Below are 57,671 nucleotides of genomic sequence, written 5' to 3' on the forward strand. Positions count from 1 at the left end.
TGCCCGCGCCGAACGGGAGCAGCGCCCCGCGCGGCACCTCCTTGGCACGGTCGGGGAGCCAGCGCTCCGGGTCGAACCGCTGGGGGTCGGGGAACAGTTCGGGGTTGTGGTGCAGCGCCTGGGCGCTGTACAGGATCATCGTGCCCGCCGGGATGGTGCGGCCGCCGAGGTCCGTCTCGGCCGCCGTCACCCGCATCGCCATCCAGGACGGCGGATACAGCCGCAGCGACTCGGTGATGACCCCGCGGGTGTACTCCAGGGACGGCAGGTCCTCGAAGGTGGGTGAACGGCCCTCGAGGGCCTCGTCGATCTCGGCGTGCACCCGCTTCTCCACCTCCGGGTGGGCGCCCAGCAGATGGAAGACGAAGGCGAGCGTCGAGGCTGTGGTCTCGCTCCCGGCGACCAGGAAGGTGACCACCTGGTCGAGGACCTCGCCGTCGTCCAGCCCCTCGCCGGTCTCGGGGTGTTCGGCGCGCAGCAGCGTGGAGAGCAGATCGCCGTGGTCGGCGCCGGAGCGCCGGCGGTCGCGGATCATCTCGTCCACGATTTCCCGCAGCCGGGCATTGGCCCGGTCATAGCGGCGGTTGCCCGGGGTCGGGAGCTTCTCCATGATCCCCAAAGGCGCCATGGTGCGCTTGTAGATGCCGTGCGAGACGATGCGCAGACAGTGGCGCGCCTCGTCGATCGTCGCCTCGTCGATCCCGGTGGAGAACAGCGTCCGCGCGGCGACCCGCATCAGCAGGGCGTGCATGGTGTCGCTGAGGTCCAGGGTCCGCCCCGGCTCCCAGGAGCCGATCGCGGCGCGGGTGTCATCGGCGACCGCGGCGGTGTAGTCGGCGATCTTCGGGGTGTGGAACGCGGGCTGGATCATCCGCCGCTGAGTGCGGTGATCCTCGCCCCGGGAGACCGAGAGGCTGTTCCCGAGCAGTTGCCGTGCCTTGTCGAAGACCCCGCCCTTGTCGAACACACGGGGATTGAGCAGCACATGGCGGACCAGCTCGGGATGACAGGCCAGATAGGCGCGGCTGGGCCCCAGCCTCACCTCTACCAGATCGCCGTGGGCGGGCAGGGAGGCCAGGAACTGCAGCGGACGGCGCCAGAGCGCCAGAGTGTGCCCCAGCAGCGGCACCGAGCCGGGCGCCGTGCCGGTGGTCCAGGAGTGCTCCGGCTGTGCGGAGCTCTTCGTGGAAGTCACGGTTCCCCGTTCCCTTACTGAATGCGAGAGTTGACGTCGTTGACGGCCGTCTTGTAGCGCTTGTTGCTGATGGTCCAGACGAAGTTGCCGTAGATCAGGTCGAGGAAGACGTCCTGCGTCAGCTGGTCGAACACCTTGATGCACTCGATGTCCTCGATCATGTCATCGAGCCGGGCCTGGAAGAACTCCTTGAACGTCGTCTCATCGTTCACATCGCAGAGCCGGAAACAGTTGGTGATCTGGCCCAGCGAGACCTCGCGGTCATACGAGTAGAAGTCGTTGACGATGGTGAGTCCGCGGGTGGTCATCCGCGCGGCCAGGCTTGTTTTGGAGTGTTCGGTGAACTCCGGATGCCGGTAGATCGGGTACGACATCTTCATCCAGAAGTCGACGCCGATGTCCGTGACCCGAAAACGGAAATACTGCTCCGGGGACGTGGTGCACAGCGCCGCCTTGATGGGCGAGTCGCGGAACATGTGGTCGCTGGTGACGAAGGCGCGCGCGGCCTCGTACGCGACCTCCGCGTCCTCGGGGTCGTAGTACTTCTCGCAGATCGCGCGCAGCCGCGGCAGGAAGAGACCGAAGTCGTGCAGTGCGGGATCCATGTCGTCCCACACGAACGTCACACAGTTCAGGACGCAGACGGCCTTGAACGCCTCCATGTCCTTGATATGGCGGGGGCTCTGGGACCAGAGCACCACCCCCATATAGGAGATCCAGCGCTCATCGGAAACCGATTTACCGAGGGGGGCCACCGCCGCGTTGCAGTCGTCTATGACCTCGCGCAGTTCGGCGTCGGTCAATTCGACCTTGGTGGGCCGGGTGACGACGTAGCGGTCGAACATCTCCTGGAAGCGGCCGGTGCACTCCTCCAGGTACGGGCGGACGCTGCTCCGGCTGATGTCCTGGGCCCCGGCCGTGGAAAGTCCTGTCGTCATGAGTTCCTCACAGTGGCCATGCGGGCGATCAGCTTCAGCGCGTTGACCGCGTCCGCGGTGAATGGGGCGTCGTCGAGGGCCCGCAGGGCCTGTGTCCGGCGGTCGTCGATCATCTGCTCGACGGCCTCCCGGGCGGTGGTGGCGGCGAAGATCTCCTGGATGGTCACGGCGTCCGACTCGTCGAGCAGCGGATTGCCGATGAGGCTGCGCAACCGCGCCGCCTGGGCGCTGTCGGAGCCGCGCAGGGCGAGCGCGATCAGGGTGGTGTTCTTCCCGGCCCGCAGATCGTCCAGCTGGGACTTGCCGGTGGACTCCGGATCGCCGTACACGCCCAGCAGATCGTCGCGGAGCTGGAACGCCTCGCCGAGCGGCAGGGCGTAGGCGGTGAACGCCTCCATGGCCTCCGGGGCGGCGCCCGCGATGGCGGCTCCGACGTGCAGCGGACGCTCGATGGTGTACTTGGCGGTCTTGTACCGGTTGACGGTGAGGGTGGCCTCGACGTCGTCCGTCAGCTCCCCGGTGGCCTGCAGATCGAGGTACTGGCCCAGCATCACCTCGGTGCGCATCTCCGACAGCAGCGGCAGCACGGCGTCGAACTGGGCGGGGGTGAGACCGGCCGAGTGCAGCAGCTCGTCCGACCAGGTGAGCGCGAGGTCGCCGAGCAGCACCGCCCCGCTGACCCCGAACCGCTCGATCTGATCCGGCCTGCGGTCGGCGGCGCACAGCGCGGCCAGGGTGCGATGGATGGTCGGCCGGCCGCGGCGGGTGTCGCTGTCGTCCATGACGTCGTCGTGGATCAGCGCGAAGGCGTGGAACATCTCCAGGCAGGCGGCCACCCGGAACACCGCGTCGGTGTCCTCACCGCCGCCGACGGCCTGCCAGCCGGTGACACACAACAGGGGCCGTATGCGCTTGCCACCGGACAGGAAATCCTTGAGCAGTCCGGAGAGATACGGCAGATGGTGTTGCGGAGTGGTGCGGGCCTTGGCCGACAGAAAGTCTTCGAGTACGACGTCCACCGACTCGCGGACGGTATCCGCATCCAAGCGGCCGGGGCTGAGCGTGGGTGTGGTCATGCGACTGACTCCTCCACGTCGAAATGTCGAAATCCGTTGATTAAGGAGAAGGAAACAGGCACGCGGAAACCCTTGTTTCTCTGGAAAAGATGGATTGCCGTGTGTGCTGTGTACGGCACCATGAAGGCAGGAGCGGGATGTGACCGCTGCCCCATGGTCGATGGGTCGAACGCGCCGCGACGGGCGCGAAGATCAGACGCTCAGGGGACCATGAGATCGGCGCGGTCGGGTCATTTCCGCGCTAGGAATCCAAGCCAGCCCGCAATGGGGCACCGGCCGGTGCGACACCCGCGTCGGCATCATCGGTTCGATGGATGCCAGGTGTGCGCGGGCACACTCAATCACGCCCATTTATTCCCCCTGAGTGCCGCCAGTCCCCCCACTCGGACATCAGCAGTCTAGACGCAAGATCGACGGATTCGGAAGCCCGTTCTGGTATCGCGCCTATCACTTGACGGCCGGGGGCCGGGGAGGTCTCGCCGAGCCGGGTGCGGTCCGAAACGGGCAACTCGCCCCGTACGCGGCGAGTATCAGTGGAATAAGCGGCGCGCAATATTGCGACAGAGGGTTCGTTGAAGATCGAACGAGGCTCCGCCTTCCCCGGCGGAGCCCCGTTCAATAGCCTTGTGGTGCCCGATCTTGTGGTGTCGGACCTCGCGGTGTCAGACCTTGCGGTAGTCGTACGCCTCCGAGGCCGCCTGGAGCACCCCGTCCACATCCGCCCCGGTGGAGGCGGTGACGAGCGCCGCGACCGCCCCCTCCACAAGCGGGGCGTCCACCAATCGGGTGCCCTCCGGCAGTTCATCGCCCTCGGCCAGCAGCGCCTTGACGGCCAGGACCGCGCTGCCCAGGTCCACCAGGACCGCCACTCCGGCGCCCCGGTCGACCGCGTGGGCCGCCTCCGCTATGAGCTCCGGACTGGTGCCGAACCCGCCGTCCGCGGTGCCGCCCGCCGCGCGGACCGGCGCCGCGCCACCGCCGGACAGCCCCTTCGCCATCTCGGCCACCGAGTCCGCCACCGCCGCGCTGTGCGACACCAGCACTATGCCGACCAGCTTCTTCTCGCCCTCGTCGGTCATCGGGCCGCCTCCGCCAGTGCCGCGATGAGCAGCGCCGAGGAGGTGGCGCCCGGGTCCTGGTGGCCGACGCTGCGCTCACCCAGATAGCTGGCCCTGCCCTTGCGCGCCAGCATGGGCACGGTGGCCAGCGCGCCCTTCTCGGCGGCCTCGCCCGCGGCCGCGAACGACCCGGTGGCCCCGCCGAGCGCCTCGACGGCGGGGAGCAGCGCGTCCAGCATCGTCTTGTCGCCGGGCGCGGCGCCGCCGAGCTGCGCCACCGCGTCCACCCCGGCCCGCAGCGCGTCCGCCAGCTGCTGCGGGGTGATCTGCTCGGCGTCGCCGAGCGCCTTGCCGGCCCGCCGCAGCAGCGTCCCGTACAGCGGTCCGGACGCCCCGCCCACCTTGGAGATCAGCTGGCGCCCGGCCAGGATGAGCGTGGCCCCGGGCGAGCCCGGCGGCTCCTTCTCCAGCGCCTCGGCCACGGCGGCGAAGCCGCGCTGCATATTGGTGCCGTGGTCGGCGTCGCCGATCGCGGAGTCCAGGTCGGTGAGACGGGCCGCCTCACGGCTCACGGACGTGGCCGCGGCGGTGAGCCATCGGAGGAAAAAAGGGGTGTCGAGCGTGTCATCGACGGCGGGTTCACTGCTGGACACAGGCGCCTCCTCGGTCGTAGCCAACGGCGACAGCGTACGTATCGGGGGCCGGCCGGCCTCAGGCACCCCAGCGCAGCCCGACGGTCCGCACGGGCGCGTCCCACAGCCGCAGGAGGTCCTCGTCGACCTGGCACAGCGTGATCGAAGCGCCCGCCATGTCGAGTGACGTGACGTAGTTGCCGACGAGCGTACGCGCCACCGCCACCTGCCGCTCGCCGAGCACCCGGTGCACCTCGGCGGCGAAGCCGTACAGCTCCAGCTGCGGGGTCGCCCCCATGCCGTTGACCAGGAGCAGCACCGGGTTCTCCGGGCGCAGGTCCTCGACCACCACCTGCACGGCGTAGTCGGCGATCTCGCGGGAGGTCATCATCGCCCGCCGCTCACGCCCCGGCTCGCCGTGGATACCCACGCCCAACTCCAGCTCCCCGGCGGGCAGTTCGAAGGTGGGGCCGCCCTTGGACGGGGTGGAACAGGGGCTGAGCGCGACGCCGAAGCTCCGCGAGAGCTCGTTCACCCGTCGGGCGATCGACTCCACCCGCTCCAGTGGCGCGCCCTCGGCGGCCGCCGCACCCGCGATCTTCTCCACGAACAGAGTGGCCCCGGTGCCGCGCCGGCCCGCCGTGTAGAGGCTGTCGGTCACCGCCACATCGTCGTTGACCAGGACCTTCGCGACCTGGATGCCCTCGTCCTCGGCGAGCTCGGCGGCCATGTCGAAGTTGAGCACATCGCCCGTGTAGTTCTTGATGATGAACAGCACGCCCTTGCCGCTGTCCACCGCCGCCGCGGCGCGCACCATCTGATCCGGCACGGGGGAGGTGAACACCTCGCCGGGGCAGGCGGCGTCGAGCATGCCGCTCCCCACGAAACCGCCGTGCAGCGGTTCGTGTCCCGATCCGCCGCCGGAGACCAGCCCCACCTTGTCCTCGACCGGCGCGTCCCGCCGGACGATCACCCGGTTCTCGACGTCGACGATCAGTTCGGGGTGGCAGGCGGCCATTCCGCGCAGCGCGTCGGCGACCACCGTCTCGGGGACGTTGATGAGCATCTTCATGGGTGTGTCCGTCCTCCGCCGGATGGGGCTGTGCACCGCTGCAACAGCCTACGGATCCGTCGCGTCCATGGCACCCCTTGGACACTGAGCCGGATGGCCTAATAGGACGAAAAAGGTACATAGACATCATATGGTGCGCGCATGGAGAATACTGCCGCACCGGCGGCCGCCGTCCTGCCCCCGCACCCCCAGCCACGCCAGCCGCGGCGGTACCGTCGCCCGGCCCCCTGGCTCGGGCTGGTGGCCATCGGATACGCCGTGGTCCAGCTCGCCATGGTGATCCCGCACACCGGCCACGCGCTGGGCTGGGACGAGTCCGTGTACGTCTCCCAGGTCGATCCGCGCACCCCGCCCGCGTACTTCAGCGCACCCCGCTCGCGCGGCGTCAGTCTCCTGGTCGCGCCCCTCGTCGCCGCGACCGACTCCATTCCGGCGCTGCGGATCCTGCTCATGCTGGTCTCCGCGGGCGCGCTCTACGGCGCCTTCCGGGTCTGGACCCGGCTGCTGCCCCCGGCCCAGGTCGCCCTGGCCGCGCTGCTCTTCTCCGGACTGTGGATCACCCAGATCAGCGGGCCCGCGGTGATGCCCAACCTCTGGGTGGCGATCGGCGCCGTCGCCGCCGTCGGCTGGTTCCTCCGCGCGCCGCACGAGTCCAACGCCCGCTGGTGGCTGGCCGCCGTCCTCGCGGGCGTCACACTGGTGCGCACCCCCGACGGGGGCTGGCTCACCCTGCCGCTGCTGATCGGCGCGATCGGGGTGCGCACCTGGCGGCCCGCCCTGCCCGCGCTGATCGGCGGGCCGCTGCTCGGCGCCGCCCAGTGGATCGGCGAGGCGTACGACCGCTTCGGCGGCATCGGCGAGCGGCTGAACGTCTCCAGCGACGTCGAGGGCGGCATGGGCCTCCACTTCAGCGTGGGGGCCGCGCTGCGCAGCCTCAACGGACCTCAGCTGTGCCGCCCCTGCGAGGTGCCGCTGCGCCACCCGGAGCTGACCGTATGGTGGCTGGCGCTGCCCGTGCTGACCCTCCTGTGCGTCCATGGCGCGCTGCGCGACCGCCAAGAGCTGCGCCGGGTGCGGGTGGGGCTGGGCAGACCGGCCGCCCGGCTCCCCGCGGTGCCGCTGACCATGCTGCCCATCGTCTGCGCGGCCACCCTCGCCCTGCCGTATCTGCTGCTCATCGGCTATTCCGCACCGCGCTTCCTGATGCCCTCCTACGCGCTGCTGGCGCTGCCGATCGCCGGGCTGGTGTTCCGCGCCGTACGGGCCGCGCGCTCACCGCAGCACCTGGCGGTCGCCCTCGGGGTGGTCATCACACTCCATCTGGCCAGCCAGTTCGTCATCCTCAACCACACCGCCAAGCAGTCCGACCACACCACCGGGCGCTATCGCACCGCCGCGCAGGGGCTGCAGCGGCTGGGGCTGCGGCCGCCCTGTCTGGTGACCGGCGACCGCGCCCTGCCCGTCGCGTACCACGCGGGCTGCTCCTCCGCGCAGACCAGCGGCAACAACCGGTCCACCACCCTGCCCACGCTGCTGCGCCGCGCTGCCCGTGAACCCACCGCGCTGCTGCTGCGGCGCGGCCAGACCCGGCCGCCGTCCTACGCCCGGACCTGGGTCGGCTATCCGCTGCCGGGCACCGAGTGGAACGCGTATCTGCCACCGGATCAGGCACGGGAGTGGGAAGCCGGGAAATCCCGACAGGAGACGTCCGGAAACGGCCCGAGCATGGGCGCCATGACGATGACCTACCCGACCACCAGCTGGGCCGGATTCGCGGCGGCCGAGCCCGCCTTCGCCGACTACGCCCAGGACCGCTTCGGCCGCTACCGCCACCATGTGCTGGCCACCCTGCGCCAGGACGGCTCCCCGCGGGTGACACCGCTCGAAGTCAACTTCCTCTCCGGCGAGTTGTGGCTGGGCATGATGCCCGACTCGCGCAAGGCGCTGGACCTGCGCCGCGATCCGCGGTTCTCGGTGCAGGCCAACCCGGGCCCCGGCGAGGGGCTGACCGAGGGCGATGTGCGGGTGAGCGGCCGGGCGGTCGAGGTGACCGACCCCGAGACGGTCGCCCGCTTCGCCGAGGAGGTCCGGCCGCCCGAGCCCTTCCACCTCTACCGCGCCGAGCTGACCGAGGTGGTGCACACCGCCCTGGAGAACGGGGAGATGGTGCTGCGAACCTGGCGTCCGGGCCAGCCGGTACAGGTCGTACGGCGCGGCACCGACGACAGCCCGCCCCGGGTGGCGAGCTGAGGCCCGGGCCGTGGACCGGGTCGACGGGCCCGGTCCACGGCCCTTCCGTATTGTTGGAACACGTTCTACCGTGCCCCTCGATCCCAGGACGCTCCCAGACCGCCGTCACGGCGCACGCGAGACTCCAGGAGGGGCCGTGGACCTCGAATACACCCCTGATCAGCGGCGATTGCGCGATGAGCTGCGCGCGTACTTCGCCGAACTGGTCCCCGACGACGCCTACGCCCGCTACGCCGACTCCACCGGGCAGAAGCGGTTCTACCGCGAGACCATCCGCCGGCTCGGCACCGACGGCTGGCTGGGGGTCGGCTGGCCCCAGGAGTACGGCGGGCGCGGGCTCGGCCCGGCCGAGCAGTTCATCTTCTTCGACGAGGCGGCCCAGGCCGGCGTGCCGCTGCCGCTGATGGCGCTCAACACGGTCGGGCCCACCATCATGCGGTTCGGCACCGAGGAGCAGAAGGCGTACTTCCTGCCCAAGGTCCTCTCCGGCGAGATCGACTTCGCGATCGGCTACAGCGAGCCCGACGCCGGTACCGACCTCGCCTCCCTCAAGACCCGCGCGGTGCGCGACGGCGACACCGCCTCCGGCTACTACACCGTGAACGGCCAGAAGACCTGGACGACCAACGGCGACACCGCCGACTGGGTCTGGCTCGCGGTCCGCACCGACCCCGACGCCAAACCCCACAAGGGCATCAGCATCCTGCTGGTCCCGACCGACGACCCCGGCTACTCCGCCACCCTCATCAAGACCCTCGCCTCCCACGACACCACCGCCAGCTACTACGAGAACATCCGCGTCCCGGCCACCCGCCGCGTCGGCCCCGAGAACGAGGGCTGGCGCATGATCACCACCCAGCTCAACTACGAGCGGGTCACCCTCGCCGCCCACGGCACCATGGCCATCCGCGCCCTGCGCGGTGTCCGCCAGTGGGCCGCCGACACCAAGCTCCCCGACGGCCGCCGGGTGATCGACCTCGCCTGGGTGCGCGGCCGGCTGGCCCGTACGCACGCCCGGCTGGACGCCATGAAGCTGCTCAACTGGCAGATGGTGGACGCCCTCCAGCGCGACACCCTGACCCCGCAGGACGCCTCCGCCGTCAAGGTGTACGGCTCCGAGGCGCGCCGCGACGCCTACGCCTGGCTGATGGAGATCGTCGGCGCCGCCGGTCCGCTCAAGGAGGGCTCCGCGGGCGAGGTCCTCCACGGAGAGCTGGAGCGCGGCTACCGCAGCAGCGTCGTCTTCACCTTCGGCGGCGGCAACAACGAGATCCAGCGGGAGATCATCTCCTGGATCGGCCTGGGGATGCCGCGGGTGCGCCGCTGAGCAGGCGAGATGCGTTGGTGGAACGGTCACCGTGACCGTTCCACCAACGGCGATCACGGAGCGGTGGAGGCACCTGAGCGGGAGTGGCCGTCACCGTGGCGGTCTCAGTTGGCGGCTCATGAGGGCTGCTCGTCCAGGGCGAAGATGTTGATCACGTCCTGGAGGGTGGGATTGTCGGGGTCTTCGGCTGTCGCGAGCTGCTCGGCACTGCGAGGGAACATCACGTGCTCGTATGCGGAGAGCGCGGCCTCGATGTCGCCGGGGTGTGCGGCGAGCGCCTCACCGAGGTCGGCGCCGTCCAGCATGGCCAGGTTGGCGCCCTCGCCGTTCGGGGGTATCAGGTGGGCGGCGTCGCCGACCAGGGTCACCCCCGGCACCCGGTCCCACCGGTGCCCGACCGGCAGCGAGTAGAGGGGGCGCAACACCGGTGCGGTGTCGCTCTCGGTGATCAGGGCGGTGAGTTCCGGTGCCCAGCCGTCGAATGCCCGCACGATCCGTGCGGTGGCCGCGGCGGAATCGGTGAAGTCGATACCGCCGAACCACTCCAGCGGCTCGGACAGCATCGCGTAGACGTGAAGGGTTCCGCCCTTCTCCCGTTGCGCCCCGATCTGCCTCGTGCCCTGATCGCCCGCGAACATCGACCCGCCACCGACCGCCTTCGCGGCAGCGGGGTGCCGCGTGTCGGCGTCGAACAGGTAGGTCTCGACGAACGACGTACCGGCGTACACGGGGCCGGCGGTGGAAAGCACCGGCCGGACCCGTGACCACGCGCCATCCGCGCCGACCAGCAGGCTCGTGACGACGGTGCCGCCGTCGGCGAAGGTCACCTCATGGCGGCCCTCGCCGAGGCCACGGACACCGCTGACCTTGTGCCCCCACCGGACGGTGCCCGCCGGGAGCGAGTCGAGCAGCAGCCGCCGCAACTCGCCGCGCTGCACCTCAGGGCGTCCGCCCGTACCGTCGTCGGGTTCGTCGACCAGGACGTTTCCCTCCCGGTCGAGACCCCGCACCGCCTGACGGCCCTCCAGGACGATGCCGCGGAACTCATCCATCAGACCGGCCGCCCGCACGGCCAGGAGGCCGTTGTAGTCGTGGATGTCGAGCATCCCGCCCTGCGAACGCGCCGTCGGCGAGGACTCCGCCTCGTAGACGGTGGCCGGGATGCCGTGGACGTGCAGGACGCGGGCGAGCGTGAGCCCGCCGAGTCCGGCGCCGATGATCGTGACGTGAGTGGTCATGCTGATTCCTTGCCTGTCGCATGCCTGCCGGATGGGCACCCGGCAGGCTCTCCGGCAAGGCTCAGGCCCTTCGCCGACAAACCACCGGTCCTCCGCCGACAAACCACCGGCATCGGACCGACAGCCCCGAAATATCACCGACACCGCGGCTCCGGCGGCCCTCGTGGCACGCGCCGGCCACCTCGGTCAGGCGCCGATGTACTCCGCGAGGTGTTCGCCGGTGAGGGTGGAGCGCTCGGCGACGAGATCGGCGGGGGTGCCCTCGAAGACGATGCGGCCACCGTCGTGACCGGCACCGGGGCCGAGGTCGATGATCCAGTCGGCGTGTGCCATGACCGCCTGGTGGTGCTCGATGACGATGACCGACTTGCCGGAGTCGACGAGCCGGTCGAGCAGGCCGAGCAGTTGCTCGACGTCGGCGAGGTGCAGACCGGTGGTCGGCTCGTCGAGGACATAGACGCCGCCCTTGTCGGCCATGTGGACGGCCAGCTTGAGCCGCTGCCGCTCGCCACCGGAGAGCGTGGTGAGCGGCTGGCCGAGGGTGAGGTAGCCGAGTCCGACGTCCGACATCCGCTGGAGGATCTTGTGGGCCGCCGGTGTGCGCGCCTCGCCGCTGCCGAAGAACTCCTCGGCCTCGGCCACCGACATCGCGAGCACCTCGCTGATGTCACGGCCGCCGAGGTGGTACTCCAGCACCGATGCCTCGAACCGCTTGCCCTCGCACTCCTCGCAGGCGGTGGCGGTGCTCTGCATGGTCGCCAGGTCGGTGTAGATCACGCCGGCGCCGTTGCAGGTGGGGCAGGCACCCTCGGAGTTGGCGCTGAACATCGCCGGCTTGACGCCGTTGACCTTCGCGAACGCCTTGCGGATCGGGTCGAGCAGTCCGGTGTACGTCGCCGGGTTGCTCCGGCGCGAGCCGCGGATCGGGGTCTGGTCCACCGAGACCACACCCTCCGGGGCCGGAATGGAACCGTGGAGGAGTGAGCTCTTGCCGGAGCCGGCGACACCGGTGACGACGCAGAGCACGCCGAGCGGGATGTCGACGTCGACGTTCCGCAGGTTGTTCGCCGTCGCGCCACGGATCTCCAGGGTGCCGTTGGCCTTGCGGACCGTCTCCTTGAGCCCGGCCCGGTCGTCAAGATGGCGGCCGGTGACGGTCTCGCTCGCCCGCAGCCCTTCGACGGTGCCCTCGAAACAGACGGTGCCGCCCGCCGTGCCGGCGCCGGGGCCGAGGTCCACGACATGGTCGGCGATGGCGATCGTCTCCGGCTTGTGCTCCACCACCAGCACCGTGTTGCCCTTGTCCCGCAGCCGCAGCAGCAGGTCGTTCATCCGCTGGATGTCATGCGGGTGCAGGCCGATGGTGGGCTCGTCGAAGACGTAGGTGACATCGGTGAGCGAGGAGCCGAGGTGGCGGATCATCTTGATGCGCTGCGCCTCGCCGCCGGAGAGCGTGCCCGAGGCGCGGTCGAGCGAGAGGTAGCCGAGGCCGATCTCCACGAACGAGTCGAGGGTGTGTCGCACCTTGGCGAGCAGCGGAGCCACCGACGGCTCGTCCAGTCCGCGGACCCATTCGGCCAGGTCGCGGATCTCCATCGCGCACGCGTCGGCGATGTTGACCTTGCCGATCCGCGAGGAGCGGGCCAGCTCGCTGAGCCTGCTGCCGCCGCATTCGGAACACTCGGCGAAGGTGACCGCCCGGTCCACGAACGCCCGGATATGCGGCTGCATCGACTCGCGGTCCTTGGCGAGGAACGACTTCTGGATCTTCGGGATCAGCCCTTCGTAGGTGAGGTTGACGCCGTTGATCTTCACCTTGGTGGGCTCGCGGTAGAGGAAGTCGTGCCGCTCCTTCTTGGTGTACGCGCGGATCGGCTTGTCCTTGTCGAAGAAGCCCGACTCGGTGATGACCCGCACGACCCAGCCGCCACCGGTGTAGGTGGGGATGGTGAACGGGTCCTCGGCGAGCGACTTGGAGTCGTCGTAAAGCTGGGTGAGGTCGATGTCGGAGACCGAGCCCCGGCCCTCGCAGTGGGTGCACATGCCGCCGGTGCGGCTGAAGCTCACCTTCTCGGTCTTGCTCTTCTCGGCACCGCGGTCGACTGTGAACCCACCGCTCGCCGAGACCGAGGCGACGTTGAAGGAGTACGCGCCGGGCGGGCCGATGTGCGGCTCGCCGAGCCGGCTGAAGAGGATGCGCAGCATCGCGTTGGCGTCGGTGGCGGTGCCGACGGTGGAGCGGGGGTCGGATCCCATCCGCTGCTGGTCGACGATGATCGCGCTGGTCAGCCCGTCGAGTACGTCGACCTCGGGCCGGGCGAGCGTCGGCATGAAGCCCTGCACGAAGGTGCTGTAGGTCTCGTTGATCAGCCGCTGCGACTCCGCGGCGATCGTGGTGAACACCAGCGAGCTCTTGCCCGAGCCGGAGACGCCGGTGAACACCGTCAGCCGGCGCTTCGGGATCTCGATGCTGACGTCCTTGAGGTTGTTCTCGCGCGCGCCGTGCACCCGGATCAGATCGTGGCTGTCGGCGGCGTGGGGCACAGCCGACCGCTGGTCCGTGTCCGTGGCCATGCTCATCGTGTCTCCATCTGGTTCGGGCGGGGGCCGCCTTCGCGGTATCCAGCGGTGTCGCCTGGCTCGATCTGACCAGGTTCGAACAATACGTCCGGTTCGCAGGCCGTGGCTGCCGGGGCCGGACGGCTCAGCGCAGCTCGTTGATGCGGATCATGTTGCCCGCGGGATCGCGAAAGGCGCAGTCGCGGATCCCGTACGGCTGCTCGGCCGGCTCCTGGACGATCTCGGCGCCGCTGGTCCGCACCCGCGCGAAGACGCCGTCGAGGTCGGCGGTGGCCAGGGTGATGCGGGCGTAGCTGCCCTTGGCCATCATCTCGACGACGGTGCGGCGCTCGTCGTCGGTGATGCCGGGGCCGAGGGCCGGGGGCTCCAGGACGATGGAGGTTCCGGGCTGCCCGGCGGGGCCGACCGTGATCCAGCGCATCCCGTCGTAGCCGACGTCCTTACGGATCTCGAAGCCGAGGGTGTCGCGGTAGAAGGCCAGCGAGGCGTCCGGGTCGTCATGCGGGAGGAAGGTCCAGTGAATGGTGAGGTCCATGGCGATGAAGCTAGCCGCGCCCGCGTGACCGGGGCTTCTCCATTCCTGACCGGTCCGGCCGGCCGTTTCTCCCGGCCGGTCGCTCCGCCTCCCCGGCCCCGGGCGCTGTGGGAAACTGAGCCGGTGAAACGGCAGGATCTCGATGACCTCGTCCGGCTGCGGCAGGCCCGCGACCGGATGGACCGCGACTACGCCGAGCCGCTCGACGTCCCGGCGCTGGCGCATGGCGCCCTGATGTCGCCGGGCCATTTCTCCCGCAGCTTCCGCGCCGCCTTCGGCGAGACGCCGTACAGCTACCTGATGACCCGCCGCATCGAGCGGGCCAAGGCGCTGCTGCGGCGCGGCGACCTTACGGTGACCGAGGTCTGCATCGCGGTCGGTTGTACGTCGCTCGGGTCGTTCAGCTCGCGCTTCACAGAGCTGGTCGGCGAGAGCCCGAGCAGCTACCGGGCCCGGAGCCATGACCATGGCGCCGCCATCCCGGCCTGCATGGCCAAGATCCACACGCGACCGGTCAGGAACGGAGAAGCGAGCCCCGCCGCCCGGCCGTAGCGTGAGCCCCATGGACATCACACTTTCCAGTTGCTTCATCGCCGTCGACGACCACGACAAGGCGCTCGCCTTCTACCGCGATGCCCTCGGCCTCGAGGTCCGCAACGACGTCGGGTTCGAGGGAATGCGCTGGGTGACCGTCGGGGCGCCCTCGCAGCCGGACGTGAACATCGTCCTGGAACCGCCGCTGGCCGACCCCAACGCCTCGCCCGACGACAGACAGGTCATGGCGGAGCTGATGGCCAAGGGCCTGTTGCGCGGTGTCATCTTCGCGACGGACGACTGCGACGCCACCTTCGAACGCGTCAGCGCCGCGGGCGGCGAGGTGCTGCAGGAGCCCATGGACCAGCCTTACGGCGTCCGCGACTGCGCGTTCCGCGACCCCTCCGGCAACATGTTGCGCTTCACCCAGCCTCTGAAGAAGTGAGCCCTTCAGCGGGTCCCGCCCAGGGGTCCGGTGCCGCCTAGGCTGGCCGTCGGGAGGTGGTGGCCATGGCGGCGGCCATACGGCAGGGCGGATCGGACGCCGACCCGGGGCTCTACGGCCCCAGGTCGGTGACCTGGCAGATGCACGGCGACCCGGTGATGTGGATCGCGGGGGTGCGCGCCCTGTACCTCCAGGCCCTGCATCCGCTCGCGGTGCGCGGCGTCACCCAGAACTCCGACTTCCGCAAGGATGCCTGGGGGAGGCTGCTGCGCACCGCGCGGTTCGTCGCCACCATCACCTACGGCACCACCGAGGCCGCCGAGCGGGCGGGCGCCAAGGTCCGGGGCATTCACCGCAGGCTCTCCCTCACCCACCCCGTCACCGGCGTCCGGCACGGCGTCGACGAGCCCGAGCTGCTGCTGTGGGTGCACTGCGCCGAGATCGACTCGTACCTCCATGTGATGCGGCGCTCGGGCTATCCGCTCACCGACGCCCAGGCGGACGCCTATGTCGCCGAGAACGTGGTGTCCGCCCGGCTGGTCGGCCTCGACCCCGCCGACGTACCGGCCGATACGGCGGCGCTCGCCGCGTACTTCGCGAAGGTGCGCCCCCAACTCGCCAACACCCCCGAGGCCCGTGAGGTGGACGCCTTTCTGCGGCGGCCCCCGGTCCATGCCCTGCTCGTCCCGGCGCGTGAGGCGATCTGGGGGCGCTTCGCCGCGCTCGCCTACGGGTCCCTGCCCCCGTACGCCCACGAACTGTACGGGCGCCCCGCACCCCCGCCCCCCGTGGTCACCCGCCGATTGCGGGCGATGGGCAGGGCGCTGCGCTGCATCCCGCCCACGGCCCGCTGGCAGCTGCCGCCGAAGCACATCATGCGGGCGGTCGAGCGACTCGGACCGGGCAGCCGCCCCTCGCCCTACAAACTGCGCAGAAACGCGGCCATACTGGACAGCGGGGATGCGACGGGGGCTCGGCCGCACGCGGCCGGTCTCCACGGGGGCGGCGGGAGCTGACTTCCGCCAAGGCAGGGGGAGCATGGCGGACATCAGGCTGATCCAGGGCCGGTATCGGCTGCTGGACCGGATCGGGCGCGGGGGAATGGGCGAGGTGTGGCGGGCGCGGGATGAGTCGCTCGGCCGGCGCGTCGCCGTCAAATGCCTCAAACCGCTGGGGTCGCGCCACGACCCCTCGTTCACCGGTGTGGTGCGGGAGCGCTTCCGCCGGGAGGCGCGGGTGGCCGCCGCGCTGCAGCACCGCGGGGTCACCGTGGTGCATGACTTCGGCGAGTACGAGGGCGCGCTGTACCTGGTCATGGAGCTGCTGGAGGGCCGCAACCTCAGTCAGCTGCTGAAGGACAACGAGCGCCGCCCGCTGCCGGTCCCCGAGGTGCTGGACATCGCGGAGCAGGTCGCCGCGGCCCTCGCCTACACCCATGACCAGGGCGTGGTGCACCGCGATCTGAAGCCGGCCAACATCATGCGGCTCACCGACGGCACCGTGAAGCTCTGCGACTTCGGCATCGCCCGCCTCGGCCATGACGTCGGCTTCACCTCCCGGCTCACCGGCACCGGCGTCGCCATGGGCACCCCGCACTACATGTCGCCCGAGCAGATCGCGGGTGGCCCGGTCGACCACCGCAGCGATCTGTACTCCCTGGGCTGTGTGCTCTACGAACTGGCCACGGGCGCACCGCCGTTCGCCCTGGACGACGCATGGGCGGTCCTCGTCGGCCATCGCCACACCCCGCCCGCCCCGCCGCGCGGCCACCGGCCCGAACTCCCCGAGCGGTTCGAGCGCGCCGTCCTCGATCTGCTGGCCAAGACCCCGGAGGGCCGTCCACACGACGCCGCCGAGTTCGCCCGGCGGATCGCCCCGGCCCGCGCGTCCCGGTGGCCGACGGCGCCGCCGCTCCCCGCGCCGCGCGGCGCACTTCCGGCCGCCGGACCGTCGGCTCCGCGCCTTCCGGCCTGGGCCCTGGACATGACCACCGGGTCCAAGGCGCACACCGGCGGCGTGGGACTGCTGTCGGCGACCCCGCCCGACGCGACGGCCGCGCTCACCGGTGCCTGGACCGGACGCCGCGACGCCGCTCAGCCCGCACCGCCACCCCCGCCCGGGGTCCGGGCGCGGCTCGCCGACCGGCACCGCGCCGCGCTGGACCTGGGGCGGCTGGGCCGCTGGGAGGAGGCCGTGGCAACACACCGCGCGGTGGCCGCCGAGCGCGAGCGCGCGCTGGGCGCCGACCACCCCGACACCCTCGCCAGCCGCTACGAGACCGCCTTCGCCCTCGGGATCCTGGGCCGCCCCGGCGACGCGCTGCGCGAGTACGAGCGGGTCGCGGTGGGCCGCGGGCGCGTCCTGGGCCCCGACCACGCGGAGACCCTCGCCGCCCGCCAGGAGACCGCGTTCACCCTGGGCCGCCTCGGCCGCTTCACCGAGGCCCAGCACCTCTACACGGCCGTGCTCGCCGCCCGCGAGCGCACCATGGGCGCCGACCACCCCGACACCCTGCGCTGCCGCCACAACCTCGCCTTCAATCTGGGCTGTCTGGGGCGCCTGGAGGAGGCGTACCGCATGGCGGAGGGGGTGGCCGCCGACCGCGCCCGGGTGCTGGGCGCCGACCACCCCGACACGCTGGTCACCCGCTACGAGGTGGCGTACGCCCTCGGCCGCCTCGACCGCTGGCGGGAGGCCCTGGGCATCTTCCGCGAGGTGGCCGCCGACCGCGCCCGCACCCTCGGCCCCGACCATCCCGACACCCTCGCCGCCCGCTATGAGATCGGCGTCGGCCTGGGGCGGCTGGACCGGGGTGCGGAGGCCCTCGCGGTCTACCACGCGCTCGTCGAGGACCGCGCCCGCGCCCACGGCCCGGCCGATCCGGAGACCCTGCGCGCCCGGCACGGCCTCGGCGTCAGCCTCGGCCGGCTGGGCCGCTGGGAGGAGGCGCTCGCCGAGGCGCGGGAGGTCTGCGACCTCCGCGAGCGCGCCCTGGGCCCCGACCATCCGGACACCCTGGTCAGCCGCCGTGAGGTGGCCGTCGCCCTGGGCTGGCTCGGCCGCTGGTCCGACGCGCTGGACGGCTACCGCCGGGTGACCCGCGCCCGCGCCCGCGTCCTGGGTCCCGGCCATCCCGACACCCTCGTCAGCCGCGGCGACGAGGCCCACTGCCTGGAGCGGCTGGGCCGGCGCGCCGAGACGGCCGAGACTCCCGAGAGGGCCGAGACTCCCGAGACGGCCGAGACTCCCGGGAGGGCCTAGGCGGCGGCCACGGCCCAGGCGTTCGGGGCGGCGGGCGCGGCGGGGGTGAGCTGCGGCGCCCTGGCCCCGGCGATCAGCGCGTGCTAACCAGAGGGCATGTCTCACAGCGATGCGTATGACGTCGTCATCGTCGGCGGCGGTCACAACGGTCTGGTCGCCGCCGCGTATCTCGCCCGCGCCGGGCGGAGCGTGCTGGTGCTCGAACGCCTCGGCCACACCGGTGGCGCCGCCGTGTCCACACGGCCCTATCCCGGCGTGGACGCACGGCTCTCGCGCTACTCCTACCTGGTCAGCCTGTTGCCGCGGCGGATCGTCGACGACCTCGGACTGCGCTTCGCGGTGCGCAAGCGCGCGGTCTCCTCGTACACCCCCGAGGTCCGGGGCGGGCGCCACACCGGGCTGCTGGTGGACTCCGGCTCCTCCGCCCGGACGCGCGCCGCGTTCGCGCGGCTGACCGGCTCGGAGCGGGAGTACGAGTCCTGGCAGCGCTTCTACGGCATGACCCAGCGCGTCGCCGAGCGCGTCTTCCCCACGCTGACCGAGCCGCTGCCCACCCGGGAGGAGCTGCGGACGCGGATCGGGGACGACGCGGCGTGGCAGGCGCTGTTCGAGCGGCCGCTGGGGGAGGCGGTCGAGGCGGCCTTCGACGACGACCTCATCCGGGGCGTGGTCCTCACCGACGCGCTCATCGGCACCTTCGCCCGGGCCCACGACCCCTCGCTGCGGCAGAACCGCTGCTTCCTCTACCACGTGATCGGCGGCGGCACCGGCGACTGGGACGTCTCCGTAGGCGGCATGGGCGCGCTCACCGATGCCCTGGCCGACGCCGCCCGCGCGGCGGGCGCGCGGATCGCGACCGGGTGCGAGGTCACCGCCATCGCCACCGACGGCACCTCGGCCGAGGTGCGGTACGAGGGCGAGTCGGGGGAGGGCACCGCGGCCGCCCGGTATGTGCTCGTCGGGGCCGCGCCGCGCGAGCTGGCCCGGCTGCTGGGCGAGGAGCCGCCCGCCCCGCCCGCGGAAGGGGCCCAGCTCAAGGTGAACATGCTGCTGCGCAGGCTGCCCGCGCTGCGCGACCGCGAGGTGGACCCGCGCGAGGCGTTCTCCGGGACGTTCCACATCGCCGAGGGGTACGGGGCCCTGGAGGACGCGTACCGCCAGGCGGCCGCGGGGGAGCTGCCGCACCGGCCGCCGTCGGAGATCTACTGCCACTCGCTGACCGATCCGTCGATCCTCGGCCCGGAGCTGGCACGCGAGGGCTATCAGACCCTGACCCTGTTCGGACTGCACACCCCCGCCCGGCTGTTCACCGAGGACAACGACGCGGCGCGCACCGCGCTGCTGCGCGCCACCCTCGCGGAGCTGGACGCGCATCTCGCCGAGCCGATCACCGACTGTCTCGCCCACGACGCCGACGGCCGGCCGTGCATCGAGGCCAAGACCCCGCTGGACCTGGACGCCGAGCTGCGGCTGCCCGGCGGCAACATCTTCCACCGGGACCTGGCCTTCCCGTACGCCCAGGAGGGCACCGGCCGCTGGGGCGTGGAGACGCGCCACGCCAATGTGCTGCTGTGCGGCGCGGGGGCGGTGCGCGGCGGCGGGGTGAGCGGAATTCCGGGGCACAACGCGGCCATGGCGGTGCTGGGGAAGTGACGCCCGAAAGCCCTCAGGGAGTCCTTCGGACGGCCCGGGGAGCGCTTTTCTTCCATCGAATCTGACGTAGCGTCAGAAAAACTCTTCCTTCGTCCGCCGCCCTGCGGCATCCTGCCGACCATGCAGACGGAGCTGAGCACAAGGCTGGGTGTCGAGCACGCCGTCTTCGGCTTCACGCCGTTCCCCGCCGTGGCCGCGGCGATCAGCCGGGCCGGCGGCTTCGGTGTGCTCGGCGCGGTCCGCTACGGCGCGGGCGAGGAGCTGGCCCGCGACCTCGACTGGATGGAGGGGCACGCCGACGGCAAGCCCTATGGCGTGGACGTCGTGATGCCCGCGAAGAAGGTGGAGGGGGTCACCGAGGCCGATATCGAGGCGATGATCCCCGAAGGCCACCGCGCGTTCGTCCGGGACACCCTCGCCAAGCACGGCGTCCCCGGGCTCGCCGAGGGCGAGGCGTCCGGCTGGCGGATCACCGGCTGGCTCGAGGAGGTGGCCCGCAGCCAGCTCGACGTCGCCTTCGACTACCCCGTGAAACTCCTGGCCAACGCCCTGGGCTCACCCCCGGCCGATGTCGTCGCCCGCGCCCATGACCACGGCATCCTGGTGGCCGCCCTCGCGGGCAGCGCCCGCCACGCCCTCCACCACAAGGAGGCGGGGCTCGATGTCATCGTCGCCCAGGGATACGAGGCGGGCGGCCACACCGGCGAGATCGCCTCCATGGTGCTCACCCCCGAGGTGGTGCGGGCCGTGGACCCGCTGCCCGTGCTCGCCGCGGGCGGCATCGGCAGCGGTGAGCAGATCGCCGCCGGGCTGGCGCTGGGCGCCCAGGGCGTCTGGATCGGCTCCCTCTGGCTCACCACCGAGGAGGCCGAACTGCATTCGGCGGCCCTCATCCGCAAGCTGCTGGCGGCCGGATCCGGGGACACCGTGCGCTCCCGCGCCCTCACCGGCAAACCCGCCCGCCAGCTGCGCACCGAGTGGACCGACGCCTGGGAGGACCCGGACGGCCCGGACCCGCTGCCCATGCCGCTCCAGGGGCTGCTGGTCGCCGAGGCCGTCTCCCGCATCCAGAAGCACGAGGTGGAACCGCTGCTCGGCACGCCGGTCGGCCAGATCGTCGGCCGGATGGACGAGGTCCGCCCGGTCCAGGCCGTCTTCGACGATCTGACCCGGGGCTTCGAGCGCGCCATCGACCGCGTCATCCGCATCGCCAAGCGCGCCTGACCGCGCCCGCCCAACCCGGCTGACCGCGCCCGCCCCAACCCGCCTGACCGCGCCCGCCGCAACCCCCCTGACCTCGCCTGATCCCGCCCGATCTCGCCCGACCCCCCGCTCCACCTCGTCTGATCTCGTCCCACACCGCCTGACACCGCCGTCAGAAGGAGGACCGGACCGCCATGTCCCCTACACCCAACGGCTTCTGGGCCCAGGCCGCGCTCGAGCCCGACCGCACCGTGCTCATCGCCCCGGACGGTGAGGAGTGGACCGCCGGGCGGCTGCACAGCGCGTGCAACCGGCTCGTCGCCGGGCTGCGCGCCGCCGGGCTGCGACGCGGCGACGCCCTGGCGGTCGTCCTGCCCAACGGGGTGGAGTTCTTCGTCGCCGCCCTCGCCGCCACCCAGGCCGGGCTCTATCTGGTGCCGGTCAACCACCATCTGGTCGGCCCCGAGATCGCCTGGATCGTCTCCGACTCCGGCGCCAAGGTGCTGATCGCCCATGAGCGCTACGGCGGGCAGGCGGCCGCGGCCGCCGACGAGGCGGGGCTGCCGGCGACCCACCGCTACGCGGTCGGCGCCATCGACGGCTTCCGCCCGTACGCCGAGCTCGTCGAGGGGCGGCCGGAGGAGCCGCCCGCCGACCGCGAGCTGGGCTGGGTGATGAACTACACCTCCGGCACCACGGGCCGTCCGCGCGGCATCCGCCGTGCGCTGACCGGAAAGCTCCCCGAGGAGAGCCACCTCGGCGGCTTTCTGCGCTTCTTCGGCATCACACCGCGCTCCGAGGAGCCCGACCACGTCCATCTGGTGTGCTCACCGCTCTACCACACCGCCGTACTGCAGTTCGCAAGCTCGTCGCTGCACATCGGTCATCCCCTGGTGCTCATGGACAAGTGGACGCCCCAGGAGATGCTGCGCCTCATCGACACCTACCGCTGTACGCACACCCATATGGTGCCGACCCAGTTCCACCGGCTGCTCGCCCTCCCCGACGAGGTCAAGCGGTCCTACGACGTCTCCTCGATGCGCCATGCCATCCATGGGGCCGCACCCTGCCCCGACCATGTCAAACGCGCGATGATCGAGTGGTGGGGCGGCTGTGTCGAGGAGTACTACGCGGCCAGCGAGGGCGGCGGCGCCTTCGCCACCGCCGAGGACTGGCTGAAGAAGCCGGGGACTGTCGGCCGCCCCTGGCCCATCAGCGAGCTGGCCATCTTCGACGACGAGGGCACCCGGCTCCCGGCCGGTGAACTCGGCACCGTCTACATGAAGATGAGCACCGGGGGTTTCGCCTACCACAAGGACAAGAGCAAGACCGAGAAGAACCGCATCGGCGACTTCTTCACCGTCGGCGACCTCGGCCTCCTGGACGACGACGGCTACCTTTACCTCCGCGACCGCAAGATCGACCTGATCATCTCGGGCGGGGTCAACATCTACCCCGCCGAGATCGAGGCCGCGCTGCTCACCCACCCGGCCGTCGCCGACGCCGCCGCCTTCGGGATCCCCCACGAGGACTGGGGCGAGCAGGTCATCGCGGTCGTGGAACCCGCCGAGGGGCATGCGCCGGGCCTCGACCTGGCCGCCGAGATCCTCGCCCACTGCACCACCCGGCTGGCGGGCTATAAATGCCCCAAGTCGGTGGATTTCATTGTGGAGATGCCGCGCGACCCCAATGGCAAGCTCTACAAGCGGCGGCTGCGGGCGCCGTATTGGGAGGGTGCGGAATCGCAGTGAGCCTGGGGGCGGCCCGTTGAGTGCCAGTGGTGCCAAGTAGCGCCCAAGCGCCAAGTAGTGCCAGTGCCGCCTGATCCGGCCATCGCGCCACGGGGCCGGTCCCGCTTTCCCGGGGGACCGGCCCCGTGGCGTGCCGACGGTGCGGCGTCCTATCGTTCCAGAACCCGTCGGGTGCCCCGGGCCGCCGGGGCGACGCCTCGGGCCGCCCGTCCCGCCGAGAGAGGAACCCCCGCCCATGCGACCGCATCTGTCCCCGCGTCATGCGCTGATCGCCGCGCTGGCCACCGCCGTGCTGGCCACGGGGGCCACCGCCGCCTTCGCCGCTCCGGTGGGTCCGGCCAGTGTCCACGGCACCCTGCGGCCGCTGGTCGAGCTGTCCGCGCAGCGGGTCCTGGTGGCCGATGAGGTCGCCGCCGCGAAGTGGGGCACGGACAGCCCGATCGACGACCCGGCGCGGGAACGGGAGGTGCTGGACGCGGTGGCGCGGCAGGCCGAGGAGCTGGGCGCCGACCCCGTGGCGACGTCGAGGATCTTCCGCGACCAGATCGAGGCCAGCAAGGTCGTCCAGCGCGGCCTCTACCGGCGCTGGGACGCCGACCCCGCACAGGCGCCCACCGAACGTCCCGACCTTGGGCGGATCCGGCTGGAGATCAACCGGATCAACGGCGAACTCGTGCGCGCCATCGCGGATTCGGCGGCCGTGCGGGAGGCCCCCTCCTGCGTGGGACGGCTCACGGCTGGGGCCGCGGCGGTGATCCGTGGGCGGCACCTGGACGCGCTGCACAGTGTGGCGCTGGGCCGGTCGCTGCCGTCAGTGTGCGAGCGGGCGGCGCCGTGAGGCTGCGGTAGGGCTGCGGGTCGGGCACCCAGTCAGCCTTGCGGGGTGTCCGGCGGATCTTTCCCCTCCCCGCCCCTCCTCGAAACCGGGGGCCCGGCCCCCGGCCCCCGCCGGAGCTCCGCCCCTGGGCCCCGCTCCTCAAGCGCCGGAGGGGCTGGATTGGCTCCCCGCGCTTCCCCGAGAGCGGGGCCTGGCCCCCGGCCCCTGGGGCTCCGCCTCAGACCCCGGCCGGGGCTCTGCCCCTGGGCCCTGCTCCTCAGGCGCCGGAGGGGCTGGGTTGGCTCCCCGCCCCTTCCCGTTACCAGGGGCTTCGCCCTGGATCCCGGCGTTTGGGGCGAAGCCCCGGTTTCGGGAAGGCGCCCCTTGGGCCCTGGGGTCTGGGGCGGAGCCCCGCCAGGGGCCGGGGGCCGGGCCCCCCGGTTTCGGGAAGGGGCGGGGTGGGGGACAGCCCGCCGCAGGCGTCACTATCCGTCGGACATGCCCTGGTCGCAGGGCGGAGCGGTTCAGGCCGTGGTGCGGAACGGTTCAGCCGTGGTGCGGACCGGTCCAGGCCGCGTTGCGCAACGGTTCAGCCGCCGTGCGCAACGGTTCAGCCGCCGTTCGGGGTGTCCCGGTCCGCCTCCTGCGCGACCGCTCGCGCCCAGCGGTAGTCCGCCTTTCCGCTGGGGGAGCGCTGGATGCGGTCGGTGAAGACGACCGTACGTGGGATTTTGTAGCCCGCGAGCCGCTCCCGGCAGTGGTCGCGGATCGCGTCGGCGGTGAGCCCGGACGCCTGTGTCCGGGGCTGGACGACGGCCGCGACGCGATGGCCCCAGCGGGGGTCGGGGACGCCCGCCACCAGCGCGTCGTACACGTCCGGATGGGCCTTCAGGGCCTGTTCGACCTCTTCGGGATAGACCTTCTCGCCACCGGTGTTGATGCACTGCGAACCGCGCCCGAGGACGGTGATCACGCCCTGCTCGTCGACGGTGGCCATGTCGCCGAGCAGCACCCAGCGCTCCCCGTCCGCCTCGAAGAACGTCTCGGCGGTCTTCTTCGCGTCGTTGTAGTAGCCGAGCGGCACATGGCCGCGCTGCGCGATCCGGCCGGGCTCGCCGGGCGCCACCGGGGCGAGGGTCGCCGGGTCCACCACCGTCGTACGGGCGTTGACGTGCAGCCGGAAGCCCTTCTCGGGGCCGGAGTCGTCGGTGGCCGTGCCGTTGAACCCGGACTCCGAGGAGCCGAAGTTGTTCAGCAGCAGGGTGTGCGGGGCGAGTTCGGCGAACTGGGCTCGTACGGTCTCCGACAGGATCGCGCCCGAGCTGCTGACGCTGAGCAGGGAGGAGAGGTCGGTGCCCTTGAGGGGGCCGGTCAGGGCGTCCACCAGTGGCCGCAGCATCGCGTCGCCGACCAGCGAGACGGTGGTGACCTTCTCCTTCTCGACCGTCCTCAGCACATCCTGGGGGACGAACTTTCGGTGCAGCACCACTTTCTGACCGAAGTTGAACCCGATGAAGGCCGTAAGGGTGGAGGTGCCGTGCATCAGCGGCGGAGTGGGGAAGAAGACCAGCCCCTCGCCGCCCGTGGCCACCCGCTCGGCCAGCTCCTCCGGGCGCCCGACGGGCCGGCCGGTCGGAGCGCCGCCGCCCAGCCCGGAGAAGAAGAGGTCCTCCTGTCGCCACATCACGCCCTTGGGCATACCGGTGGTGCCGCCGGTGTAGATGATGAAGCGGTCGTCGGCGGACCGCGCCGGGAAGCCGCGCTCGGGTGACCCGGACGCCTCGGCGTCGGTGAACGCCACGGACGTACGGGGGCCGTCCTCGGCGCCGACCCGCACCAGATGGCGCAGGCTGTCGGTGTGCGGCAGCGCGGCGGCCACCCGCTCGCCGAACTCGGCGTCGTAGACCAGCGCGGCCAGGTCCGCGTCGCGGTAGAGGTAGACCAACTCGTCTTCCACGTAGCGGTAGTTGACGTTCACCGGCACCGCCCGGATCTTCACGCAGGCCAGAGCCGTCTGGAGATACTCGACGCCGTTGCACAGATGCAGTCCGACATGCTCGCCCGGGGCGATACCGCTGTCCCGCAGATGGTGGGCGAGCCGGTTGGCGGCCGCGTCGAGCTGGGCGTAGGTGAGCCGCCGCTCGGCTCCGGTGCCGGGGTGGTCCAGATACACCAGCGCCTCTCTGTCGGGCACCGTGTCGACGATCGACTCGAACAGGTCGGCAAGGTTGTACTCCATGGCTCCTCCTGACCCCTCGATCCGGTGGCTCGGCGCTCATTAGAGCCGCGCGGGGATGAGGTGGGAAGGCCCCCGGTACAAGAAATCTGACTGAGCATCAGATTTCTCTTGAAGTCGGCCTTCCCCTGCTGCAACCTGTTCTAGGTCTCGAGACGGGAGGACGTCGTGACAAGCGGGACCGAACACCTCATCGTCGAGCGCGTCGGCGCGACCCTGGTACTCACCTTGAACCGGCCCGAGGCCAGGAACGCGCTCTCGCTGCCGATGCTGGTCGGGCTGTACGACGGCTGGACTGAGGCCGACGAGGACGATGCCGTGCGCTCCGTGGTGCTCACCGGCGCCGGTGGGGCCTTCTGCGCGGGAATGGACCTCAAGGCGCTCGCGGGCGGCGGCCGGATGGACGGACAGCACGTCCGCGACCGCCTCGCGGCCGACCCCGATCTGCACTGGAAGGCAATGCTCCGCCACCATCGGCCGCGCAAGCCGGTGATCGCCGCCGTCGAGGGCCCCTGTGTCGCGGGCGGCACCGAGATCCTGCAGGGCACCGACATCCGGGTCGCCGGGCGCGGCGCCACCTTCGGGCTCTTCGAGGTCCGGCGCGGGCTGTTCCCCATCGGCGGCTCCACCGTACGGCTGGCCCGCCAGCTGCCCCGCACCCACGCCCTGGAGATGCTGCTGACCGGGCGCCCCTATCCGGCCGAGGAGGCGGCGCGGATCGGGCTGATCGGCCATGTCGTCCCGGACGGCACGGCGCTGGAGAAGGCCCTGGAGATCGCCGAGCTGATCAACGCCAACGGCCCGCTCGCCGTCGAGGCGGTCAAGGCGTCCGTCTACGAGACCGCCGAGATGACCGAGTCCGACGGCCTGAGGTCCGAACTCGAACGCGGCTGGCCCATCTTCGACACCGCCGACGCCAAGGAGGGTTCGAAAGCCTTCGCGGAGAAACGGCCGCCGGTCTACCGCCGGGCGTGATCCCCCAACACCTCAGGCCGCCGCCGCCCCACGCCGGCCGCGCGGAAGGAGACGCACCCCCATGACCCCGGCTCCCTCACCCGAGGTGCTCCAGGCGCCTTTGGTCGTCGAGTTTCCCTTCACCCGCTCCCTCGGACCGGTCCAGAGCGCCTTCCTCACCGGACTGCGCGAACGCACCGTGCTCGGCGTACGCACCACCGACGGCCGGGTGCTGATGCCGCCCGTCGAATACGACCCGGTCACCGCCGACGAGCTGTCCGACCTGGTCGAGGTCGCCCCCACCGGCACCGTCACCACCTGGGCCTGGAACCCCGCACCGCGCCGCGGCCAGCCCCTGGACACCCCCTTCGCCTGGGTGCTGGTGCGGCTGGACGGCGCGGACACCGCCCTCCTCCACGCCCTCGACGCACCCGGGCCCGACGCGGTGCGCACCGGCATGCGGGTGCGGATCCGCTGGGCCGGGGAGCGCGTGGGCGCCATCACCGACATCGCCTGCTTCGAGCCGTACGACGGCGCCGAGGGCGGCGAAGCCGTGCCGCACAGCGGGGAGTTCACCGACCCCGTCACCGGCATCGTGGTCCCCGCCCGCCTCGACTACACCTACGCACCCGGCCGCGCCCAGTCGCGCTATCTGAAGGCCCTCGCCGACCGCACCACCCGCGGGGAGCGCTGCCCGTCCTGCCGCAAGGTCTACGTCCCGCCCCGGGGTGCCTGCCCCACCTGCGGGGTCGCCACCGACGAGCAGGTGGAGGTCGGCCCGCGCGGCACGGTCACCACCTTCTGCATCGTGAACATCAAGGCCCGCAACCTCGATATCGAAGTGCCGTACGTCTACGCCCATATCGCCCTGGACGGCGCCGGTCTGGCCCTTCACGGGCGGGTTGGCGGCATCCCCTACGACCAGGTGCGCATGGGGCTGCGCGTGGAGCCCGTATGGAGCGAGGACAGCCGCTACCCCGACCACTACCGGCCCACCGGCGAACCCGACGCCGACTACGACACCTACAAGGAGCTGTTGTAGATGCGAGAGGTTGCCATCGTCGCCTTCGGCCAGAGCGACCACCGGCGCGACAGTGCGGAGGTCTCCGAGGTCGAGATGCTGATGCCCGTCCTCCATGAGGTGCTCGACGCCGTCGGACTCCGGGCGGGCGAGATCGACTTCACCTGCTCCGGCTCCTCCGACTATCTGGCGGGCCGGGCCTTCTCCTTCACCATGGCCCTCGACGGCGTCGGCGCCTGGCCGCCGATCTCCGAGTCCCATGTCGAGATGGACGGCGCCTGGGCGCTGTACGAGGCATGGACGAGGCTGCTGACGGGCGAGGCGGAGACCGCGCTCGTCTACTCCTACGGCAAGTCCTCGCCCGGCGATCTCCGGGAGGTCCTGACCCGCCAGCTCGACCCGTACTACGTGGCGCCCCTGTGGCCGGACTCGGTCTCCCTCGCCGCCCTCCAGGCCCGGGCGCTGCTCGACGCGGAGGACAGCGGCGCCGACGAGCGGGCGCTGGCCGCGGTCGCCGCGCGCAGCCGGACCGCGGCCGAGGACAACCCGCATGCGCAGGTGACCGGTTCACCGCCGCCCGAGGCCCTCCTGGACGACCCGTATCTGGTGCGGCCGCTGCGCCGCCACGACTGTCCGCCGGTCGGCGACGGCGCGGCCGCCGTCGTGCTCGCCGCCGGGGACACGGCGCGCCGGCTCTGCCGCCGCCCGGCCTGGATCCGCGGCATGGACCACCGGACGGAGGCGCACAGCCTCGGCGTACGGGACCTCACCCGCTCCCCGTCCACCCGGCTCGCCGCCGAGCGCGCGGGCGCCTTCGAGGCCCCCGCCGACCTGGCCGAGCTGCATGCGCCGTTCACCTCGCAGGAGCTGATCCTCCGCCGTGAGCTGGGGCTGGGGGAGGGCGTACGCGTCAATCCGTCCGGCGGGGCGCTGGCCGCCAACCCCATGATGGCCGCCGGGCTGATCCGCCTCGGCGAGGCCGCCGCCGCCATCCACCGCGGCGCCGCCGACCGGGCCCTCGCCCATGCCACCTCGGGCCCGTGTCTGCAGCAGAACTTGGTGGCGGTCCTGGAAGGGGATGTCCTGTGACCAAGGAGCCGGTGGCCGTCGTCGGAATCGGCCAGACCAAGCACACCGCCGCACGCCGGGACGTCTCCCTCGCCGGGCTGGTCCGGGAGGCCGCCGTACGGGCCCTGGAGGACGCCCAGCTGACCTGGGCGGACATCGACGCCGTCGTCATCGGCAAGGCGCCCGACTTCTTCGAGGGCGTCATGATGCCCGAGCTGTACCTCGCCGACGCGCTCGGCGCGGTCGGCAAGCCGATGCTGCGCGTGCACACCGCCGGCTCGGTCGGCGGCTCCACCGCGCTGGTGGCCTCGGGCCTGGTCGCCGCCCGTGTCCACCGGACCGTGCTCACCCTCGCCTTCGAGAAGCAGTCGGAGTCGAACGCCATGTGGGGGCTGTCCCTGCCCATCCCGTTCCAGCAGCCGCTGCTGGCCGGGGCGGGCGGCTTCTTCGCCCCGCACGTACGGGCGTACATGCGGCGCACCGGCGCGCCCTCCGGTATCGGCGCCCTCGTGGCCTACAAGGATCGCCGCAACGCCCTGCGCAACCCCTACGCGCACCTGCATGAGCGCGATCTGACGCTGGAGAAGGTGCGGTCGTCCCCGATGCTGTGGGACCCCATCCGCTACTCGGAGACCTGCCCCTCCTCGGACGGCGCCTGCGCCATGGTGCTCACCGACCGGGCCGGCGCGGACCGTGCCCCGTATCCGCCCGCCTGGATGCACGGCGGCGCCATGCGCAGCGAGCCGACGCTCTTCGCGGGGAAGGACTGCGTCTCGCCGAGGGCGGGCCGGGACTGCGCGGCCGACGTCTACCGCCAGGCCGGGATCACCGATCCGCGCCGGGAGATCGACGTGGTGGAGATGTATGTGCCCTTCAGCTGGTACGAACCCATGTGGCTGGAGAACCTGGGCTTCGCGGACGAGGGCGAGGGCTGGAAGCTCACCGAGTCGGGGGTGACCGAGATCGACGGCGAGCTCCCGGTCAACCCCTCGGGCGGGGTGCTGTCCACCAACCCCATCGGCGCGTCCGGCATGCTGCGGTTCGCCGAGGCCGCGCTCCAGGTGCGCGGACGGGCGGGCGAACACCAGGTCGACGGCGCCCGTAAGGCGCTCGGCCACGCCTATGGCGGGGGCTCGCAGTTCTTCTCGATGTGGGTGGTCGCGGACACGCCGCCCGCCGATTGAGTCTCCTCCTTAGTCCTTCTTTCGTGGCCTGTGCGGCACCGGTCACGATCGCTAGGGTGGGGCGCGGACGACGATCCGGGAGGATGAGCTGACGTGGCCGACACCACCACCACCGCACAGCCACTGGCAGGAAGCGCAGAGAAGCCCGATCTCGATCTCTCGGGCGCCCAGTGGCAGTCGAGTAGCCAGGGTGTGGGCGATGTGGAGATCGCCTTCGTCGAGGGCTTCATCGCGATGCGCCACGGCCGTCGTCCCGAGGGCCCGGCGCTGATCTTCACCCCGGCCGAGTGGCGTGCCTTCGTCCTGGGCGCGCGTGAGGGCGAGTTCGACCTCACCTGAACCGGGGCCGCCGATCAGGGGCGGGCGGGTCCGGCCGGACCCGCCCGCCCCTGGCATGTCGCCTCTCGGAAGAGCACGCCGTGGTCCCGGCCCCGCGGCGCCCGGCCCACGGCGGTGCGTGCGTTATCGGCCAGAATCAGGACGCGGAACGCCCTGGTGGATCCGCGCGTCGCCGGACACGGCACCGAGGTCTGTTTTCCCATGCGTTCACCGGAGGTTCACAGCCCATCACTTCCCGCGTGGAAATGTGAGGGTGACTCACGGTAACAGCGGCAGGTCGCAGTAGGTCTCCGTGGGCGGGAACAGAATCGTCCACCGCTCTATGCAGCCCCGGCCCCGGCGGGTAGTTTTCCCTCCCACTTCCCCGTTGCGCGGGGCGGCAAGTCGGCCGAAAACAGGGGGTGTCGTGCGCGAATTCAGTCTCCCTCACATGGTGGAACCGCTGCGCGCGGGCGGGCTCGCGGACTCGGTCTACGAACTGGCGGACCGCGAACCGGACAGGGTTCAGCTCGCCCGGCGGGATGCCACCGACCGCGGCCGGTGGACTCCGGTGACCGCCGGGGCCTTCAGGGACGAGGTCCTGGCGCTGGCGAAGGGCCTGCTGGCCGAGGGCGTGCGGTTCGGGGACCGGGTGGCCCTGATGGCGCGGACGCGGTACGAGTGGACGCTGTTCAGCTATGCCCTGTGGTCGGTCGGCGCCCAGGTGGTGACCGTCTACCCCACGTCCCCCGCGGAGCAGGTGCGCTGGATCCTGGCCCGGACGAGGGCCGTGGCCGTGGTGGTCGAGGGCGAGGACCACGCCATGACGGTCGGCGCCGTCTGCGACGCCCTTCCCGGACTGCGCTCCATCTGGCAGATGGACCAGGGGTGCGTGGCGGAGCTGTGGCGGCGGGGCGCCGATGTCCACGAGGAACTGGTCACCGAGCGGCGCTGGCTCGTGGAACCGCGCTGCACGGCGGTCATCTGCTACACCTCGGGCACCACCGGACAGCCCCTGGGGTGCATGATCACCCATGCCAATCTCGCCGCCGAATGCGACACCCTGTTCGCGGGCTGGAGCGGGCTGTTCGCCGAGCCCGGGGTGCAGCCCGCCATCCTCGCCTTCCTCCCACTGGCGCATATCTACGGACTGATGGTCCAAGTGCTCTGCGTGCGGGGCGGCATCCTCATGGGGCATGAACCCGAACTCACTCCGTCCGCCCTGCTGCCGTCCTTCCAGAGCTTCCGCCCGACCTGCGTCTTCGCGGTGCCCTACATCTTCGAGAAGATCCTGGGAGCCGCGCGGACCGCCGCCCAGGACGCGGGCCGGGGCGTGGTCTTCCAGAAGGCCATGGCCACGGCGGTGCGCTACGCCGCGGCCGTCGAGCAGCAGTCACAGGGCGGCGGGAAGGGACCGGGCCCGGGGCGCAGGGCCACGCACGCCGTCTTCGACCGGATGGTCTACGGGCGCCTGAGAGCCGTCCTCGGCGGCCGGGTGCGCTACGCGGTCACCGGTGGCTCACCGTTCAGCCGGGAGCTGGGGCTGACGTTCGCCGGCGCTGGGATCACCGTCTACAACGGCTACGGCCTCACCGAGACGACGGCGGCGATCACCGCGCAGCCGCCCGGCCGTCCCCGGCACGGCACGGTGGGCCGCCCGATGCCGGGCACGACGGTGCGCATCGCGCCGGACGGCGAGGTATGGGTGCGCGGCGGCACCGTCTTCGAGGGCTATCTGGACGATCCGAAGGCCACCGGGGCCGCGCTGCGCGACGGCTGGCTGCACACCGGAGACGTCGGATTCCTCGACGGCGAGGGCTATCTCACCATCACCGGCCGTAAGAAGGACATCATCATCACCAGCGGCGGTAAGAGCGTCTCCCCCCTGCCGCTGGAGGAGCGGCTGCGGGCGCATCCGCTGATCTCGCAGTGCGTCCTGGTTGGCGACAACCGCCCCTTCGTGGGGGCGCTGATCACCCTGGACGCCGAGATGCTGGCGCGCTGGCACCAGGTCGTCGGCGCGCGGCTTCCCGTCGGCCGGGAGCACGCGTCGGCGAACAAGGCGCTGCACGCGGAGATCCAGCAGGCGGTCTCCACGGCGAACCTCTCGGTGTCCAGGGCGGAGTCGATCAGGGCCTTCCGTATCCTCCCGAAGGAATTCACCGTGGAGGACGGGTTGTTGACGCCCTCGCTCAAATTGCGACGCGACGCGGTCTACAAGGTGTGCGCCGCGCAGATCGAGCAGTTCTACGCGAGCTGAGCGCCCCATACGAGGTGAGCGCCGCACGCGAACTGAGCGCCGCGCCACGCGAACTGAGCGCCCCACACGAGCTGAGAGCGCTCCGAACGCGTCGGCTTCCGCACCCCGGCTAACGGGAGCCCGAGCCGCTGCCCAGCGGTGGCAGCGGCGCGCCCCGCCCCGCGCGGATCAGCTCCTCCGCGCCCGTCAGCTGTGCCCAGGGCCGCTGCCGTCCCCCACTGACCGCCTCGGTGCCCCGCTCGTCGTAGCGTGCCGTACGCACCGACCAGCCCAGATTGCCGGTCATCACATGCCGCATGCCGTCCACATAGCGCCCCACGGCGTGGTGGGTGCCCGGGGCCGCCCCCGCCTCGGTGAGCAGCGCCGGCAGCCTGGCCGCGGTCTCCTCGAACCAGCGGTAGCGTGCGTTGGCCAGGTCGGCGATATGGCGTACCGCGTCCTCCAGTTCACCACCCGCGCGCTCCCACTGGACGATGACGCTGTTGTGGACGTCGCCGACGGCCAGTTCCTTGTCCAGGGAAGCGATGTCATTGGTGAAGACCACCACATCGTCCGTAGCCTCCCGCATCCGCGCCATCGGGAAGCCGCCGTGCAGCGCGGGCGGCAGGGTGTAGCCGCCGAACGGCTCGTTCAGGTCGAGACAGGGCTGTACGCCTATCGAGTGACGCCGCAGCGCCAGCACGGCCTCCACCGAGCGCGGTGCGTCCCCGCCGGCCCCGGGCAGGGCGCCGGTCCGCTCCAGGGCCTCGCGGTGGTAGGAGCGCAGGTACTCCAGCCAGTGGTGGCGGAAACGGTCCCGCCACACCTGCGGCCGACCGGAGTTGATCCGGCGCCACAGGTCGCGGAAGCTCTCCAGGAGCGGCCCCTCGCCGCCCTGTGCCCTGCCGTGCGCCGCGTCCTCCTCGGTGATCCGGATGACGTCCGCCACCAGCCGCGCCACGGCCTCCGGACGGGAGCCCAGCTCCCCGTCGAACTGATCGTCGAAGACGAAGTACCAGCCCACGAGGTCACTGCCCAGGTTCAGCTCGGCGCCGGTCGCCCGGGGGTAGAACAGCCCCGCCAGCACGTCGAAGCGGAGCGCGTCGTACTCCGCGACGGACTCATGGGCCTCGAAGACGCCGAACCGTGAAAGCCATTGGATGGTGTGGTGCCTGGCCGCGTCGGTGCCGGGACTGAGGTCCGCGGAGGCCGGAAAGTCGAACAGGGCCGCCCGTCGCAGCAGTGTCGTCTGCCGGGCCTGTGGTCGCGAAGCGTGCGCGTGCATGAGTCGTGTCCGCCCCCTTCGTTGGTCGGGCGGCCGAGGCCGCATATACCACAGGCTTACGCGGCGTCTGGCCAACCCGGTGAATCCGGTCATCCTCGCGTGCGGAACGTGGCATCGATAGAGGAGGCAGTGAATTGGCGTGTGCCACTGGCAATGCCCGGCGGAAATCCCCCCATTGAGGGGCTACGGAGCGTGCCATCCGCGCTACGCTCGGCGTCACCTGCCGGAGGGGAAGAACGTGGCGGAGGACATGAGCCAACAGGACCGGACGCGCCGGACACTGCTGGAGCGGGATCGGGAGCTGCGCGCGGTGGACGCCGCGCTGACCGAACTGTGCGGGACGGATCCCGCCGATCGGGCCGAGACCCGCGGCGGCGGAGTGATCGCCTTCGAGGGCCCCGGCGGCGTCGGTAAGACCGCGCTGCTCGGTGAGGCGCGCCGGAGGGCCGCCGCGCGCGGCTGCACAGTGCTCCGGGCCCGTGGCGGTGAGCATGAACAGGGCCGCGGCCTTCCATGTGGTGCGCCAGCTCTTCCAGCCGGTGCTCGCGGCGACCGGCGAGGACGAGCACCGCAGGATCCTCGGCGGCTGGTACGACATCGTCGCGCCCGCGGTCGGCCTGGTGGTCTCTGGCAACGGAGGCGCACCCGATCCGCAGGGCGTCCGCGACGGCCTCGACTGGCTGGTCACCCGCTTCGCCGTGGAACACGCCCCGGTCGTCATGATCCTCGACGATGTCCACTGGGCCGACCCCGAATCGCTGGACTGGCTGACCCGGTTCGCCTCGCGCACCGCGGACCTGCCCCTACTGCTCGCCGTCGGATACCGCCCGGAGGGCCTGACCGCCGACGTCGCCGTGATACGGACCCTTGTCGAGCGCCAGGGATCACGTCCCCATGTGCTGGCGCCGCTGACCCCGAGCGGAGTCGGCAGGATCGTCCGGGAGGTCCTCGGGGACCACGCCGACGAGGCGTTCTGCCGCGAGTGCTGGGCGATGACCGGCGGCAACCCCTGGGAGATCACCGAGCTCACCGCCAAGATCCGCGACCGCCGGCTGAAACCGCAGTCGGAGAACCTGCCCGCGCTGCGCGAACTGGTCTCCTCGGCCAAGGACAGCGGGCTCAACGACCGGCTGACCCGCCTCGGCACCGCCGCCGTCCGCCTCGCCTGGGCCGTCGCCGTCCTCGGTATCGAGGCCACCCCGGCGCTGACCGCCAATGTCGCCGGGCTCAGCGAGACCGAGGCCGTCGATGTGGTGGCGCGGCTCGTCGACGCGCGGATCCTGGCCCCGCCGCGCCCCGGAAACGGCACCCGGCCCCTCGAGTACCTCCACCCGCTCATCGCCACCGCCGTCTACCAGGCCATCCCCGGCGCCCTGCGGGTGGCCATGCACGGCCAGGCCGCCACCGTGGTGCTCGGCGCGGGCCTGGGCTCCGCGGCCGCCGGCCGGCATCTGGTGGAGATGCACCCCGAGGGCGACCCCTGGGTGGTGCACCATCTGCGGGCCGCCGCCCGGGAGTATCTGCGCGCCGGAGCCCCCGACGCCGGGCGCCGCTGTCTGGCCCGGGCGCTGCGCGAACCACCCGCCCTGGAGGAGCGCCCCGCCGTGCTGTACGAGCTGGGCTGCGCCGCCCAGCTCACCGAGCCCGACGTCACCGTCAACCATCTGCGGGCCGCGCTCGAAGAGCCCGCGCTCGGCCCCGACCTGCGCGAGGCGATCATCTACCGGCTCGCCCAGGCATACGGGCACAGCGGCCGTATGGAGGAGGCCGCCCAGGTCGTCGCCGCCGAGATCGGGCGGGCCACCAGCGCCCGCACCCGGCTGCGGATGCAGACCGAGCAGCTGATGTGGAACATGTTCCGCGCCGACGAGAAGGAGTCGCCCGCCCGCTCCCGGCGGCTCGCCCGGCTCGCGGACCACCTCACCGGCCGCGGCATGGCCGAGCGCTATCTGCTGGGGCTGCGCGCCTGGGACGCGATGACGCGCGGAGAGCCGGTCGCCACCGCACTGCACTACGCGGAGGAGGCCCTCGGCGACGGCCTCAGCTGGACCGATGACGACTGGGGCTTCGAGGTGCCGATCCTGGTCGCCCTGGTCTTCCTCCACTGCGACCAGCCCGGGCGCGCCGAGGAGCTGTTCAACAAGGGCATCGCCGAATGCGAGCGCAAGGGCTGGCGCGGCTCCCATCTGGCGTTCGGCTTCACTCTTCTCGGCTACGCCCGTCTGCGCCGCGGCGCGCTCGGCGAGGCGGAGGAGCTGGCCCGGGAGGGGATGCGGATCGCCGATCTGGTGGGCTCCTCGACACCCGCGCACTGGACCGCGGTCGGCACCCTCATCGGAACGCTGATCTGCCAGGGCCGGGTCCGCGAGGCGCAGGAGTTCGCGGCCGGGCACCGCGGCGAGACCCTTCCGCAGGCCACGCTCTGCCCCGACGTACCGGCGGTCCGCGGTGAGCTGCTGCTGGCCGCCAATCTCCACCGCGAGGCCCGGCACCAGCTCACCGAGGTCGGCCGCCGCATGGACGGGCGCGGGATGCGCAACCCCGCCTGGTGCCCCTGGCAGCTCCACCTCGCCCAGACCCTCGCGCTGACCGATCCCGCGCAGGCCGTCGAGGTCGCCGACGACGCGGTGCGCCGTGCCCGTCAGTTCGGCACCCACTCCGCGATCGGCAAGGCGCTGCACACCGCGGCCACCGTGACCCAGGGCCCTGACCGGATCAAGCTGCTGGCCGAGGCCGTCAGCCATCTGATGCGGTCACCGGCCGCCTACGACCTGGCCGTGGCGCTGGTCGACCACGGCGCCGCGCTGCGCCGCATCGGCCTGCCCCAGGAGGCCGGCGACCGGCTCTACCGCGGTCTGGAGGGAGCGGTGCGCTGTGGGGCGGACGCGCTCGCGGCCCGGGCCCGCGATGAGCTGTCCGCGGCCGGGCTGCGTCCGATGCAACTGCGGGTCGATCACACCAGCCCGCTGACCTCGCAGGAGCAGGCCGTCGCCGAGCGGGCCGCCGAGGGCTGGCCGGACGCCCGGATCGGCGAGGCGACGGGGCTGGAGGAGCGTGAGGTCGCCCGGCTGCTCTCCGATGTCTACCGTAAGGTCGGCACCGACCGGGCCGGGCTGGCGAAGCGGCTGATCACCCCCACCGTCGGCCTTCCCCAGCGCCCGGCGCCCGACCCCGGATGAGGGGTGCGGCCCGCCCGCTCCCCGGCACGGTAACCGGCACGCGGCCACGTACCATGTCCGCATGTCCTTCCTCCGCCGCCGCAGCGCCGCCACGCCCACCGGGCCGGACTTCGATGTCCTCGCCATGGACCCGGGAGACTGGCCCGGCGACCTCGGGGCGGGGCTGCTGCCCGCTCCGGACGGCACCTGCCAGGGCGTCTTCCTGCGCTACGACCTGTTCGGCGGCCGCGGCCCGGCGATGATCATCGGCAATCTGCCCGAGGGATCCCCGGCCCGGGAGGTGGCCGAGGGCCAGCCGCCGTTCGAGGTGACCCAACTGCTGGCGGCGCTCGGGAACGACGAGCCGGTCCATGTGGTGGACACCGAGGACAGCCCGGTCATGCATGAGGACAACCTCCTCATCGTCCGCCGGATCAAGCTCTCCGAGGGCCGGATCTCCTGCGCCCAGTTCGACCGCAGCGACGGTGTGCTCGTCACCATCGCCAGCTGGGACCGGCCGATCACCGACGATCTGTACCGGCTGCTCAAGCCGCTGCCCGCGGAGATGTTCCAGCAGGGCTGAGGAGTGCCGCCGAGGGGCCGTGAGACGCCCGTACGGCACACGGCCGACACGGTCGCTCACGGCCCCCGGATGGCCCGTCTACCACTCTCCCGGGGCGGACTGACGGCCCGCCAGGCTCACTTCCCCGAGCGCCGGACCGTCACATCGGCGGCCCGGACGAACGCCACCCGGTGCCCGAACTGGATCTGGTAGTACACGTCCTGGCCGCGCACCACCTTGTGACCGGCCGGATCGAAGGTGGTCGCCCACAGATACTCGCCCCGCGTCCTCAGCCCCAGCGGATAGGACTGCCCGGCGAGAAGCTTGTACGGCAGCGGCGAAACCGCCTGCACCGGCACACCCTCCGGATACGCCCCCTCCTCCGGATAGGCGCGGCCGTACACCGGAACCTCCTTCGCCCCGGCCTTGGGCGTCACGACAAGCCCCTTGGCGCTCACCGCCGTCGGCCGCCGCTTGGGGTCCTGGAACCAGGCCCGCTGGCCGAGGTACCAGATCGCCGTCCAGTCGCCCTCACGGCCCGCGACCGCGAACTGCTGCCCGGTGGTGGCGCGGGCGCCGGTGTCATTGACCCCGGTCGTCGAGTCGGAGCCGTCGGGCCGCAGCCCGATGTCCTTGACCAGCGGGGCATCCGCACGCGGCGCGGTGTGCAGCCGCACCGCGGCCGAGCCGTGCGGGGCACACGCCTGGCCCGCCGTCTCACAGCCGGTGTAGACGGGCCGGTTGGTGTCGTAGTCGGGGCGGATGGTGACCAGGCCGCCGGAGGAGCCCGCGGTGCGCCGGAAGGGCGCGCCGAGCAGGGTGAAGTAGTGCGCCCAGTCCCAGTAGGGGCCGGGGTCGGTGTGCATGCCCGCGATGGTGGCGGTGGTGGTGCCCGGCACATTGTCATGGCCCAGGATGTGCTGGCGGTCCAGCGGAATGTCGAACCGCTTGGCGAGATAGCGCACCAGCCGCGCCGAGGAGCGGTACATCGCCTCCGTGTACCAGGCGTCCGGAGCGGTCAGGAACCCCTCGTGCTCCAGGCCGATGGACTTGGCGTTGACGTACCAGTTGCCCGCGTGCCAGGCGACGTCCTTGAGCGGCACATGCTGGGCGATATGCCCGTCGGAGGAGCGCAGGGTGTACTGCCAGGACACATAGGTGGGGTCCTGGACCAGCTTGATGGTGGTGTCCCAGGAGCCCTCGGTGTCATGGATGATGATGTAGTCGATGGACTGCGAGGCGGGGCGGTCGCCCAGGTCGTGGTTGCCGTAGTCGCTGTCCCCGAACTCCTCGTAGGGCGCCGGGATCCACTCGCAGGACACATCCTTGGGGGCCTCGACATGCGGATCCCGGGCACGGGACGGCAGACCGAGCGTCCGTAGCTGCCGGGTGTCCGGCGCGAGAGCGGGCGCCGCGTCGAGGGAGACCCGCTCGCCGTCGGCGGTCGTCCGTGCGGCACCGCCGCGGATCACCTCGTACACCTCGTCGGCGAAGGCGGCCGCGGCCGTGGCGTCATCGGCGCCGGAGTAGGCCGCCACCGCCGCGTACCAGCCGGCGGGGTCCTTGCTCGGCGGCAGCCCCAGCCGCTTCTGTGTGGCGGCCAGCAGGGCCGCGCCACCGCGCACGTTGGCGCTCTCATCGCCGCGCAGCGCCTCCGCGGACAGCCCGGTGAGCTCCGCGGCCCGGCCGAGGGTGCGCAGCCGGGCGGGGAGCTGCCGGGGCTCGGGAACGGTGGCCTTGGGAACCCTCAGCGGCCGGGCGAGATCGCCGCGCGCGTCCTCGGTGCCCTGGCTGTGGTGCGGGGCGGTGAGCAGGGCGGTGTGGGCGTCGGTGAGATGCATGGGCCCATAGCCACCGGTGACGCTGGGCGCGCCGCGGTGGCCGTCCCAGCGTGACTGGAGATACGAGACGCCCAGGAGCACGCCGAGCGGAACGCCGTACTCGGCGGCCGCGGCCGCGAAGGCGCGCTGCAGGGCGCCGCCGTCGGCAGGAGGACCGTCGGCCCGCGGCTGGTCGGCATGGGCGGCGGGTGTCGCCGAGACCAGCGGGAGCAGAAGGGCGGCGGACGCCGCGGCTCCCGCGGTCCGCAGTGTGGTTCTCCGGGTGGGGCCGGACGGGGTTCTGTTCGCGTCGTGGGCGCTGTCCTGTGCGGATTCTGGCATTGCAGCCTCCTCAAGCGGGCCGGGCCGAGCCACTTAGAGATATGCGCTGCCAGGCGTGACGTCAATCGCCGTCACCCAGACGCGTGTTCGCATGTCAGCCCGACTGCGGCGCGTCACCGGTCCAGACCGGTGACGCGCCCCTGCCGCCATCCGCCTCCGCTCAGCGGGTGCCGACCGCCGCCCGCACCGCGCGCCGAGCCAGCGCGCAGTCGTCATGCAGCCGGCGCAGCAGCAGCCGCTGCTCCTCACCGGCCGGGACCGCGCCCGGCACCACGGGGGCGGGATCGTGCATGGTGCGCTGCACCGCGGTCTCGTACTGGCGGATCTCCCGCGTCAGCACCAGCATCAGATTCACCAGGAAGGAGTCCCGCGCGGCCGGACCCGAGGCCTGCGCCAGCTGGCTGATCTGGCGCCGGGTGACGGGCGCGTCGCCCAGCACCGTCCACAGCGTGGCCAGGTCATAGCCGGGCAGATACCAGCCCGCGTGGTCCCAGTCGAGGAGCGCCGGGCCCGCGGGGGACAGCAGGACATTGTTCAACAGGGCGTCGCCGTGGCAGAACTGCGCCGGGGTCTGCCGCCCCCAGGCGTGCGAGACGCCGCGCAGCAGCTTCTGCAGATCGCCCATGTCCCGGTCGGTGAGCAGCCCGAGCTCGTGATAGCGGGTCAGCCGGGCGGCGTAGTCGATGGGGGCGTCGAACAGACCGGCGGGCGGCCGCCACTGGTTGACCCTGCGGATCGCGCCCAGCACCGCCCCCAGATCGGCGCGCGGCGGGGGCTCGGTGGGGTGGCGCTGCGCGGCCGCGATCCGCCCGGGCATCCGCTCGATGATCAGCGCGCAGTTGTCCGGGTCGGCGGCGATCAGCCGGGGCACCCGCACCGGCGGACGCTGGCGGACGAACGTGCGGTACATCGCTATTTCCCGGCGGAACCGCTCGGCCCACGCGGGGGAGTGGTCCAGCAGGCACTTGGCCACCGCGGTGCTGCGCCCGGTCGCCCCGATCAGGAGCACGGACCGTCCGCTGCGCCGAAGCACCTGCACCGGGTTGAACTCCGGACAGATGCGATGGACCGAGGTGATCGCGGTGCGCAGCTGCGCACCCTGTGGACCGGACAAGTCGAGTCTCCCGCGAGGCGGCACAGTGCCGGGGGCGGCGGCCCGCCGGGCCCGGCCGCCGTGGGCGGGATCGAGGTACGGCCCAGAGCCGGGCAGCTGCCGCCGGTACGGCCGGGGCGGGGCGGACACGGAGGACGACGCTGCGTACATGGGCGATACAGATCCCTTCGTGTGCCGACGAGTTGCGTACGCACCCGGCCCCGAGGCGGGGCCGCACCCTGGGGAATGCGGTCGGTTCAGCTCGATCCGCCACGGGGCCGGGTAACGCACTCCTACATCACACCCCTGTGCGGGTGGCACACCATGTGGCGGACCCTGGCGAACCCTGGCGAATAGTCGCACGGCTCGTGACGGGACCGTTACTGTCAAGTCAGCCGAGGAACCTGGGGGCTTGACGTGACGAGGGAACCCAACACCCGTCTTGCGGACCTGTTCGGCCTCGCCGGATGGTCCAAGGGGGAGCTCGCGAGGCTCGTGAACCGGAAGGCGGCGGCCATGGGCCATCCGCAGCTGGCGACCGACACCTCGCGGGTGCGGCGTTGGATCGACACCGGCGAGACGCCGCGCGATCCCGTGCCCAAGGTGCTGGCGGCCCTGTTCACCGAGCGTCTCGGTCGAGTCGTGACCACTGAGGACCTCGGGTTCGGACGAGGGGGGCGCTCGGGAAAGGGGCAGCCCGCCGACGGGTTGCTCTGGCCGCCCGAGTCCACGGCCGCGGTCCTCACCGAATTCACGGGAATGGACCTTATGTTCAACCGACGCGGCTTGGTGGGTGCGGGCGCCGCGCTCGCCGCAGGATCCGCCATCACCGGTGCCATGAGCGAGTTTCTGCTCTCCGACCCCACCCTCGCCACCGACGCGCCCCGTACCGACAATCCCCTGTCCCTCGACCCCGTGGGCTTCGACCGCTATGAGGCCGCCCCCGTGGGCTCCCAGGAGATCGATGCCCTGGAGACCTCGGTCGAGGTCTTCCGCGCCTGGGACGCCGCCCGCGGCGGCGGGCTCCAGCGCAAGGCCGTGGTCGGCCAGCTCAACGAGGTGGGCGGCATGCTCGCCTATCGCCACCCCGAGCATCTGCAGCGCAGGCTGTGGGGGGTGGCGGCCAATCTGGCGGTGCTCGCCGGCTGGATGTCCCATGACGTCGGCCTGGAGCCCACCGCCCAGAAGTACTTCGTCATCGCCGCCCACGCGGCCCGCGAGGGCGGCGACCGCCCCCGGGCGAGCGAGGCGCTCTCCCGGGCCGCCCGGCAGATGGTCCACCTGGGCCGCCCGGACGACGCCCTGGATCTGATGAAGCTGGCCAAGACCGGTGCGGGCGAGGCGGCGCTGCCGTGCACCCGGGCCATGTTCTGCACCATCGAGGCATGGGCGCAGGCGTCCAAGGGCCACGGCCAGGCGGTGCGCCGCGCCCTGGGCGAGGCGGAGGAGCTGTTCATCTCGGCCCGGGACGACGGACCGGCGCCGAGCTGGATGCAGCTCTTCAACGAGGCGGATCTGTACGGGATGCAGGGGCTGGTCTACCGCACCCTCGCCGAGCACGAGCCGGGGGCGGCGGGCATCGCCGAGAGCCATGCCAAGAAGGCGCTGCGGATGCGGGAGGGCGGGCGCCAGCGGTCCCAGATCTTCGACTACATCTCCATCGCCTCGGCCTGTTTCATCGGCGACGATCCCGAGCAGGCCGACCGCTATGCCCGGCTGGCCCTGCTGACGATCGAGCAGAACTCCTCGCATCGCACCTGGGACCGGCTGCGCGAGATGTACCGGCTCACCGGGCGGTACAGCACGACACCGGCCATCCGGGAGCTGCGTGAGGAGATCCAGCAGGTGATGCCGAAGAGTGGCACGGGGAAGGGTGGCGCGGGGCTGAAAGGGTCCGGCTCCATCGCCAGGAGCGCGGCCGTCTAGCGGCCGGGCCACGCCTCATAACGGGCCACGCCTCATAAGGGGCCTGACGAGGGGGCAACGCCTTACGACGAGTCAACCCCTACGAATCAAGCCACCCGTACGGGAAGCCAACGCCTTACGAGGGTCGATCACCGCGCCACGCCGACGCGGGAAGCCGCGTCATGCGCGGGCACCGGTGACCCTGGCGATCAGCACACAGGCGTCGTTCTCGCGCGGCTCGTCGCCGAACGTCTCGGCCACGGTCCGTACGCACTCCTGGGCGCCATGGGCGGCGGTCAGCCGTGGCGCGAGCGCGAGCAGCCGCTCGGTGGCGCCCTCGGCGTCCCGGGCGAGCCGTCCGGTGTGCAGCACCAGCAGATCGCCCGGCTCCAGCCGCTCCTCGGACTGGGTATACGCGGCGCCCGTCGTGGCGCCGAGCAGCACGCCGTCGGGAGAGCGCAGCGGGCGCCCCGTCCCGTCGCGGAAGAGCAGCGGGGCGGGGTGTCCGGCCTGCGCCCACACCAGGGTGCGGGTGCGCGGGTCGTACTGCCCGCAGGCGGCGCCGACCAGCGCGGGCTGGGAGGAGACGGCGAGCAGCTGGTTGAGCCGCCCCATCAGCGGGCCCGGCTCGATCCCGGCCACCGCCATGCCGCGCACCGCGCCCAGCAGCATGGCCATACCGCAGGTCGCGGTCACGCCATGGCCGGTGAGGCCGCCGACGCTCAGCAGGGTCCGTCCGTCCGGCAGTTCGAGCGCGTCGTACCAGTCGCCGCCGATCTGGGCGCTGGACTCGGAGGGGAGGTAGTGGGCGGCGAGGTCGAGGGCGGCGCCGTCGGCCGCCGGGCCGGCGCCCGGAAAGCCGTCACGGGCCGGAAGCCGGAGGGAGCCGCGCCATGGCGGCAGCACGGCCTCCTGCACCTCCACCGCCAGCCGGCGCTCGGTCCGCGCGATCCGCCGCTGGTGGCTGAGGGTGTCCCGGCTTTCGCGCACCGCCCGTTCGCTGCGGCGCAGCTCGCTCACGTCCCGGAGCACGGCCCACATGGAGGCGGTGCTGCCGTCGGTGTCGAGCACCGGCTCGCCCGCCATATGGATGGTGCGCACCACCTCGTCCGCGCGCACCACGCGGAACTCGCCGTCGATCGGCTTTCCGTCCACCAGGCAGTCCGTGACCATCGCGGTCAGGATCGGCTGGTCCTCGGAGAAGACCCAGGAGGGCAGCTCGTCGAGGGTGAGCCCGCCGTCCCCGGGGTCGCGGCCGAAGATCCGGCACAGCTCGTCGGACCAGGTCACCTCGTCGGAGAGGAGGTTCCATTCGGCGCTGCCGACCCGGCTCAGCAGCGAACCGCGGCCGGTGGCATCGCTCCCGGCCGGGGCCTCGGCCGTCACCCCCGCGTCGGCTTCCGTCCCCCCGTCCGTCCCCGTCGCGTCGGCTTTGGCTCCCTCGTCCGTTCTGGGGGGATCGGCGAGCAGTCCCTCGCGCAGCTCGCCCAGATGCCGGTCCAGATCGTCCAGCTGGTGGACGGCGAGCTCGCACAGCGCGCGCTGCCAGCGCACCTGCGCGTCGTCCGTACCGCCCAGGTCCGCGACGGTGTCGCGGCGGACGGCGTCGAGCCCGCCGCGGAGCCGCTGGGTCTGCGAGATGAGGGCGTCGACCGTGTCACGCTGGGGAGGCGGAACGGCGGGATGGTCCGCGGAGCGGGGGGACGGCATGACGTTCTCCGATACGGGCGCGGCGCGGCCGGGTCTTGAGGGGAGGGACCGGTAACGACTCTTGCACAGGCTGCGACATCCCGTAAGCGGTTTGGCAATACCCGATCCGGTGGTGCTTGCGGCATATGCCGATGGCCTTCCGGGGGCATATCGGGCGGGAATCGGCGGAGGGCGCGATTCCGGGTAGGCTGCGGCGCTTGGGAGTCCCTCAGTCCCACGCCGTTCATCAGGCATACGGCGCCAGGACATCGGCAAGAATGCCGATCGACGGAAATCCCGTTGCCAGCGAACCTCCCGCACCGGATGCTGACCTCATGTTCGATCCAGACATAGCGCCCAGCGGCACCCTGCTCGGCCTCCTTCAGCGAGGCCGCGGCGACGGGACCCTGCATGCCCTCGCCGCGCCGCGGGCCGAGGCGCTCGCGGCACTGCACCACTGTGTGCTGCGCGACCCCCGCCGTGACTGGCAGGTCGAGAACCGCTCGCTCTATTACGCCAGGCTCTGCCTGGATCTCGACGCCGAGCTCGACGAAATCGAACAGCATCTGTTCCACCCCGACGACCTGGTCAACGACGACGAGGCGCGCACCGGGCTCGCCCTCTCCGTCCTCGGCCACCTCGCCGCCTACGGCAGGGCCGACGCCCTGCGGCTGCTGCGACGCTACACCGCGGCGGGCAGCAACTGGCAATGGGCCCTCGACGAGCTGGCCCTGCGCGACGACGACCCCGGGCTGCGCGGCCTGGCCCCCGCGGTCCTCGCCCGCTTCCCCGAGACCTCCGAGGGCGACGCCGAGCTGGCCACCGTCGTACGCGGCGCCTACGAACCCCGGCCCTGGCGGCTGTGGGCCGGCGATCCGCAGCACGGGCCGCGGGTGCGCGCGGCGGCGGAGCAGGGCGCCTTCGACCGGTGGCAGCGCCAAATGCGGCCCTCGGGACCGCGCCCCGGATGGAGCGTCCACGACATCCTGCTGTGGGCCCAGCGGGAGCACGATCTGAAGCCGGACGCCCGCCGCCCCGACGCGGCGGCCCGCTGTCTGGCCGCCGTCGCCGGTCCCGAGGACCGGCCCGAACTCCTCGCCGCCGCCGCGTCGGCCCCCGACGCCGCCCGCGCCGCCGCGCTGCGGCATCTCGCGGAGATCGGCGACCCCGAGGTGCTCGACCTGATCGAGGCGGCCGTGACCGAGTCGGACGCCTCGGAGCTGGTCTCCCAGGCGGGCCTCTCCGCCTTCGAACGCATGCGCAGCATCTCCGCCCTCGACCGGGCCCGCGTCTGGGCCCACCGCCCCGATGCCCTCGGTGACGCGGCGGCCGCGATGCTCTCCTGCCGCGGCGGTCAGTACGACACCCCACTCGTGCTCGCCGCCCTCCGCCGCACGGTCCGGGCCGAGGGCCCGGACGCCCAGATCCTGTGGACGCTCGTCGACGGCGCCGGACGCCTGACGATCTCCTGCGCCGCGCCCGTACTGCGCCATGTCTACCGCGAGACGGCCTCCTCCCACCTGCGTGGCCGCGCCGCCCGCGCGCTGGCCGCCACCGATCCGTCCTTCGCGGCGGGCTTCGCCGTCGAATGCCTCTGGGACTGCGAGGAGAGCACCCGCGAACTCGCCGCCCGGCACGCCGCCACCGCCGACACCCGCGTCGTCGAACAACTCCGCCGGCTGGCCGCCGACCCGGCGGAGGAGGCCGAGGTCCAGACAGCGGTCCGCAGCCGCATCGGGCCCGAAACCCCGGACTTCTGATCCCGCCGGCCGCCCCGGAGCACGATCTCGCGCCGGGGCGCGCAACCTCGGAGGCGGTAGACGCGTCTTCCCCGGCAGGGTGAAGGGGTCGTCACCCTCCGTACCTCCGCGCCACCCGAACAGGGTGTTCACCCGGGCGACAGTTTCACGCCGAGTGACCGGTCGGTCATTGAGGCGGGTTCATGCGGGTTTGATGTGATCTCGCCGGGGTGCTGAGCAGGGCCCTGGGAGCGCGAAGGCCAACGCTCATGGGACGTTCTACGGCGCGAAACGTGCACGATGCCGGAGCCACCCTTCGTACGCCGACAACACCGGTATGCGTGTCGCCATCGTGACTGAATCCTTCCCACCCGACATCAACGGCGTCGCTCACTGCACGCTGCAGACGGCCGACCATCTCCACCGCCGTGGTCATCACCCCTTGGTCATCGCACCGGCGGGTCCCCCCGGAGGCCCACCGCCCGCCGCGGCCGGCGGGCCACCCGAGAGCCAAGGGGAGCTCGACCGGTCGCATCCGTACCCCGTCGTCCGTATCCCCTCCCTGCCCCTGCCCGGCTATCCGCAGGTCCGGGTCGCGCTGCCCAGCCGTAAGCTCGCCGCCGCCATCACCTCCCACCACAGCGACGTCGTCCACCTCGCCAGCCCCTTCGTGCTGGGCGCGCGCGGCATGACGGCCGCGCTCCGGCTGCGGATACCGGCGCTGGCCGTTTACCAGACCGACCTCGGCTCCTACGCCCGCACCTACCTCGGCGCGGGCGAGAACGCGGCCTGGCGGCGCATCCGCGCCGTGCACACCGCCGCCGACCGCACCCTGGCTCCTTCCACCGCCTCCGCCCGCGACCTCGAGGAGCACGGGGTGCCGCGGATCAGGCTGTGGCCGCGCGGGGTCGACACCGAGCGCTTCCACCCCTCGCGCCGCGACCCGGAGCTGCGCCACTCCCTCGCCCCCGGCGGTGAGCTGATCGTCGGATACATCGGCCGCCTCGCCCCGGAGAAGAACGTCGAGCTGCTCGCGCCGCTGAGCCGGCTTCCCGGCGTCCAGGTGGTCGTGGTCGGGGACGGGCCGAGCGAGCCCGCGTTGCGGGCGGCCATGCCGAGGGCCCGCTTCCTCGGCCGCCGCACCGGCAACGACCTGGCCCGCGTCTTCGCGTCGCTGGACGTCTTCGCCCACACAGGGCCCCAGGAGACCTTCTGCCAGACCGTGCAGGAGGCCCAGGCCAGCGGCGTCCCGGTGGTCGCACCCGCGGCGGGCGGCCCGCTCGACCTCATCGACCACAGGCGTACGGGGCTGCTGGTGCCGCCCGGGGACGCGACCGAGGTGACCGACGCCGTATCGCTGCTCTCGGCCGACGCGAAGCTGCGCGCGGCACTGGGGCACGCCGGCCGGGAGGCGGTCGAGGGCCGCACCTGGGAGGCGATCGGCGACCAGCTGATCGACCACTACACCGAGGTGCTGGCGGCCCGTACGGCGGTCGCGGCATGAGCGCCGCACGCGCGGCCGCCGGGCCGCAGGTGGTCGTGATGCCCGCGCCTCTGCGCCGCGTGGGCGGAGAAGCGAATGAAAGGCGCGGTATGAGCGCCGTACGCGCGGCCGCCGGGCCGCAGGTGGTCGTGATGCCCGCGCCTCTGCGCCGCGTGGGCGGAGAAGCGAATGAAAGGAGCACAGCATGAGCGCCGTGGGAGGAGAGAGCAGCATGAGCGACGGCAAGGGCCTGCGCATCGTCCGGCTGGCCAACTTCGTCACCCCCGCCTCCGGCGGCCTCCGCACCGCGCTGCGCGAGCTCGGGGCCGGTTATCAGGCGGCCGGGCACGAGGCCGTCCTGGTGGTGCCGGGCGAGCGGGTCTCGGACGAGCGGACCCGGCAGGGGCGGGTGATCACGCTGCCCGGGCCGACCATTCCCGGCACCGGCGGCTACCGCGTCCTGACCGACCGGCGGCGGCTGACCCGGCTGCTCGACGGCCTGGCACCGGACCGGCTCGAGGTGTCGGACCGCACCACCCTCCGCTGGACGGGGGAGTGGGCGCGGCGCGCCCGCGTACCGGCCGTGATGGTCTCCCACGAGAGCGCGGACGCCGTGCTGCGCACCTGGGGTGTGCCGGACGGGTTCGCCCAGGGCGCCGCGGACCGGCTCAACCTCCGTACCGCGCGGGCGTACTCGCGGATCGTCTGCACCACCGAGTGGGCGGCGCGCGAGTTTGTACGGATCGGCGCGCGGAATGTCGTACGCGCCCCTCTGGGCGTGGATCTCGGCCACTTCCACCCCTCCCACTACGACGCCGCGCTGCGGGACCACCACCGCGGCGAGGCGGCCGTTCTCCTCGCCATGTGCTCGCGGCTCTCGCCCGAGAAGCGGCCGGGCCGGGCGCTCGACGCGCTCGCCGAGCTGCGGCGGCGGGGCGTCTCCGCGGCGCTCGTGGTCGCCGGGGACGGGCCGCTGCGGCCGCGCCTGGAGGCCCGCGCCCACGCCGAGGGGCTTCCGGCCGTCTTCCTCGGCCATGTGGCGGAGCGGGCGGGGCTCGCCGCCATCCAGGCCAGTGCCGATGTCGTGCTGGCGCCGGGCCCGGCGGAGACCTTCGGCCTCGCGGCGCTGGAGGCGCTGGCGTGCGGTTCGCCCGTCGTCGTCAGCGCGCTCTCCGCGTTGCCCGACATCGTCGGCGCCGCGGGCGAGACCGCCGCGGACAACGGAACGGCCTTCGCGGACGCCGTGGAGCGCGTTCTGGCCCGCTCGGTGCCCCTCCGCCGGGCGGCGGCCCGGGCACGCGCCGAGCGCTACGGCTGGCCCGCCGCGGTCGCCTCCTTCCTGACCGCCCATGACGCGTCCACCGAGGGCGTCCGGTGCGCCGACGGCGGCCGGGTCCCGGCCGCAGCGCTTCCGGCCGCCACGGCGGTCTCCGAGCACCGGGCAGTCGGCGGTGTGCGGTGAGCGCAGCCGGCGCTCACACGGGGGACCGCGCTGGTACGGAACCGTCTCGTACGGAGAACGTCCTTACGGAGGCTGCCGTTAAGGACACCGTCCTTACGGAGGCCGTCCTTACGAAGACGGAGACGGAGGGTGCGGGGCAGGGTTCCACCACTGCCCCGCACCCGGCGGCCGGGCGGACGCCCGGCCCGAGGCCGGGCACGGGCGACGGCGCGGAGCCGCGCAGGCTGCGGTTCGCCGCCCTCGGCGACTCGCTCACCGAGGGGCTCGGCGACCCGGCGCCCCGCGGCGGATGGCGTGGCTGGGCCGCACTTCTGGCGGCCGCCTCCGGGCCGCATCCCGATGAGCCCGTGGAGTTCGTCAATGTGTCCCGCAGCGGGGCGCTGGCCGCCGATGTCGCCGATGAGCAACTGGCCGAAGCCCGCCGCGCCCGCCCGCATCTGGCCTCGGTCGTGGTCGGCGGGAACGACACGCTGCGCGACTCGTTCGACATCCACCGGGTCGCCGAGGCCCTCGACCGCACGATCGGCGCGCTGCGCGCCGACGGCGCCGTGGTGCTCACCGCCTGCCTGCCCGACCCCGGGCGGATGCTGGGGCTGCCCTCCGCGCTCGCGCGCCCCCTGGGACGCCGGATGCGCGCGGTGAACACCGTGGTGCACGCGCTGTCCCAGCGGTACGAGGCGGTCCATGTGGAGCTAGGCGACCACAGCTGGGTCGCCGAGCGGCGGGCGTGGAGCGTGGACCGGCTGCATCCCAGCGAGCTCGGGCACCGGCTGCTGGCCAGGGAGTTCCACAGCGCCCTGCGCGCCCGGTCCATCGCGACCGGCGCCCCGCCGTCCCTGGAACTCGACGGCATCGCGCCCTCGCGCGCCGCCTGCGCGTGGTGGATGGCGACCCGCGGCACCCGCTGGATCGCGGACCGCTGCACCGACCTCCTGCCCGGCCTGGTCGCGCTGGCGGCCCTGGAGTGGAGGCACCGCCTCCGGGGCACCGCGCATCTGCTGGAGGAGCGGGACCGGCGGGCGACTCTCGCCGCGCTGACCGCGGTGACCAGCGGCCCGGCCCCCGCCCTGCTCCCTCATCTGCCCGCCGGCTCCCTCACCGAGCGGCCCACGCCCTCCTCCGTCGCCCCGCTCGCCCAGCAGTCCGCACCCGCGCCCGCCGCCCCGCCGGCTCACCCGCCCGCCGATCCGTTCATCGCCGACACACCGCCGCCCGCTGCGACAATGGCGGGGTGACGGGTCGCTGGGAATTCTGGATCGACCGGGGCGGAACCTTCACGGACGTCGTCGGCAAGCGTCCGGACGGCCGCCTGGTCACCCGCAAGTTGCTCTCCCACCACCCCGAGCGCTATACGGATGCCGCTGTCGAAGGGATCCGGCAGACGCTGGGGCTCGGCCCCGGTGAACCGGTCCCGGCCGACCGGATCGACGTCGTCAAGATGGGCACCACGGTCGCCACCAACGCCCTGCTGGAGCGCAAGGGCGAGCCGACCGTCCTCGTCGTCACCGAAGGCTTCCGGGACGCGCTGCGCATCGCCTACCAGAACCGCCCCCGCCTCTTCGACCGCCGGATCCTGCTCCCCGAGGCGCTGTACGACCGGGTGGTGGAGATCCCCGAGCGGGTGGACGCCCACGGCGAGATCGTCCGCCCCCTGGACCTCGACGCCGCCGCCGAGGCGCTGCGCACCGCCCACCGCGACGGCTTCCGCAGCGCGGCCGTCGTCCTGCTGCACGGCTATCGGCACGCCGCCCACGAACAGGCCCTCGCCGCGGTGGCGCGCGACCTGGGCTTCCCGCAGGTGAGCTGCTCCCACGAGGTCAGCCCGCTGATGAAACTGGTATCGCGTGGCGACACCACCGTGGTCGACGCGTATCTCTCACCCATCCTGCGCCGCTATGTGGAGGACGTGGCCGCCGAACTGTGCGGTATCCGGCTGATGTTCATGCAGTCCAACGGAGGGCTGCGGGAGGCCGCGCACTTCCGGGGCAAGGACGCGGTGCTGTCCGGACCGGCGGGCGGTGTGGTGGGCATGGCGCGCTCCTCCGGCGAGGCCGGACACGACCGCGTCATCGGCTTCGACATGGGCGGCACCTCGACCGATGTCTCGCACTACGCGGGCGAGTTCGAGCGCGTCTTCGGCACCGAGGTCGCCGGGGTGCGGATGCGCGCCCCGATGATGAACATCCACACCGTGGCGGCGGGCGGCGGTTCGGTGCTCCACTTCGACGGCCGGCGCTACCGCGTGGGGCCGGACTCGGCCGGTGCCGTCCCCGGCCCCGCCTGCTACCGGCGCGGTGGCCCGCTGACCGTGACCGACGCGAATGTGATGCTCGGCCGGATCCAGCCGGACCACTTCCCGGCGGTCTTCGGCCCGCACGCCGACCAGCCGCTGGACGCGGCGACGGTCGGGGAGCGCTTCGCGGCGCTCGCCGAGGAGATCGCGGAGGCGACCGGCGACCGGCGCGGACCGGAGGAGGCCGCGGCGGGCTTCCTGGACATCGCGGTGCTCAACATGGCCAACGCGGTCAAGAAGATCTCCGTGCAGCGCGGCCGTGACGTCACCCGCTACGCGCTCACCAGCTTCGGCGGCGCGGGCGGCCAGCACGCCTGCGCGGTCGCCGACGCGCTCGGCATCGGCACGGTGATCGTGCCGCCGCTCGCGGGGGTGCTCTCCGCGTACGGCATCGGGGTGGCCGACGCCACCGCCATGCGCGAGCAGGCCGTCGAGGCGGAGCTGGGCGAGGAGACGCTGCCGCGCGTGCGCGAGCTGTGCGCACGGCTGGCCGGCCAGACCCGGGACGAACTGCTCGCGGACGGTGTCCCGGAGGACACCCTGGACACCGTCGCCCGCGTCCATCTGCGGTACGCGGGCACGGACTCCAGCATCCCCGTCCCGCTGGCTTCCGTCCCCGCGATGACCGAGGACTTCGTCCGGGTACACCGCGCGCGCTACGCCTTCACCATGGAAAAGCCGCTGGTCGTGGAGGCGGTGTCGGTCGAGGCGGTCGGCGCCTCCGGGCCCACCGGCGGCCATGCCGTGGAACGGCCGCCCAGAAAGGGCGAACTGGCGCCCGTGACGACCGTAAGGATGTTCGCGGAAGGGCGATGGCAGCGGACGGCACTGTATGAACGCGACCGTATGCGCCCGTCGGACCGGGTCACCGGCCCCGCGATCATCGCCGAGGAGGACGCCACCACCGTGGTCGACCCCGGCTGGCAGGCCACCGCGGGCGAAGGCGGCCCTCTGCTGCTCACCCGGGTCCGGCCGCGGCCGAGCACCACCGCGGTCGGCACCGAGGCGGACCCCGTGATGCTGGAGGTCTTCAACAGCCTCTTCATGGCCATCGCCGAACAGATGGGCGTGCGCCTGGAGCACACCGCCCACTCCGTCAACATCAAGGAGCGGCTCGACTTCTCCTGTGCCCTCTTCGACGCCGAGGGTAATCTCATCGCCAACGCCCCCCACATCCCGGTGCACTTGGGCTCCATGGGCGAGTCCATCAAGGAGGTGCTGCGGCGCAACGGGGACACGATGCGGCCCGGCGATGTATACGCGATCAACGACCCGTACCACGGAGGCACCCACCTGCCGGATGTCACCGTGGTCAGCCCGGTCTTCGACGAGGCGGGGGACGAACTGCTCTTCCTCGTCGCCTCGCGCGGCCACCACGCCGAGATCGGCGGGATCACCCCCGGCTCCATGCCCGCCTTCAGCCGCACCATCCAGGAGGAGGGCGTCCTCTTCGACAACTGGCCGCTGGTACGGGACGGGGCGCTGCGCGAGCGGGAGACCCGTGAACTGCTGACCGGCGGGCCGTATCCGTCCCGCGCCCCGGACGCCAACCTCGCCGATCTGCGCGCCCAGATCGCCGCCAACGAGAAGGGCATCCAGGAACTGCGCCGGATGATCGGGCAGTTCGGCCTCGATGTCGTGCACGCCTATATGGGGCACGTCCAGGACAACGCCGAGGAGTCCGTGCGCCGCATCGTGACCGGCCTCAGCGACGGCTCGTACCGCTACGAGACCGACGGCGGGGCGGTCATCCACGTCACCCTTACGGTGGACCGCACGGCGCGCGGCGCCCTCCTGGACTTCACCGGCACCTCGCCCCAGCGGCCGGGCAACGACAACGCGCCCAGCTCGGTGGTGATGGCGGCCGTGCTCTATGTCTTCCGGACGCTGGTCGCCGAGGACATCCCGCTCAACAGCGGCTGCCTGAAGCCCCTCGAGGTCCGTATCCCCGAGGGCTCGATGCTGGCGCCCGTCTTCCCGGCCGCCACGGTCGCCGGGAACGTCGAGACCTCCCAGGCCGTCACGGGCGCCCTGTACGGGGCCCTGGGCGTCCAGGCCGAGGGCTCGGGCACGATGAACAACGTCACCTTCGGCAATGATCGCGTCCAGTACTACGAGACGGTCGCCAGCGGCTCCGGCGCGGGAGACGGCTTCGACGGCGCGGACGCCGTACAGACCCATATGACCAACTCCCGGCTGACCGACCCCGAGGTGCTGGAGTGGCGCTATCCGGTGCGGGTGGAGAGCTTCGCGATCCGCCGGGACAGCGGCGGCCGCGGCCACTGGCGCGGCGGCCACGGCGTCTCCCGCCGCATCCGCTTCCTGGAACCGATGACCGTCGCCCTGCTCACCGGCCACCGCCGGGTGCCCCCGTACGGCATGGCGGGTGGCGAACCGGGCGCGCTGGGCGCGAACCTGATCGAGCGCGCCGACGGTTCGGTGGACCGCCTGGAGGGCCGCGACGCGGCGGACGTCGGGGTGGGGGACATCCTGGTCGTCCACACGCCGGGCGGGGGCGGTTACGGCCCGGCGGAGGAGGCCGGGGACTGATCGCCGGTGGCCGGTGCCGGATTGGACGCATGACCGCTCATCGTGGCGCGGCGGCACTGACGCCCCCGGGGACGGGCCGAGGCCGCCCCGGGGCTCACCGAGGAAGCCCGGTGTGAGCCATGGCGCGTTCGGATCCGTTTGCCGCCGCCACGATCGGAAACCCGACCCTTATCGAAGCCCGCCAGGACGCGCCCGCATGATTCCCGGGCGGCGCCCGCTCGCGAACCATGCGTGTGAGTCCGACGGCGGGCGCTTACAGCACCGTCGTTCACGGAAGGGGCAGCCATGGCCTGGTGGCAGAAGGCCGAATGCACGCACGAGGACCCGGAGCTGTTCTTCCCGGTGGGGGTGGCGGGCCCGGCCGCCCAGCAGCAGGAGGCGCGGGCCAAGGAGGTCTGCCACCGCTGTCCGGTGATCCAGGAATGCCTGGAGTACGCGCTGGAAGCCGGGATGACCCACGGGGTCTGGGGGGGCGTCGGTGAGGAGGAGCGCCGCTCCCTGCGCCGCAAGGCGCAGCGCAGGGAGCGGGTCGGCGCACGGCGGGCCCGCTAGGGGCTGCCGGGGCCGGGTCCCATCCGGGCCAGGGCCGACTATGGGGTGTCCGGCGGACCATGCGGCGGAGCCGCATATCGAGCCACGCGGCGGAGCCGCATATCGACGCTTCCCCTCCCCGCCCCTTCCCGCAGCATCGACATGCGGCTCCGCCGCGTGGCAGAGGCTCCGCCCCGGGACCTGGGTCGGAGCCCCAGTTGAGGGAAGGGGCGGGGCGGGGAGCAGCCTGCCGCAGGCGTCAAGATCCGTCGGATACCTCCTGGCGCAAGGGCCTGTTAATAGCTGAGCCCGCCCGCGACGTCGCGCCGCGCAGGCGGTCCCCAGGAGGCCCGGCCCAGCGGGGTGAACCGTACCGGGGTGCCGGGGACGGCCTGCGCGGCGGCGGCCAGATACGACTCCGGCACGACGCCCACGACCGGGTAGCCGCCGGTCGTCGGATGGTCGGCGAGGAAGAGCACCGGCCGTCCGTCCGGCGGGACTTGGAGCGCGCCGAGCGCCATCCCCTCACTGGCCAGCTCACCGTCCTTCGCCCGTTCCAGCGAGGGGCCCTCGGTCCGCAGGCCGATCCGGTTGCTCGCGGCCGAGACCCGGAAGTCCCCGGTGGTGAGGGTGCGCAGCCCCGCCGGGGTGAACCAGTCGTCGCGCGGGCCGAGCACCACGGGAAGCACCAGCTCCGGTGCGACGCCCCGATGCGGTACCCCGTCCACACCGGGCGCGGGCCTGCCAGGCGGCCCGAGCCGCAGCACCGCGCCGTCCGCGAGCGGGGCCGGGCCCAGCCCGGAGAGCACATCCGTGGCCCGGCTGCCGAGCACCGGCTCGGCCTCGACACCACCGTCGAACGCCACATAGCTGCGCACCCCGTGGGTGGCGGCCCCGGCCTCCAGGAGCGCGCCCGCGGCCACCCGTACGGCCGCTCCCCACGCCGCGGGGCGGCCGTCGACCGTGACCGGGCAGGGCGCGCCGGTGACCGCGACCGTCGCCGGGCGGCGCAGCCGCACCGCACAGCCGGTCAGCGTGGTCTCCAGGGTGGCGGCCCCTTCGGCGTTGCCCACCAGGCGGTTGGCGAGCCGGTGGGCGGGCTGGTCGAGCGCACCCGAGCGGGGCACCCCGAGATGGGCATGGCCGACGCGGCCCAGGTCCTGGACGGTGGTCAGGGCTCCCGGGCGTACGACGACGAAGGCGCTGTCGGTCATGGCGCCGTCCCTCCCGGAGCGGGGCCCGGTGCCGAGCCCGCCGCACCCCGTGCCGGGATGAAGCGGACACGGGTGCCGGGGGTGAAGAGCGCCGCCGGGTTCCGCGCGGTGTCCCACAGCACGGCGTCCGTGGTGCCGATGAGCTGCCAGCCGCCGGGGGACGAGCGCGGATAGACACCCGTGTACCCGCCCGCGAGGGCCACCGAGCCGACCGGCACCCGGGTCCGGGGCGTCGCGTGGCGCGGCACGTGGAACCGCTCGGGCAGCCCCGTCAGATAGCCGAAGCCGGGCGCGAAGCCGCAGAAGGCCACCCGGAACTCGGTGCCGGAGTGGATCCTTACGGCTTCCTCGGGCGTCACCCCCCACCGCTTCGCGACCTCGGCCAGATCGGGCCCGTCGTAGCGCACGGACACCTCGACGATGTCGCTGTCGCCGCGGTCCAGTGGCGGTATCCGCCAGCCGGGCAGCTCGGTGGCGAGCCGCCCGGGGTCGGCGAGCCCGTCGAGGAACACGGTGCGGGCGGCGGGCACGATCTCGCGTACGGCGGGCAGCTCCCGCGCGGCGGCGCGGCGCAGCAGCTCGGCGTGGAGCGCCTCGGCCGCCTCGCCGCTGTCGACCTCGATGAGCAGCCCGTGCTCGCCGACGGGCAGGGACCGCAGAGTCATGCGAACGCCGCCACGCGCACTCCGGCGGCCGTCAGCTCGCCCCGCACCCGGCGGGCCAGGTCGGCGGCGCCGGGGGTGTCGCCGTGGACGCACAGCGAGCGCACGTCCACCTCGATGCGCTGTCCGTCGATCGAGGTCACCGCGCGGTCCTGGGCGAAGCCGAGGGCGCGCTTGACCACCGTGTCCGGGTCGGAGACCACGGCGCCGGGCTCGCCGCGCGGGACGAGGGTCCCGGCGGCGGTGTAGGCACGGTCGGCGAACGCCTCGGCGATCACCGGCAGCCCGGCCGCGCGGGCCGCCTCGTGCAGCCGGGACCCGGGCAGCCCCAGCACCGGCAGCGGACCACCCGCGGCCAGCCGGACGCCCTCGACCACGGCGGCGGCCTGCGCCTCGTCGTGCACGCTGCGGTTGTAGAGCGCGCCGTGCGGCTTGACGTAGTGCACCCGCGCCCCGGCGGCGCGGGCGAAGATCTCCAGCGCGCCGATCTGATAGGCGATCTCGTCGGTCAGCTCCCGCGGCGGGACGTCCATGCTGCGTCGGCCGAAGCCGGCCAGATCACGGTAGGAGACCTGGGCCCCGATGCGCACCCCGTGCTCGGCGGCCAGCTCGCACACCCGGCGCATGGTCGAGGGGTCCCCGGCGTGGAAGCCACAGGCGACATTGGCGCTGGTGACGATGGACAGCAGGGCCTCGTCGTCGGTGAGCTCCCAGCGGCCGAACCCCTCGCCGAGGTCGGCGTTGAGATCGATGGACAGGTTCGCCAAGGATGCGGTCATATCCGTCCGTTCGGGGCGTGGGGGATACGTGAGGGGCTGTGGGTGGCACCACAAGGTAAGCGATCGTTGAACGATCCGACAAGATGGTTGTTGTCCGGTGACGGTTTCTGGGCTTGACTTCTCGCTATACGGGACGAACGAGACACCGAACAGGGGCTGATGTGGCGAACGGGACAAAAGGCGTAAACCGCCGGTCCGGCGAGTCGTCGGAGGAATCGTCGGACGAGTCGCCGGGGATGTCGGAGACGCCGGAGGCGGTGGAGACGGCCGGGTACCCCCAGGTCTCCGGTCTCGTCGCCGGGCTCGAGGCCGACCGGGCCCTGCTGGGGCGCACCAGCACGGCGGAGCGCGTCGCCGACATCCTGCGCGACCGCATCGCCGAGGGGTTCTTCCCGCCCGGCACCCGGCTGTCCGAGGACAGCGTGGGCGGTGCGCTCGGCGTCTCGCGCAACACCCTCCGTGAGGCGTTCCGCCTGCTGACCCATGAGCGGCTGCTGGTGCACGAGCTGAACCGCGGAG

General features: G+C 72.4%; 43 protein-coding genes (2 of these 43 only partly in view). 26 read left to right on the forward strand and 17 right to left on the reverse strand.

The features are described 5' to 3' along the window. The 6 genes from J5X86_RS37100 to dhaK form a co-directional block, all read right to left on the reverse strand. On the reverse strand, window positions 1–1,195 hold the 5' portion of the coding sequence (locus J5X86_RS37100; protein WP_208521064.1) for a cytochrome P450. The gene continues 167 nt to the left of window position 1, outside the view; only the first 1,195 of its 1,362 coding nucleotides appear in the window; the start codon lies at window positions 1,193–1,195; its stop codon lies off the left edge, out of view. A 14-nt stretch (window positions 1,196–1,209) separates the two neighbouring features. Next, window positions 1,210–2,133, reverse strand: a complete 924-nt coding sequence (locus tag J5X86_RS37105) for a terpene synthase family protein (RefSeq protein ID WP_208521065.1) — start codon at window positions 2,131–2,133, stop codon at window positions 1,210–1,212. Beyond that, the gene (locus tag J5X86_RS37110) at window positions 2,130–3,209 is read right to left on the reverse strand and encodes a polyprenyl synthetase family protein (protein WP_208521066.1); all 1,080 of its coding nucleotides are present in this window, start codon (window positions 3,207–3,209) and stop codon (window positions 2,130–2,132) included. The genes J5X86_RS37105 and J5X86_RS37110 overlap by 4 nt, the downstream gene beginning before the upstream one ends. A gap of 662 nt (window positions 3,210–3,871) precedes the next feature. Further along, window positions 3,872–4,288: a PTS-dependent dihydroxyacetone kinase phosphotransferase subunit DhaM gene (locus tag J5X86_RS37115; RefSeq protein WP_119993257.1), complete on the reverse strand. Its 417-nt coding sequence runs from the start codon at window positions 4,286–4,288 to the stop codon at window positions 3,872–3,874. Beyond that, a complete protein-coding gene (dhaL, locus tag J5X86_RS37120) occupies window positions 4,285–4,920 on the reverse strand; it encodes a dihydroxyacetone kinase subunit DhaL (RefSeq protein ID WP_208521067.1) in 636 nt (211 codons plus the stop codon). Before dhaL ends, J5X86_RS37115 begins: the two co-directional genes overlap by 4 nt. 58 nt (window positions 4,921–4,978) lie before the next feature. Further along, window positions 4,979–5,971 carry a dihydroxyacetone kinase subunit DhaK gene (gene dhaK / locus J5X86_RS37125; protein WP_208521068.1) on the reverse strand — a complete coding sequence of 331 codons (993 nt, stop codon included), beginning with the start codon at window positions 5,969–5,971 and terminating at the stop codon, window positions 4,979–4,981. A 141-nt stretch (window positions 5,972–6,112) separates the two neighbouring features. Here dhaK and J5X86_RS37130 point away from each other — a divergent pair, with 141 nt between their 5' ends. Together J5X86_RS37130 and J5X86_RS37135 are read left to right on the forward strand one after the other, a co-directional pair. Then, window positions 6,113–8,221, forward strand: a complete 2,109-nt coding sequence (locus J5X86_RS37130; RefSeq protein WP_208521069.1) for a pyridoxamine 5'-phosphate oxidase family protein — start codon at window positions 6,113–6,115, stop codon at window positions 8,219–8,221. A gap of 136 nt (window positions 8,222–8,357) precedes the next feature. Continuing rightward, window positions 8,358–9,548, forward strand: coding sequence for an acyl-CoA dehydrogenase family protein (locus J5X86_RS37135; protein ID WP_078645756.1), 1,191 nt, complete (start codon window positions 8,358–8,360; stop codon window positions 9,546–9,548). 116 nt (window positions 9,549–9,664) lie between these two features. Here J5X86_RS37135 and J5X86_RS37140 read toward each other — a convergent pair whose 3' ends face one another. The 3 genes from J5X86_RS37140 to J5X86_RS37150 form a co-directional block, all read right to left on the reverse strand. Then, window positions 9,665–10,786, reverse strand: coding sequence for an NAD(P)/FAD-dependent oxidoreductase (locus J5X86_RS37140; protein WP_208521070.1), 1,122 nt, complete (start codon window positions 10,784–10,786; stop codon window positions 9,665–9,667). Between the two features lie 186 nt (window positions 10,787–10,972). Continuing rightward, window positions 10,973–13,366, reverse strand: coding sequence for an excinuclease ABC subunit UvrA (locus J5X86_RS37145; protein WP_208521071.1), 2,394 nt, complete (start codon window positions 13,364–13,366; stop codon window positions 10,973–10,975). 124 nt (window positions 13,367–13,490) lie between these two features. After that, window positions 13,491–13,901, reverse strand: a complete 411-nt coding sequence (locus J5X86_RS37150; RefSeq protein WP_208521072.1) for a VOC family protein — start codon at window positions 13,899–13,901, stop codon at window positions 13,491–13,493. 123 nt (window positions 13,902–14,024) lie between these two features. Here J5X86_RS37150 and J5X86_RS37155 point away from each other — a divergent pair, with 123 nt between their 5' ends. The 8 genes from J5X86_RS37155 (at window position 14,025) to J5X86_RS37190 (ending at window position 23,586) form a co-directional block, all read left to right on the forward strand. Further along, window positions 14,025–14,453 carry a helix-turn-helix transcriptional regulator gene (locus tag J5X86_RS37155; RefSeq protein WP_208521073.1) on the forward strand — a complete coding sequence of 143 codons (429 nt, stop codon included), beginning with the start codon at window positions 14,025–14,027 and terminating at the stop codon, window positions 14,451–14,453. Window positions 14,454–14,463: 10 nt separating this feature from the next. Then, window positions 14,464–14,880, forward strand: a complete 417-nt coding sequence (locus J5X86_RS37160) for a VOC family protein (protein WP_078645797.1) — start codon at window positions 14,464–14,466, stop codon at window positions 14,878–14,880. A gap of 65 nt (window positions 14,881–14,945) precedes the next feature. Then, complete coding sequence (locus tag J5X86_RS37165; RefSeq protein ID WP_208521074.1) at window positions 14,946–15,896, forward strand: oxygenase MpaB family protein; 951 nt, start codon at window positions 14,946–14,948, stop codon at window positions 15,894–15,896. 22 nt (window positions 15,897–15,918) lie between these two features. Continuing rightward, window positions 15,919–18,141 carry a serine/threonine-protein kinase gene (locus tag J5X86_RS37170; protein WP_208521075.1) on the forward strand — a complete coding sequence of 741 codons (2,223 nt, stop codon included), beginning with the start codon at window positions 15,919–15,921 and terminating at the stop codon, window positions 18,139–18,141. A gap of 96 nt (window positions 18,142–18,237) precedes the next feature. Further along, a complete protein-coding gene (locus J5X86_RS37175; protein ID WP_208521076.1) occupies window positions 18,238–19,794 on the forward strand; it encodes an NAD(P)/FAD-dependent oxidoreductase in 1,557 nt (518 codons plus the stop codon). 120 nt (window positions 19,795–19,914) lie between these two features. After that, entirely contained in the window at window positions 19,915–21,018 is a 1,104-nt protein-coding gene (locus J5X86_RS37180) for a nitronate monooxygenase family protein (protein WP_078645802.1), read from the forward strand. Window positions 21,019–21,191: 173 nt separating this feature from the next. After that, complete coding sequence (locus J5X86_RS37185) at window positions 21,192–22,748, forward strand: acyl-CoA synthetase (RefSeq protein ID WP_208521077.1); 1,557 nt, start codon at window positions 21,192–21,194, stop codon at window positions 22,746–22,748. A 235-nt stretch (window positions 22,749–22,983) separates the two neighbouring features. Then, complete coding sequence (locus J5X86_RS37190) at window positions 22,984–23,586, forward strand: chorismate mutase (RefSeq protein WP_208521078.1); 603 nt, start codon at window positions 22,984–22,986, stop codon at window positions 23,584–23,586. Between the two features lie 589 nt (window positions 23,587–24,175). On the opposite strand, the gene J5X86_RS37195 is transcribed toward J5X86_RS37190, so the two are convergent. Further along, window positions 24,176–25,804: an acyl-CoA synthetase gene (locus tag J5X86_RS37195; RefSeq protein WP_208521079.1), complete on the reverse strand. Its 1,629-nt coding sequence runs from the start codon at window positions 25,802–25,804 to the stop codon at window positions 24,176–24,178. Between the two features lie 165 nt (window positions 25,805–25,969). Between J5X86_RS37195 and J5X86_RS37200 the strand changes: the two genes are divergently transcribed. The 6 genes from J5X86_RS37200 (at window position 25,970) to J5X86_RS37225 (ending at window position 32,606) form a co-directional block, all read left to right on the forward strand. Continuing rightward, complete coding sequence (locus J5X86_RS37200) at window positions 25,970–26,776, forward strand: crotonase/enoyl-CoA hydratase family protein (protein ID WP_208521080.1); 807 nt, start codon at window positions 25,970–25,972, stop codon at window positions 26,774–26,776. 61 nt (window positions 26,777–26,837) lie between these two features. Then, window positions 26,838–27,797 (forward strand): Zn-ribbon domain-containing OB-fold protein, encoded by a 960-nt coding sequence (locus J5X86_RS37205; protein ID WP_208521081.1) that lies wholly within the window; start codon window positions 26,838–26,840, stop codon window positions 27,795–27,797. Next, window positions 27,798–28,865, forward strand: coding sequence for a thiolase domain-containing protein (locus tag J5X86_RS37210; protein WP_208521082.1), 1,068 nt, complete (start codon window positions 27,798–27,800; stop codon window positions 28,863–28,865). It abuts the gene before it with no gap. Continuing rightward, window positions 28,862–30,028: a thiolase domain-containing protein gene (locus tag J5X86_RS37215; RefSeq protein ID WP_208521083.1), complete on the forward strand. Its 1,167-nt coding sequence runs from the start codon at window positions 28,862–28,864 to the stop codon at window positions 30,026–30,028. Before J5X86_RS37210 ends, J5X86_RS37215 begins: the two co-directional genes overlap by 4 nt. Window positions 30,029–30,121: 93 nt before the next feature. Beyond that, the gene (locus J5X86_RS37220) at window positions 30,122–30,367 is read left to right on the forward strand and encodes a DUF397 domain-containing protein (RefSeq protein ID WP_208521084.1); all 246 of its coding nucleotides are present in this window, start codon (window positions 30,122–30,124) and stop codon (window positions 30,365–30,367) included. 406 nt (window positions 30,368–30,773) lie between these two features. Next, window positions 30,774–32,606, forward strand: coding sequence for a long-chain fatty acid--CoA ligase (locus tag J5X86_RS37225; protein ID WP_208521085.1), 1,833 nt, complete (start codon window positions 30,774–30,776; stop codon window positions 32,604–32,606). A gap of 109 nt (window positions 32,607–32,715) precedes the next feature. On the opposite strand, the gene J5X86_RS37230 is transcribed toward J5X86_RS37225, so the two are convergent. Further along, window positions 32,716–33,870 carry an isoafricanol synthase gene (locus J5X86_RS37230; protein WP_208521086.1) on the reverse strand — a complete coding sequence of 385 codons (1,155 nt, stop codon included), beginning with the start codon at window positions 33,868–33,870 and terminating at the stop codon, window positions 32,716–32,718. 491 nt (window positions 33,871–34,361) lie between these two features. Here J5X86_RS37230 and J5X86_RS37235 point away from each other — a divergent pair, with 491 nt between their 5' ends. Then, window positions 34,362–37,049 carry an ATP-binding protein gene (locus tag J5X86_RS37235; protein ID WP_308124833.1) on the forward strand — a complete coding sequence of 896 codons (2,688 nt, stop codon included), beginning with the start codon at window positions 34,362–34,364 and terminating at the stop codon, window positions 37,047–37,049. A 61-nt stretch (window positions 37,050–37,110) separates the two neighbouring features. Then, window positions 37,111–37,611 (forward strand): hypothetical protein, encoded by a 501-nt coding sequence (locus J5X86_RS37240; protein WP_208521087.1) that lies wholly within the window; start codon window positions 37,111–37,113, stop codon window positions 37,609–37,611. 116 nt (window positions 37,612–37,727) lie between these two features. On the opposite strand, the gene J5X86_RS37245 is transcribed toward J5X86_RS37240, so the two are convergent. Further along, a complete protein-coding gene (locus J5X86_RS37245) occupies window positions 37,728–39,752 on the reverse strand; it encodes an N-acetylmuramoyl-L-alanine amidase (protein ID WP_208521088.1) in 2,025 nt (674 codons plus the stop codon). 160 nt (window positions 39,753–39,912) lie between these two features. Further along, window positions 39,913–41,016 (reverse strand): aminoglycoside phosphotransferase family protein, encoded by a 1,104-nt coding sequence (locus J5X86_RS37250; protein WP_208521089.1) that lies wholly within the window; start codon window positions 41,014–41,016, stop codon window positions 39,913–39,915. A 246-nt stretch (window positions 41,017–41,262) separates the two neighbouring features. Here J5X86_RS37250 and J5X86_RS37255 point away from each other — a divergent pair, with 246 nt between their 5' ends. Next, window positions 41,263–42,771, forward strand: a complete 1,509-nt coding sequence (locus J5X86_RS37255; RefSeq protein ID WP_208521090.1) for a hypothetical protein — start codon at window positions 41,263–41,265, stop codon at window positions 42,769–42,771. 159 nt (window positions 42,772–42,930) lie between these two features. Here J5X86_RS37255 and J5X86_RS37260 read toward each other — a convergent pair whose 3' ends face one another. Then, a complete protein-coding gene (locus tag J5X86_RS37260) occupies window positions 42,931–44,460 on the reverse strand; it encodes a PP2C family protein-serine/threonine phosphatase (RefSeq protein WP_208521091.1) in 1,530 nt (509 codons plus the stop codon). Window positions 44,461–44,774: 314 nt separating this feature from the next. Here J5X86_RS37260 and J5X86_RS37265 point away from each other — a divergent pair, with 314 nt between their 5' ends. The 6 genes from J5X86_RS37265 (at window position 44,775) to J5X86_RS37290 (ending at window position 54,518) form a co-directional block, all read left to right on the forward strand. Further along, complete coding sequence (locus J5X86_RS37265; RefSeq protein WP_208521092.1) at window positions 44,775–46,199, forward strand: HEAT repeat domain-containing protein; 1,425 nt, start codon at window positions 44,775–44,777, stop codon at window positions 46,197–46,199. A gap of 316 nt (window positions 46,200–46,515) precedes the next feature. Next, window positions 46,516–47,682: a glycosyltransferase family 1 protein gene (locus J5X86_RS37270; protein ID WP_208521093.1), complete on the forward strand. Its 1,167-nt coding sequence runs from the start codon at window positions 46,516–46,518 to the stop codon at window positions 47,680–47,682. Window positions 47,683–47,866: 184 nt separating this feature from the next. Next, window positions 47,867–49,123, forward strand: coding sequence for a glycosyltransferase (locus J5X86_RS37275; protein ID WP_374229329.1), 1,257 nt, complete (start codon window positions 47,867–47,869; stop codon window positions 49,121–49,123). Then, window positions 49,120–50,358 (forward strand): SGNH/GDSL hydrolase family protein, encoded by a 1,239-nt coding sequence (locus J5X86_RS37280; protein WP_208521094.1) that lies wholly within the window; start codon window positions 49,120–49,122, stop codon window positions 50,356–50,358. The genes J5X86_RS37275 and J5X86_RS37280 overlap by 4 nt, the downstream gene beginning before the upstream one ends. Next, window positions 50,355–53,966 (forward strand): hydantoinase B/oxoprolinase family protein, encoded by a 3,612-nt coding sequence (locus J5X86_RS37285; RefSeq protein WP_208521095.1) that lies wholly within the window; start codon window positions 50,355–50,357, stop codon window positions 53,964–53,966. Before J5X86_RS37280 ends, J5X86_RS37285 begins: the two co-directional genes overlap by 4 nt. A gap of 285 nt (window positions 53,967–54,251) precedes the next feature. Then, window positions 54,252–54,518, forward strand: a complete 267-nt coding sequence (locus tag J5X86_RS37290) for a WhiB family transcriptional regulator (protein ID WP_208521096.1) — start codon at window positions 54,252–54,254, stop codon at window positions 54,516–54,518. 275 nt (window positions 54,519–54,793) lie between these two features. Here J5X86_RS37290 and J5X86_RS37295 read toward each other — a convergent pair whose 3' ends face one another. Genes J5X86_RS37295 through J5X86_RS37305 form a run of 3 tightly spaced genes read right to left on the reverse strand, consistent with a single transcriptional unit; the run spans window position 54,794 to window position 57,152 of the window. Continuing rightward, window positions 54,794–55,711 carry a biotin-dependent carboxyltransferase family protein gene (locus tag J5X86_RS37295; RefSeq protein WP_208521097.1) on the reverse strand — a complete coding sequence of 306 codons (918 nt, stop codon included), beginning with the start codon at window positions 55,709–55,711 and terminating at the stop codon, window positions 54,794–54,796. After that, entirely contained in the window at window positions 55,708–56,376 is a 669-nt protein-coding gene (locus J5X86_RS37300) for an allophanate hydrolase subunit 1 (RefSeq protein ID WP_208521098.1), read from the reverse strand. The genes J5X86_RS37295 and J5X86_RS37300 overlap by 4 nt, the downstream gene beginning before the upstream one ends. Then, window positions 56,373–57,152 carry a LamB/YcsF family protein gene (locus J5X86_RS37305; protein WP_208521099.1) on the reverse strand — a complete coding sequence of 260 codons (780 nt, stop codon included), beginning with the start codon at window positions 57,150–57,152 and terminating at the stop codon, window positions 56,373–56,375. The genes J5X86_RS37300 and J5X86_RS37305 overlap by 4 nt, the downstream gene beginning before the upstream one ends. A 236-nt stretch (window positions 57,153–57,388) precedes the next feature. Here J5X86_RS37305 and J5X86_RS37310 point away from each other — a divergent pair, with 236 nt between their 5' ends. After that, on the forward strand, window positions 57,389–57,671 hold the start of the coding sequence (locus J5X86_RS37310) for a GntR family transcriptional regulator (RefSeq protein ID WP_208521100.1). 455 nt of this gene lie beyond the right edge of the window; only the first 283 of its 738 coding nucleotides appear in the window; it begins with the start codon at window positions 57,389–57,391; the stop codon falls past the right edge of the window.

The sequence above is a fragment of the Streptomyces sp. NEAU-YJ-81 genome (genome assembly GCF_017592595.1).
GTDB classification, from domain to species: domain Bacteria; phylum Actinomycetota; class Actinomycetes; order Streptomycetales; family Streptomycetaceae; genus Streptomyces; species Streptomyces hygroscopicus_B.

What these genes read in the sequence shown, in the direction of transcription:
- J5X86_RS37140 (WP_208521070.1), bottom strand. Translation starts at nt 10,786, where the DNA reads ATGACCACTCACGTCACGATCATCGGCGCCGGACTCGGCGGGCTCACG.
- J5X86_RS37305 (WP_208521099.1), bottom strand. Translation starts at nt 57,152, where the DNA reads ATGACCGCATCCTTGGCGAACCTGTCCATCGATCTCAACGCCGACCTC.
- J5X86_RS37205 (WP_208521081.1), top strand. Translation starts at nt 26,838, where the DNA reads ATGACCCCGGCTCCCTCACCCGAGGTGCTCCAGGCGCCTTTGGTCGTC.
- J5X86_RS37190 (WP_208521078.1), top strand. Translation starts at nt 22,984, where the DNA reads ATGCGACCGCATCTGTCCCCGCGTCATGCGCTGATCGCCGCGCTGGCC.
- J5X86_RS37130 (WP_208521069.1), top strand. Translation starts at nt 6,113, where the DNA reads ATGGAGAATACTGCCGCACCGGCGGCCGCCGTCCTGCCCCCGCACCCC.
- J5X86_RS37295 (WP_208521097.1), bottom strand. Translation starts at nt 55,711, where the DNA reads ATGACCGACAGCGCCTTCGTCGTCGTACGCCCGGGAGCCCTGACCACC.
- J5X86_RS37175 (WP_208521076.1), top strand. Translation starts at nt 18,238, where the DNA reads ATGTCTCACAGCGATGCGTATGACGTCGTCATCGTCGGCGGCGGTCAC.
- J5X86_RS37290 (WP_208521096.1), top strand. Translation starts at nt 54,252, where the DNA reads ATGGCCTGGTGGCAGAAGGCCGAATGCACGCACGAGGACCCGGAGCTG.
- J5X86_RS37230 (WP_208521086.1), bottom strand. Translation starts at nt 33,870, where the DNA reads ATGCACGCGCACGCTTCGCGACCACAGGCCCGGCAGACGACACTGCTG.
- J5X86_RS37275 (WP_374229329.1), top strand. Translation starts at nt 47,867, where the DNA reads ATGAGCGCCGTGGGAGGAGAGAGCAGCATGAGCGACGGCAAGGGCCTG.
- J5X86_RS37170 (WP_208521075.1), top strand. Translation starts at nt 15,919, where the DNA reads ATGGCGGACATCAGGCTGATCCAGGGCCGGTATCGGCTGCTGGACCGG.
- dhaK (WP_208521068.1), bottom strand. Translation starts at nt 5,971, where the DNA reads ATGAAGATGCTCATCAACGTCCCCGAGACGGTGGTCGCCGACGCGCTG.
- J5X86_RS37180 (WP_078645802.1), top strand. Translation starts at nt 19,915, where the DNA reads ATGCAGACGGAGCTGAGCACAAGGCTGGGTGTCGAGCACGCCGTCTTC.
- J5X86_RS37250 (WP_208521089.1), bottom strand. Translation starts at nt 41,016, where the DNA reads ATGTACGCAGCGTCGTCCTCCGTGTCCGCCCCGCCCCGGCCGTACCGG.
- J5X86_RS37160 (WP_078645797.1), top strand. Translation starts at nt 14,464, where the DNA reads ATGGACATCACACTTTCCAGTTGCTTCATCGCCGTCGACGACCACGAC.
- J5X86_RS37110 (WP_208521066.1), bottom strand. Translation starts at nt 3,209, where the DNA reads ATGACCACACCCACGCTCAGCCCCGGCCGCTTGGATGCGGATACCGTC.
- J5X86_RS37245 (WP_208521088.1), bottom strand. Translation starts at nt 39,752, where the DNA reads ATGCCAGAATCCGCACAGGACAGCGCCCACGACGCGAACAGAACCCCG.
- J5X86_RS37270 (WP_208521093.1), top strand. Translation starts at nt 46,516, where the DNA reads ATGCGTGTCGCCATCGTGACTGAATCCTTCCCACCCGACATCAACGGC.
- J5X86_RS37265 (WP_208521092.1), top strand. Translation starts at nt 44,775, where the DNA reads ATGTTCGATCCAGACATAGCGCCCAGCGGCACCCTGCTCGGCCTCCTT.
- J5X86_RS37300 (WP_208521098.1), bottom strand. Translation starts at nt 56,376, where the DNA reads ATGACTCTGCGGTCCCTGCCCGTCGGCGAGCACGGGCTGCTCATCGAG.
- J5X86_RS37195 (WP_208521079.1), bottom strand. Translation starts at nt 25,804, where the DNA reads ATGGAGTACAACCTTGCCGACCTGTTCGAGTCGATCGTCGACACGGTG.
- J5X86_RS37150 (WP_208521072.1), bottom strand. Translation starts at nt 13,901, where the DNA reads ATGGACCTCACCATTCACTGGACCTTCCTCCCGCATGACGACCCGGAC.
- J5X86_RS37240 (WP_208521087.1), top strand. Translation starts at nt 37,111, where the DNA reads ATGTCCTTCCTCCGCCGCCGCAGCGCCGCCACGCCCACCGGGCCGGAC.
- J5X86_RS37260 (WP_208521091.1), bottom strand. Translation starts at nt 44,460, where the DNA reads ATGCCGTCCCCCCGCTCCGCGGACCATCCCGCCGTTCCGCCTCCCCAG.
- J5X86_RS37115 (WP_119993257.1), bottom strand. Translation starts at nt 4,288, where the DNA reads ATGACCGACGAGGGCGAGAAGAAGCTGGTCGGCATAGTGCTGGTGTCG.
- J5X86_RS37235 (WP_308124833.1), top strand. Translation starts at nt 34,362, where the DNA reads ATGAACAGGGCCGCGGCCTTCCATGTGGTGCGCCAGCTCTTCCAGCCG.
- J5X86_RS37210 (WP_208521082.1), top strand. Translation starts at nt 27,798, where the DNA reads ATGCGAGAGGTTGCCATCGTCGCCTTCGGCCAGAGCGACCACCGGCGC.
- J5X86_RS37105 (WP_208521065.1), bottom strand. Translation starts at nt 2,133, where the DNA reads ATGACGACAGGACTTTCCACGGCCGGGGCCCAGGACATCAGCCGGAGC.
- J5X86_RS37165 (WP_208521074.1), top strand. Translation starts at nt 14,946, where the DNA reads ATGGCGGCGGCCATACGGCAGGGCGGATCGGACGCCGACCCGGGGCTC.
- J5X86_RS37185 (WP_208521077.1), top strand. Translation starts at nt 21,192, where the DNA reads ATGTCCCCTACACCCAACGGCTTCTGGGCCCAGGCCGCGCTCGAGCCC.
- J5X86_RS37145 (WP_208521071.1), bottom strand. Translation starts at nt 13,366, where the DNA reads ATGAGCATGGCCACGGACACGGACCAGCGGTCGGCTGTGCCCCACGCC.